Raw genomic sequence first — 57,671 nt, 5'->3', positions numbered from 1 at the left:
GTGGCGGGGTCTCGAGTGGCGGCGAAGGCCACGTCGGTCAGGCCGTTTTCCTCGCACAGGATGTTGATCACCGCCAGCGGCGAGACGTTCTGGAAGATGCGCGAGTTGTGGCGCAGCGAGAGCCGCCACAGCGCCGGGCGAATGGTGACGTGGTAATGGGTGCGACGATGCCCGCGATCCCCGCGGGCGAACTCGCTGACCACGCCGTGCACGCGGCCGGTCGTCATGCCAGACCGTGAGCGTGGCACCGCTTTCGAGCAGCTCGCTGGCCTCGAGGTCCGCGCGGCGGCTGGCGGCTTCGACCTCCAGGGTGAAGGGCGCGGAGAGCGCCTCGTCGAGCCGGAAGTCGACCACGGCCAGATTGAGGTTGTCGCCCCCGGCCAGGCTGAGCGTGAAGTGCCATCCCTTGGCGTGCATGGCGTTCCTCCTGGAAGCCGTGACCCCGTCTCGATATCACGGAGTCAGTGTCAGATAACGCCAAGCTAAGTTTTCTTCGGCTGGAAACAAATCACCCTCAACCACGCGTCACGAATGACGCACACCCCATATAGCCAACCTCTTACAAGCGGGGCCGATAAACCGCTGTAAGCAAGGTGTGTTCATGTTCAGCGACATAGCGTCGCTCTACCCCCATTCGAGCATCCAGTCTCGATCTTCAGCACTCAAACACCCCATCCCCCCATCTGCTGACGTCCCCGTTCGCCGAGATCCGCCGGCCGTGCGCGGCCGGTGAAGTCGACCTCGAAGTCGTCCGAGGCGAAGTCGGGCGGCGTGCGACCCTCGACGAAGGCCTGCCATTGCCCTGGCAGGTAGGCCGCGTTCTTGTCGCACCAGGGGGCGGCCCCGATATACATGACGTTGCTGTCATACTCGCCTTCATGCTCGGGGTCCACGGCGTGCACCACGTCACAGTGCCACCAGATGGTATCGCCGGGATCGAGATCGGGAATCGGCGTCAGCGCCTCCAGCAAGGGCGCGTGCCAGTGGGGATCGATCGAGAGCGCGCGACCGGGCTGCGCACCGCACAGGTCGTCCTCCGGCACATCGTCCTGCAAGGCTCGCAGCAGCAGATAGCTCATCACGTTGGCGATGGGAATCAGGTTCAGGGTCCCGGCGCCCGAACGTTGCGGTGTCAGCGCCGTCCAGCCCTGAAAGGTGCGGAACATCGAGCATACCGCCGGCGAGGCGATTTCACGCACCCGCGTGCGCCCCAGGGCCGCGAAGGGATCGAAGCGCTCGGGCACCCCGCGAAAGGCATGGCGGTAGACATGGCGAAAGCCGTCGTCGAGCCAGCGCTCCACGGAGCCGCCATCGACATGCGGCGACAGCCCCAGGCTACCCGAACCAGGCGGCCGGCGGCGCAGCCGGTCAGCATAGCTGGCCAGATGGCCGGGATCGAACTCTTCGCCGGCGTCCCACAGGCGGTTGAGAAACACCTGCACATCGCACAGTCGCTCATCCTGACGCGCCTGCACCTGGGGCGACGACCAGTAGACGCCGTAAATCTGCGGCTTGCCCTGCTCGAGTTCACCAAAATACGGATCCTCGGCGGCATTCGCCAGGCGTTCCATGAAACGATTGCGATCGAGATAGTCGCCGATCTGCGCGTTCCAGTGCCGCGCCCTTTCAGTCGGGAAGACACCGGCGACGGCACAGGCGCCGCGCTGGCGAATGCGTTGCCGATCGGTTTCGGAGAGTCGACCGGCGATGAGATCATCGGCCGTGAAGCGGGGTATCGGATGCTCGCCGGCGGCACGTTCCGCCCGGATGCGTTCGATCTGCCCCAGGATGTCGTCCCGGGCACGCGCGAAGGCATCGCGGTAATTCGGCAGGTCGCGCTTCAGACGCCGCTTGGTCTCGCGAATCGTGTCGGAAAGCTCGGTGGATTCCTGTGTCATGGCGGTCTCTCCTCAGGCCAGGCGAGCTTCGGTTTCGGCGTCGAACAGCACGGCACGCCGCATGTCGACGCGCAGCCCGAGACGCTCGCCCGGGGCGACGCGGCAGTCGGGCCCTACCCGAGCCGTGATCTCCGTGTCACCGAGCGGCAGGCGCAGCAGGATGTCGGCCCCGGTGGGTTCGACCACGCTGACCCTGGCCGAGAGTGGCGTGCCCTCGGCCCGATCGCCCAGCCGTGCATCCTCCTCGGCGAAGTGCTCGGGTCGCAGCCCGAGCGTCAACGTTCGCCCGACGTGCTCGGCCAGCGCCGGTGTCTCGCGAGAGGCCGGCCACGGCAGCGTCAGTTCCGCTTCGCCGTCGGTAGCGATGTGCAGCCGATACGCTCCGGGTTCGCCATCCAGCCGTGCCTCGATGAAGTTCATCGAGGGTGACCCCATGAAGCCCGCCACGAACATGTCCGCCGGGTTGTTGTAGACTTCGTCCGGCGAACCCAGTTGCAGGATACGGCCATCACGCATCACGGCGATGCTGTCGGCGAGGGTCATGGCCTCGATCTGGTCATGCGTCACATAGACGATGGTGGTGCCCAGACGTTGATGGAGCTTCTTGATTTCGGTACGCATCTCGACGCGCAACTTGGCGTCCAGATTGGAGAGTGGCTCGTCGAAGAGATAGATCTGCGGTTCCCGGGCCAGGGCTCGCCCCATGGCCACGCGCTGACGCTGGCCACCGGAAAGCTGCGCCGGCTTTCGATTCAGCAGATGCGAGATCTGCAGCAGGTCGGCGACTCGCTCCACGGCGGCCTCGCGCTCGACCCTGGGCACCTTGCGCATCTCCAGGCCGAAGGCAATGTTGCCGTGCACCGTCATGCTCGGATAGAGCGCATAGGACTGGAAAACCATGGCGATATCGCGCTCGGCGGGGGTTCGCCAGGTGATGTCATCGCCACCGACCAGGATGCGACCCGAGGTCACCGGCTCCAGGCCGGCGATGGCATTCATCAGGGTCGACTTGCCGCACCCCGAGGGACCCACCAGGATCAGGAACTCACCGGAGTCGATGGCCAGGCTGACCTCCTCGAGCACCCGGGTCGTACCGAAATCCTTGCAGACATTGTCGATTTCCAGAGCTGACATGGCGAATTACCTCGCGTTGTTATCCTTTTACCGAACCGGCGGTGAGCCCCCGGACGAAATACTTGCCGGCCAGCACATAGACCACCAGAGTCGGCAGCGCGGCGATCATGGCGGCGGCCATGTCGACGTTGTATTCCTTCACCCCGGTAGAGGTGTTGACCAGGTTATTGAGTGCCACCGTCACCGGCTGGGTATCGTGGCCCGAGAAGGCCACCCCGAACAGGAAGTCGTTCCAGATCTGGGTGAACTGCCAGATCACCGAGACCACGATGATCGGCTTGGAGACCGGCAGCAGGATCCGCCAGAAGATGCGGAAGAAGCCCGCGCCGTCGAGCTTGGCCGCCGAGACCAGTTCGTCGGGTATCGAAACGTAGAAATTGCGAAAGAACAGCGTGGTGAAGGCAATGCCGAACACCACGTGCACGAATATCAAGCCGACCCGTGAACTCGACAGCCCCAGCCAGCCGAGCGTCTGTGCCATGGGCAACAGGATGACCTGGAACGGGATGAAGCAACCGAACAGCATCATGGCGAACACCAGTTCGGCTCCCTTGAAGCGCCACTTGGTCAGGGCATAGCCGTTCAGAGCCCCGATCAGGGTAGCGATCGCCACGGCGGGAATCACGATGGCGAAGGAGTTCCAGAAGTAGCCGCTCACTCCGTCGCAACGCATGCCGGTGCAGGCCGAGCCCCAGGCCTTCAGCCAGGGCGCCAGCGTCGGATTCTCGGGCAGCGCCAGCAGACTGCCGGCCCCGATCTCGTCGAGCGGCTTGATGGACGTCAGCACCATCACCGCCAGCGGCAGTAGATACCAGAGTGCCGCCAGGATCAGCACCAGGTGCAGCATCAGGCGCCAGGCGCGCGCCGCCGGGGTCCGAGCGCGAATCACGTTATCCATGTCGACGACTCCGCAATTCTGAATAGAGATAAGGCACCAGGATCGCCAGGACGCCGCCCAGCATCAGAATGGCGCTGGCCGACCCCATGCCGATCTGAGACCGGGAAAAGGCATGGGCATACATGAAGGTCGCCGGCAGGTCCGAGGAATAGCCCGGGCCACCACCTGTCAGCGCCACCACCAGATCGAAGCTCTTGATGGCGATGTGCGAGAGGATCATGACCGCACTGAACACCACGGGACGCAGGCAAGGCATCACGACCCGCCAGTAGACGCGCGGCAGGCTGGCACCATCGAGCTGAGCGGCCTTGAGGATGCTGTCGTCGATGCCGCGCAATCCCGCCAGGAAGAGCGCCATGACGAAGCCCGAAGCCTGCCATACCGCGGCGATCACCAGGGTGTAGACCGCCATGTCGGGGTCGACCAGCCAGTCGAAGGTGAAGGACTCGAAGCCCCAGCCACGCACCATGGCCTGGATGCCGAGACCGGGATTGAGCAACCATTTCCACACCACCCCGGTGACGATGAACGACAACGCCATGGGATACAGGTAGAGGGTACGCAGCACGCCCTCGCGACGAATGCGCTGATCGAGCAGGATCGCCAGCCCCGCCCCCAGCACCAGGCAGCACCCGACAAAGAGCGCGCCGAATATGCCCAGATTGGTGGCCGCTACCCACCAGCGTTCGTTGTTCATCAGTCGCGCATACTGGGCGAAGCCGACGAAATCGTAGCTCGGCAGCATGCGTGAATCAGTCAGCGAGAGGATGAAGGTCCACAGCATGAAGCCATAGACGAAGCACAGCGAAATCACCACGGACGGCGCCAGCACCAGCTTGGGCAACCAGGCCTGAAGGTGCCCCGCCGCACTGGCGCGCACCGGAGGAGCCGACCGTCTCGGCACCTCCGAATGGATCGTATCGGATTTCATGGGGATGTTGCCTCACACTCGAGGAGGGGGTGGCGCCCGTCCAAGGGACGGGCGCCGGACACGTCGCTTACATGGCCAGCTTGGCGGCCTGCACCAGCCGCTCGGCGGCTTGCTCGGCGGTCATGTCGCTCGAGTTGAAGTAGTTGGTGATGATATCGAAGAAAGCGCCCTGTACATCGCTGCGCATGGCCATGCGGTGCGCCATGCTGGGCACCAGGGTGTCGGCGTCACGCGATGCCTGGAAGTCTTCCATGGAACGCTTGGCACAGCTGTCGAAGCCGCTCATGTCGAGATCGGGACGTGCGGGAATCGAGCCCTTGATCTGATTGAAGGTCTTCTGGAAGTCCGGCTCCAGGATCAAGCGGGCCAGGGTCTGTTGCGCTTGCTGTGCGGATTCGTCGCCGAGCTGGAACATGGCGAAGCTGTCGATGTTGAAGGTGAAGGCATCCTCGGTGCCCGGTACCGGCGCGCAGACATAGTCCTCGCCGGCCTGCATGTCGGCGGCGGTGAATTCGCCCTTGGCCCAGTCCCCCATGATCTGCATGGCGGCCTCGCCGTCGATCACCATGCCCGTGGCCTGGTTCCAGTCACGCCCCGGCATGCCCTCGTCCATCAGCTCGCGCAGGCGCTTGAAGGTACCCAGCGCCTCGATCATGGTGTCGCTCTGCAGCGTCTGCTCATCGAGATCGACGAAGGCGCGACGATAGAAGTCACTGCCACCGAGACTCAGCACCACGCTTTCGAAGGTGGTGGCGTCCTGCCAGGGCTGACCGCCATGGGCCAGCGGTACGTACCCCGCCTCGCGCAGGGTCTCGCCGGCGGCGAACAGCTCGTCCCAGGTGGTCGGCATCTCGACGCCGGCATCGTCCAGCACCTCGGGATTGGCCCACAGCCAGTTGACGCGGTGCACGTTCACCGGCACCGCCACGTAGTGACCGTCGTGGCGCATCATGTCGGACACCACCTCGGGCAACAGCTCATCCCAGTTGCCCTCCTCGGCCACGGCGTCGAGGTTGCCGAGCAGTCCGAGCTCGCCCCATTCCTGGATCTCCGGCCCGTTGATCTGCGCCGCCGCCGGCGGGTTGCCGGACATCGCCCGCGACTTGAGCACCGTCATGGCACTGTCGCCGGCGCCACCGGCCACGGCGAAGTCCTTCCATTCATGGCCCTCTGCCTCGAGCAGGTCGCGCAGCTCGCCCACCGCCTTGGCCTCCCCGCCGGAGGTCCACCAGTGCAGGACTTCCACCTCACCGGCCTGTACCTGGCCGGCGGCGCCCAGGGTACCGGCCACAGCCAGTCCCAGCAGGGTGTGGCGGAGTGGAGAGAATCGCATCAATGCGCGCATAGAACGTGCCTCCTGAATTGTTGTTGTCGTGCGCCGCCGAAGCGGCTCCCATCACGCTAGCGCACTCCTCCACCCCGGGGGATTACCAAGTACTGAATAGTGTTGCCGGACTATTGCACGCCTGAAACATTCCGCCGGGCCAGGGCCTCGATCACGTCGTGACAGGCCCCCATGGTGTGGTAGTCGACCTTGCCCGCCGGGCTCTTGACGTCAGAATAACGGCGATTGTCGGCATCGAGCAGGCGATACCAGGCGCCGTGACGATGGTCGATCATGTGTTGCCAGCTGAAGTCCCAGATCCGCCGATACCAGCGCCAGTAGCTATCACGCCCCGTCCGTTCTCCCAGCAGGGCTGCCGCGGCGAAGCTCTCGGCCTGTACCCAGAAGTACTTGTCGGCGTCACAGATTGCCCCGGTCAGATCGAGGCCGTAGACCAGGCCGCCAGAGTCCGGATGCCAGCCGGCCGCCACGCTGCTCGAGAAGAGGCGCTCGGCGGTGGGCAACAGCCAGTCATCGAGACAATGGCGTTCGAGCATGACCAGCAGCTTGGCCCATTCGGTCTGGTGGCCCACCTGATAGCCCCAGGGGCGGAAAAGGTGGCTCGGGTCGTCGCGGTTGTAGTCCAGGTCGCGACGCCACTGGGCATCGTAATGCTCCCAGATCCAGCCATGCTCATGGTCGCGGTTGGCGCCGACGATGGCTCGGGCGATGGTCATCGCCTGGCTCAGAAACGTCGCGTCGCCGGTCGCCTCGAAGGCCGAGATCAGCGCCTCGCAGGCATGCATGTTGGCGTTCTGACCGCGATAGCCGGACACCCGCCAGTGTCGGTCGGCCTCATCGGCGAAGCGCCCGTGCTGCGGTTCCCAGAAACGCCGCTGCAGCATGGCGTGCGTCGCGTAGAGGCCTTGCCGGGCTCCCGGCACATCGGCCTTGAGCGCTTCGGCATAGGCCAGCAGCACGAAGGCCAATCCATAACAGTGGTTGGTGTCGTCCTCCACCTCGCCGTCGTACAGGGTCCAGGCATAGCCTTGGTAGGCCGTCCGGAAATGGACGCCTTCCAGGTAGTCGAGTCCATGACGCGCCCAGTGCCGATATTCCGCCTCGCCGCTGTATCGAGCAAAGCGAGCATAAATCACGACGTACCGGGCGCTCGATACCAGATGGCGATGCCGACGATCGAGGATCTCGCCATCGTCACGCAGGTAATGGAAGAAACCACCCTGCGGATCGATGGCGCGCGGGTGATAGAACGCCATGGTCTTGCATACATGGGCATCGAGAAAGTCGGGATCGAAGATGTTCAAGAGACTAGTTCCCTCCGGGTGGTTGATCGGAATCGGGACAGATGCGTTCTTGAACACTGTAAGGCGCCTCGGCGATGCCGCCATCTTTCCTGATATTGCAAAGTGTTACAGCGTCTCGGTATCCGCCCGGGGAACGATCAGACTCACCACCAGCCCGCCATCGGGATGATTATCCAGCGCCAGCCGCCCGCCATGTGCCTGGACGATATGGCGGGCGATGCCCAGCCCCAGGCCGCTGCCGCCGGTATGGCGACTGCGCGATGGCTCGAGCCGCACGAAGGGTGAGAAGACGCGTTCGCGCTGCGAGGCGGCGATGCCGGGACCATGGTCGCGGATCGTCACCTGCAGATGACCCGGCGTATCCTCGAGCCGCACCTCGGCCCACCGGCCATAGAAGATGGCATTCTCCAGCAGGTTGGCGAGGCAACGCTTGAAGGCCAGGGGTTTGACGGCCAGCGGCGCGGCGGCGCCCGATACCCGGATCTCGCCCCCCAGCAGCGCCAGCTCACCGGCCAGTTCGTCGAATAACGCACGGGGGTCGATGATCTCGATCTCCTCATGCATATCGAGGCCCTTGACCGAGTCCAGCGCCCCTTTTACCAGCTGATCCAGCTCGTCCAGGGAGGCGCAGAAACGATCACGCAGCGACGGATCCTCGAGCATCTCGGCACGCAGACGCAATCGGGTAATGGGCGTCTTGAGGTCATGGGAAATCGCCGAAAAGAGCCGCTCGCGCTCCTCAACCTGATGCTGGATACGCCGCTGCATGCGGTTGAAGGCGATGGCGGTCGCCGCCACCTCGCGAGGTCCCCCCTCGCTAAGGGGCGGGCTGTCGAGGTCGTCTCCCAGGCGTCGAGCGGCCCGCGACAGTCGCGCCAGGGTCCGGGTGGCACTGCGAATACCGAGCCAGGACAGGCCGATGACCGTCAGCAGCACGATCAGGGCCACGAAAAGCCGATCCCCGGACAGCCAGTCGCCACCATGGAAGACATTCGATACCGGCAACAAGGTGGCGACATAGAGCCACTGATCTCGCTCCAGCGGCAGCTGTACCACCAGGATCGGCTGCGACAAGGGCGCGCTCATCAGGCTGTGCTGTCCCCAGCGCGGCGGCATGTCCCGCAACAGCACCTCGTTGTTGAGCAAGCGCAGGGTGCCGGGCTCGGTAAAGGTCACCTCGGCGTCCGTCACGCCGAGTTCGTCACGCAGTACGCCATGAAAGTTGTCGATCACCAGGGCCTTTGCCGGCCCCTCGCCGATATCATCCACCTCGATACGATGATCGTTGACGCTGACGAAGAAGCGCGTGCCACCCATGTCGCGCAGCTGATCGAGCACGATGTGGCGATAGTCATAGGGCAGGGAGCGAAAGAAGCGCACCGTGGAGGCCACGCTGTAGGCAATGTTGCTCGACAGTTCGTCGAGCCGGGCGAGTTGGCCATCGCGCGCCTGGGCCGTCCAGATGGCATAGCTGGCGAGCTGTGCGCCCAGCACTCCGACCACCATGATCAGCAGGAAACGGCCGCGCAGGGAACCCGGCAACAGGCGTGCCAGTGAACGGCGCCAGCGTCGCCAGGTGGCACGCCTCACGCGATCACATCCACCCGTGCCGCCAGCACATAGCCCGTACCGCGCACGGTGCGGATCAACGGCGAGTGCTGGGCGTCCTCGCCCAGCCGCTGGCGCAGCCGACAGACATGCACGTCGATGGAACGATCCAGCGGCGGCGCCGGACGCCCACGGGTCAGGTCGAACAGGGCCTCGCGGGAAAGTACCTGCTCGGCATGGTCGAGAAAGACCTGCAGCAGCGAGAAGTCGGCGCCGGACAGGGCCCTGCGCTCCCCCCGCTCGTCGATCAGTTCGCGAGTCACGCGGTCCAGACGCCAGTCGCCGAATGCCACGACCCTCGCCATCCCCGGTGCGACCGTCTCGTCGCGGGGCCGACAACGACGCAGTACGGCCTTGACCCGCGCCAACAGCTCGCGGGGATTGAAGGGCTTGCCCAGATAGTCGTCGGCACCGAGCTCCAGCCCGAGAATCCGATCGGTCTCGTCAGGGCTGGCGGTCAACATGATGATCGGCATGTCACTGTCCCGGCGCACGTCGCGGCAGATGGCAAAGCCGTCGTCGCCGGGCAGCATCAGATCGACGATCAACAGATCGGGACGCTCGGTGGCGAGCAAGGCACGCAACGCCTCCGCGTCCTCAGCCATCAGGGCGCGGTAGCCATGGCGAGTCAGGTAGTCGGCGAGCAGGTCGCGGATTTCCGGGTCATCGTCGACCACGACCAGGGTGGCGGCAGAGGTCGTCATCGGCACTGTCACCGGTATCGGTGGCGCTCGGCGAGCGCCGTGTCGAGTTTCGTCATATCCGCTACTCTAGGCGCGTCCCCGAGCGCTGGCGATACCACCAAGGTGGCAGCACCAGGCAAGGCCGGTTGTTAAGGGAACGCTGAATAAATCGCCGAGCATAGTGAAGGCTAGGCCCGTTCCCGACGGGCCATCGCATTTCCCACATCCTTGTGGGTCACGCAAGGCGCACGGAGCACAGAAAGCGAGACATAACAGGTAGTTAGGCGAGTTTTCGAGCACCGCGGAACGAAGCGATTTGCATGCGCAGGCATTTAAGCAGTGTTTCCTTAGAGCCCGAAGCGCTCGATCAGCCGTCGCGCCACGGCAGCCTGATCGTGGGAGCCGATGCGCATTGCGCCGGGCACCGCCTCGGCCAGGGCCGGATGGCCATTGGCCATCACGTGGGCCTCGCCGACCAGGTCGAGCATTTCGATATCGTTGCGATTGTCGCCGAAGGCCAAGCAGCGCTCGGCCGGGATATCCAGTTGCGCCAGCAAGGCGGTCAGGGCCGTGCCCTTGTTGACTCCACCGGCCATGATCTCCAGCGAGTTGTCCATGGAATAGGTGATGTGCAACTCCCGCTCCGCCCGACGACGCGCCTCGAGCTCCAGCTCACCGAGCGCGGCGGGATCGCCGATGTAGAGCACCTTGCCCACGCCCTCGCCATCCAGGTCGTCGAGGTCGGCCACCCGATAGCCGAAGCCGGTATGCACATGCAGGGCCAGCAGTTCGGGCGCCGGCGCATCGATCAGCCATTCGTCGTCATGATAGAGATTGAGCCGAACCTCCCGAGGACGCGGCAGCCGAATCAAGTCACGCGCCAGTCCGGTCGGCAGGTAGCGTGCCTCGAGCAGGCGGCCGTCCGGCGCATGGGTATAGGCCCCGTTGGTACTGATGATATGCGCCTCGATGTCGAGTCGATCGCGGAACGCCAGGATATCGCGGTAGTGCCGCCCGGAAGCCAGCACGATGCGATGCCCCTGTGCCGCCAGGGCGCGAAGGGTATCGACCGTCACGTCCGCCAGGGCGTGATCGGCGCCGAGCAGGGTACCGTCGAGATCCGTGACGATCAGGTGAGCCGTCATGCGTTGTCCCTTACACGATAAATGAGCCGCCAGTCTAGCAGCCCGTCGAACCGGATGCCGCTCGGCGGGAACGGCTCGACGGGCCATGGTGCTAGGAGCCGATGCGATAAATAGCGGGCTATTCGCCTCATCAGACCAATAAACGTGTCGCAAAATCCTTGATTCTCGCGACAATCGGTCAAATCCGACAGACTCCTAGAGCGAAACGGAACGGCTGTGGCGCTGCCCGTCGCGGCTGACGGTCCGCAGCAGGACGTCACCGTCGACCTCGGGCCTCGCCGCCTCGTCGTAGGCTTTCCAGGTCTCGCCGCCATCCAGCGAGACCTCGATGGCGACGCCCGGCAGGGCCACGTTGGCGATCAGCCTGCCCTCCTCGACCCTGCCACCGGGCAGCGGCAGTCGATAGGCGATGCCCGCCGCCTCGAGCCTCGGCAGTTCACGTTGTCCCAGCAGATTGGCGAAACGCTGCCAGTCCCCCATCAGGGCCTGTCGATCGACATGCTCGGTGACGCCGCCCTCGTAGGTGCGACCCGCCACCGGGTCGCGCTCCCAGTCCGCTCGGTGCCAGGCCCGCTCGGCCAGTGCCAGCAACCGGGGAAAGACCATCGACTCCATCTGCTCCTCGGTGCGCACCGTCTCGCTCCAGGCCTGGCCGGAAAGTCCCAGGGCGCCCTCCCATGCCGGCTGGCTCTCGGCGGCGAAGGCCTTGCCGTCACGATCCCGGGAGGTTTCGGCGTTCTGTGCCAGGCTCGCGGCGGAGAACGAGAACACCTTGCGGGTATCGGTGAAGCGCGTCGCCCAGTAGTACCCCCGCTCGTGAGGGTTGACCTCGTAGGGCATGTCGAAATAGAGGTAATCCGGGTTGGAGAGCACCACGTCGTAGCCACGCTGCTGCCAGTCGACGGCCGACTCGCTGCCTCCCCAGTAGAGGGTCTCCCAGAAGTTCACCGCGACACGATCGGTCGTGAAGTCGTCGGCATGCGCCACATCCTTGAGGCCATCCTGCCAGGCCGACATGCCCTCGATGCCGTGCTCGGCGACCCGCTCATTGACGTGGCGGGCGAAATAGCTCGGCAGTTGCTCGACCGATGCCACTTCGCCCTCTTCCACCAGGCGCCGACAGGCCGGCGACGCTTCCCAGGGATGGTCCTCGTCGCTCTGGTCGATGGTGCCCTTCCAGTCCACCGGCTCGGCGGCGTTGACATCCTGGAACCCATTGCCGAGCAGAATGTTCTTGGCCTCGTCACCGCCATAATGCCAGGTACGCAATGCCAGTCCCGCCTCGCGATGCATCAACGCCACCTCGCCAATCACCTTGTCGACGAATCGCAGGGAGGCATCGCGGCATGGGTTGAGGTAACTCTGGCGATCATAGAACTGCACGGAGAGCGTCTTCGAGGTGTCTTCCGGGTCCAGCAGGCGATATTCGTTGGCCGCCTGCTCGTTGCCTTCGTCCATCAGTCGACGGTAACGCGCCTCCATGGCCACCACCGCCGCCCGGGCGTGGGCGGGCATGTCGATCTCGGGAATCACCTCGATATGGCGCGCCTTGGCATGGCGCAGGATCTCGATGTAGTCCTCGCGACTGAAATGGCCACTGCCATGGGTCGTCCGGGTCGGACCGGAACCGAGCTGGGGCAACAGGCAGTCACGTTCATCCAGATCGTGGCAACGCTCTCCCCCCACGTCGGTCAACTCGGGCAGGCCCGGTATCTCAAGCCGCCACCCTTCGTCATCGCTGAGGTGGAAGTGGAAACGGTTGAGCTTGTAGGTCGCCATCCGGTCGAGCAGGCGCAGCACCGAGGCCTTGTCCTTCATGTTGCGTGCCACGTCCAGCATCACGCCGCGATAGTCGAAGCGTGGCGCATCCTCGATATCCAATGCCGGCAGGTGCCCGTCGGCTCCCAGGGCCCCGAGCAGCGACTGCACGCCGTAGAAGGCACCGGCGGCATCGAAAGCGGTGATGCGAGCCCCTCGGGCATCCGAGACAAGTCGATAGGCGCCCTCCCGGGCCCATTCACCCTCGAAGCCGTCCGCCGCCAGTCGCACCTCGATCGGCCAGCCGCCCTCCTTGCCCAGCTCGATGCCTCGCCGGGAGAAAGACGACGCCAGCGCCGAACGGCTGGCCGCCGACATGGCCGGCGCATCGAGCACAACGCCAGCCGAGAGATCGGCCTCGGACGCGCCGATCTCGAGACGGCGCGGCGACGGCACGATCCCCCCGCGCAGCGACGCCTCCGGCATGGGACTGGCCGCCGCGTTGCGCTCGAAGCGCGTCGCCGCATTCATCACCACATTGGCATCATCGGGAGTGCGCTTGATCCGTTCCCCCGTGATCGGTGCCACGAAGTCACCGATATCCTCCGTCGCCGTGCTCTCGAGGGTGGCGGTGGCATCCCCCACCGCCACATACCAGCGCGGCATGACATCGGTCATGAACAGTTGCCAGTACTCCCCCACCACCGGAATCTCGAGACGTTCTCCCGCCGCCAGGCCATCGAAGCCGGAAGCGGGCTCGAGCCGATTGAGGTCGCCGGTCAGGTGCTCGATATCGACCTGGTCGCTATCGACGCGCAGCAGTCGTCGGATGCTGGGCAGGTAGATCGACCAGTCCTCGCTCTCGATGCTGGGTCCATGATTGGTCAAGCCGATGGTGGCGGTAAAGCAGGAAGCATAATCGGCCCCCAGCGCCTGACAGTCGACGCCATGGGCGGAGGCATGATTGGCGGTGATGCGATAATCGACCTCGAGCTGATCACCCAGGCGTTCGGCCAGTGCCTGGTTCTCCCCGGACTGGGCCTGTCCGACGCCGGGGAGCGCCAGCAGTGACAGTGCCCCGACCTTGAACCAGCGACGACGAGCGAGTGCCGTGGCGAGAGGGCGACGAATGAATCCGTGCATCGGGCGAGTCGTGTTCGTGGTCATCATGCTTGTTCCTTGTTGTCATGAAATGGCCATGGAAAGGACATCGGCATGCCCGGAGGGGCGCCTCCGGACACGGTCACGAGGGGTTACAGCAGGGAGAACGGCGCCACGATCAAGAACTTCACGTCGCGCTCGTCCTGAAAGGCGTTCTTGAAACCACCCCCGCCCCAGGAGGCGTAATCGGTGCGATTGTCATAGTCGGTATAGTGCAACTGGAAGCGAGTTCCTTCGGCCCAGCCGTCCTGCACGACATAATGCACATCGAGGTTCCAGGCCCGCTCGCTGAAGCGGCGATCCGGGTCGGCATAGTCCGCATAGGGTTTCGCTCCCCAGCCATAGGCGTAGGACACGCCGACGGCCCAGCCCGGCAACGACCAGTCGTCGAGGTCATAGGTGACGCCGGCATAGATCGCCTTCTCATCGTGGTGATTCCAGTCCGAACGAGCGTCCCACCAGATATCGAGGCGTCCGTTGGACGAGGCATAGGGCGTGGTCATGCGCGGCACGAAGTACCCCTGAGAACCGGGCGCCCGCACCCAGGAGAACTCCAGACGCCAGTCGAAGGCGCCGCGGGTATAACGGGCCGTCATGGCCTGCTGCCAGGCGGTACCGTCGTAGACATCGTTCACCGAGCCGTCGTCGTGGGCGTCGTTCGCACCATAGAACTGATAGCTCAGCGACAGGGGCGAGCCGGCCAGCTCGGTATCCCAGGACACCTTGGCGAAGCCCTGGTTCATGTAGTCGTCGGCCTGGCCAAGCGCGGCCTCGAGCGTCACGCCACCATCGAAGCGATAGGACGCCCCCAGGGAGTGCAGGTAATCGATCTCCCGATCATCGGGCTGGCGGAATTCATAGACATCGCGATACCAGGGCGCCTTGTAGGCATCGGTGTGGAGATAGCTCAGCGACAGACCGCCGATCTCGGTGCCGAATTCCGCGCCTCGGTAGGTGCCCGGCAGGTAGGACCAGTTGGGCGCGATGACACTGGTCCCCCTGGGTTGCAGGTAGCCCAGCCTCGCCCAGCTGTCGCCCAGCTTCAGCTTGAGCGCGGCACGATAGAGGCTCGCGCCGTCCTTCTCCTTGCCATCCCAGCGTTCACCCCACAGGGTATCGGCCGGCCGGAAGTTGAATTCCGTACCCTGATGTTGGCTCTGGACGTCATGGGCGGCGAAGGCCGCCAGATCCAGCCCGACCACGCCCCCGGCATGGCCGCTGGAAAAGTCGAGCGCCAGATTGGCGGTGGAATGCTGGAGGTTGGAAGCGTAACGGCCGGGACGCCCTTCACCGTTGGCTCCCCTGCCGCCCTCGCGGCGATCACGATCACGGTAGATGTAATAGAGGTTGGCATCGAGACTGGCGCCTTCCCAGAAGCCTTCGGCCTCGTCCTGGGCCAGGGCCGGTGTCAGCGCGGGCCATAGCGATAGCGCCGCGGCACTCATCAGCATGCGGCGGCGACTCCGCCTCCCGTTGAGCAACGTCGATATGGCGCGATGGCGATGAAACGACGACATCGTTGTCTCCTTGGCTTGTTGGCATTGTTATGCGGATAGCTCGATTGTCATGGGCCCGATCGGGCCCGGTTCGACGGTTTCCTCCGCCGAGTTTTGGCGCGCAGGCACCCGTCACGGATCCGAGGGACCGTGAAGGATGACAAGGCGGGAATGCGGCGGCCGGAAACGACCGCCGGGGATGCGCTCCGCTAGTCGCGCGGAGCGCCAGGCATGACGATCAGTCGCGTGCCGCCAGGGAAGCGGCGATGGTGGCTGCCTGCGGACCGACCACCAGGTGCCAGGTGCGCTCACCGACAGCCATGGAACCGAGGCAGCCCAGCGCCTTCAGCGCCGCCGTATCGAGGGAGGCCTCGTCATGCAGTTCGACGCGCAGCCGGGTTCCGGCGCGAGCGGCCAGATGACGCAGGTTGTCACGGCCACCGAGCGCCGCCAGCCAGGCGGCGGCCTGATCATCGGGAAGCGCGGCCTCGACGGCTTCCTCCGTCGGCTGGCTCCTGGCATTGTCATCCACGACCGGCGCGGCGACACCGGCAGCCGCCACGGCGGCACGGATCTCGTCGGCCACACCATCGGCGATGGGACCCAGGACGACCTGCAGGCCGCCGCCTCCGAGCCGCATCACGCCACGCGACCCCAGGGCCTTGAGGGCGGGTTCGTCGATGGCATCCGCATCGGCCAGCACCAGGCGCAGCCGCGTAGTGCAGGCACCGACGCTTTGCAGATTCCCGGCCCCGCCGAGGGCGGCAACGAAGGCCGGCCCTCGCTCGCTGGCCTGGCCCTCCGCCGCCGGGGAGACGGTTGCGATCTCCTCATCGCGGCCCGGGGTGGGCAGGTCGAAGCGCTGGATCGCCCAGCGGAAGACGCCGTAGTAGAGCACGAACATGGCCAGGCCGACCGGCAGCATCAACCAGCCATTGGTGGACAGGCCGTAGGACAGCGCATAGTCGAAGGCACCGGCCGAGAAGGTGAAACCGAGCTTGACGTCGAGCAGTTGCATCAACGCCATGGACAGGCCGGTCATCACCGCGTGGAACACATAGAGCAGCGGCGCCAGGAACATGAAGGTGAACTCGATGGGCTCGGTCACGCCGGTCAAAAAGGCAGTCAGCGCCAGCGACATCAGCAGGCCGCCCACCTGGGCACGACGCGCCCTGGGTGCGGCGTGATACATGGCCAGTGCCGCGGCCGGCAGGCCGAACATCATCACCGGGAAGAAACCGGCCATGAAGCCGCCGGCCGTGGGGTCGCCGGCGAAGAAGCGGTTCAGATCGCCGGTGGCGCCGTCGAAGCTGCCGAACACGAACCACACGAAGCTGTTCAGAACGTGGTGCAGGCCGGTCACGATCAGCAGGCGATTGATCGCCCCGTAGACGAACTTGCCGAGCGCGCCGGCCTCGATCAGCCAGTGTCCCAGGCCATCGATACCCGCCTGGACCGCCGGCCAGAGCCAGCCGAAGATGATGCCCAGCAACACGGCCGCCAGGCCCGTGGCGATCGGCACGAAGCGCCGGCCGCCGAAGAAGGCCAGGTATTCGGGCAACTGGATCGCCTTGTAACGGTTGTAGATCAGCCCGGCCACGGAGCCGATGATCACGCCGGCCAGCACCCCCATGTTGATATCGGGGTTGAGGGTGGTGAGCACGGCATCCAGCACCAGGTAACCGACCACCCCGGCCAGCCCCGCCGCGCCGTTGCTGTCGTCGGCGAAACCGACCGCCAGGCCGATGGCGAAGATCAGCGCCAGATGGTCGAAGATCGACTGGCCGGCGGCGGCCACGAAGGAAATATCGAGCAGGTCGGGCTGGCCCAGTCGCAACAGCAGGCCGGCCACGGGCAGCACCGCGATGGGCAGCATCAAGGAACGTCCGAGCAGTTGCAGCCCGGCCATGAGGCGGGAGCCGATTTCTCGAGTCATGATGGGATCCTCTCGGGGGTTGTTGTTGTGGTATCGGACACGGATTCATGGAGAGCGGTGAGGCGTCGACGCACGCTCGTGGCATCGGGCATCGCCAGCAGGTCCGGCAATTCACGAGCCAGGGACGCGGCATCGAGTCGCCGAATGGACGCCTTGACGGCGGCCACCCGGGCCGGTTCGACGGACAACTCGTCGACGCCCATCGCTACCAGCAGGGACGCGGCCAGGGGATCGCCGGCCGCCGCGCCACACACGCCGACCGGACACCGTCCGGCGGCACCCTGGACGGTGGCCTGGATCAGGCGCAGCACGCCGGGATGCAGGACATCGGCACGGGCCGCCAGGCGCGGATCCTCGCGATCCATGGCCAGGGCATACTGGGTCAGGTCGTTGGTGCCGATGGACAGGAAATCGGCCTGGTCGGCAAGACTCGCCGCGCACAGGGCGGCGCTGGGCACTTCGACCATGGCACCAAGGCGGGGCCGCTCGGCGATGCCGCGTTCCGCGGCGACGGCCTCGAGCCGTTCGTGCACCCAAGCGAGCTCGCCGACCTCGCTGACCATCGGCACCATGATGCGCAGGGCATCCAGCGGCACGACGCCGAGCAAGGCGCGCAACTGGGTATCGAGCAGCGCCGGCTGGTCATGCCACAGCCGGACCCCGCGCACGCCGAGTGCCGGATTGGGCACCTCGGGCAGACGCAGGTAGGGAAGCTGCTTGTCGGCACCGATATCCAGGGTACGAATGATCACCGGCTTGCCACCGAGCGCCGTCAGGCTGGCCTGGTATTCGCGACACTGCTCCGCCTCGTCGGGCGCGGCATCGCGTCCCAGGAACAGAAACTCGCTGCGCATCAGGCCGACGCCGTCGGCGCCGGACTCGGCCGCCAGCCGCGCCTCGTCGCTGTCGCCGATGTTCGCCGCCACCTCGACCTCGCGACCGTCACACGTGATCGCCGGTTCGAAGGCCTCGGCGCGTTCGGCCTCGCGGCGTTCGGCATCGTGGCGCAGGGCATCACGAACAGACGCCAGGCGCGACGCGTCGGGGGTCGGCTCGAGACGCCCTTCCCGGGCATCGAGTACCGCATGCTCCCCGGTCACGCCCTCGAGTGCCTCACCCATCGCCACCAGGCAAGGAATGCCGCGAGCCCGAGCCAGGATCGCGACATGAGAGGTCGTGCCGCCGCCCTTCAGGCACAAGCCGGCGGGGGCTCGTTCGACAAGATCGACGAACTGCGAGGGCGACAGGTCGTCGGCGACCAGGACAGCCCCCTCGGGAATGTCGGGCACCGGGGCCATCCCGGCCTCGGCGAACTCGGCCATGACATGACGTTGCAGGTCGCGGAGATCGGCCACGCGCCCCGCCAGCAGGGCATTGCCGGTGGCACGCAGCTGTTCGGCCTCGTCGTCCAGCGCCTCGCGCCAGGCTTGACCGGCACTGCGTCCGGCCTCGATGCGTGCCGTGGCTGCCTCGAGCAGGCCCGGATCGTCCAGCCAGGCCAGGTGCGCCTCGAAGATATCCGCCTCGGCGCGCTGACCGCGTCGCTCGGCCTCTTCACGCGCGCTGTCCAGGGAACGTCCGACCCGCTTCAGGGCGCCCAACAGTTCCTCGCGCTCGATCGTCGCACCACGCCCGTCATGGGGCACCGCCGGCAGCGGCAGGCTCACCGTCGCCAGCGGACCGATCGCCAGGCCCGGGCTGGCGACGAGGCCGGCAATATCCCCGTCGGCGACCGACGTCGGCGCGAGAGGCGCGTCCGCTTCAGCGTTCGGCGACTCGACGCCCTCCGGCGTGGTCAGCAGTTCGACGACGGCATCCAGTGCCGACTCGGCGGCATCGCCACGCGACTGCAGGACGACCTCGCTGCCGGCGGCCAGCCCGAGATTCATCAAGGCACTCACGCTGTCGCCGCGCGCCTCGGTGCCGCCATGCACGAGCTGCATGTCCACGTCATGGCGTCTCACGATGGCACGAAGCCGTGCCGCCGGGCGTGCATGCAGCCCGCTTTCCAGCGCCAGCGTCGCGCGGCGCTCGCACCAGGGTCCCGTGCGCTCGGTCGCCGTCTCGCCCGACGTCACAGCGGGCGTCAGGCTCATCAGTGTTTCGCCGCGTTCGACACGCTCGCCCGTGGCGCTCGCCTCGAGGCGCAGGCGCCAGCCGGCGTCATCGGTCACCACCAGCGGCGTGATCAGCGAGCTGGCCTGCTCGGCCAGCAACTCGGGATCGAAACGGCACAGTGGCTCGCCGGCTTTCACCCCTTGGCCCACCTCGACCAGGAGGTCGATACCCTGGCCCTGCAGCTCGACGGTATCCAGCCCCAGGTGCAGCAGGACCTCGACACCCTGCTCGCTGCGCAGGCTCAGGGCATGCCGGGTCCTGGCGCACTGCACGATCTCGCCGTCGCAGGGCGCGTGAAGCGTGGCCTCCAGGGGATCCAGGGCGATCCCCTCGCCCAGGGTGCCGTCGGCAAAGACCGGATCCGGGACATCGGACAAGAGGGTCACGATGCCGGTGGCCGGGGCCACCAGCGTCAGTTGGGAGGAAGACATGATCGACTCCGATACGTTGTTGTTGTCGGCTTACAACGTGCAAGTGACCTTGCGCAGGTGCCGCGGCTGGTCCGGGTCACTGCCCCTGGCCTCGGCGAGCTCTGCCGCCATGCGATAGAAGCTCTGGATCACCGACAGCGGTTGCAGGTCCTCGTGGCCAGCATCGCTCAACGTCAGATGACGCCGGGCCACCGTGTCGTCGGCGGCCAGCAGTACCCGGGCACCGAGTTCGCCGAGCCAGTCGGCGAGTTCCAGCAATCCGGCCTGCTCGGCGCCGGGCGGCGCGAACACCAGCACCGGGTAGCCGGTCTCGACCAGGGCCATGGGGCCGTGGCGTACCTCGGCACCGCTGAAGGGTTCGGCCTGGATGGCGCAGGTCTCCTTGAACTTGAGGGCCGCCTCTTGTGCCACCGCCAGGCCGGCACCGCGCCCGATCACCATCAGGCGATCGGCATCAGCAAGCGTCTCGACCGCCTCGCTCCAGTCCTGGTCGGCCGCCCGGCTCAGGCATTCCGGCAAGGTTTCCAGGGCGGCCAGCAAGTCTCGGTCCTCGGTCCAGTGGGCCAGCAACTGAGCGGCGGCGGAGAGCGTCGCCAGGTAACTCTTGGTGGCGGCCACGCTGCGCTCTTCGCCGGCGAACAAGGGCACCTCGATGTCGCTGGTCCGGCCCAGCGGCGATTGCGGCGTGTTGACCAGTGCCAGGGTGCGCGCACCACCCCGCGACAGCGCCTCTTGGGTGGCCACCAGGTCCGGACTCTGGCCGGACTGCGAGATCGCCACCGCCAGTTGCCCGTCGAGACGCCAGGGCGCCCTTGCGAGCGTCGACAGCGAGGGCGGCAGCGAGGCCACCGGAATGCCCAGATACTTCATGCAGAGATAGGCAAAGTAGGCCGCGGCATGATCGGAACTGCCCCGGGCCACGGTCATGCCGCCGGTCGGCGGCCGCTCGCGCAGTCGCGCGCCCAGCGACGCCAGCACCTCGGCGTTGCGCTGCAGTTGACCGCGAATGCGTTCCGGGGCATTGCGCGCTTCTTCAAGCATCAGTGACATGAGCGTCTCCTTCGACGACGAGCCGGCCGCCGACATGGACGGCTCTCAGGTTCAAGCGGGAATCCAGTTCCACCAGATCGGCATGGGCCCCTTCGGTCAGGCGACCGAGGTCATGGCGCCCCAGGAAATCAGCGGGATAACGGGAAAGTCGGTTGGAGGCCTCGGCCAGCGTCTGACCGAGACCGACCAGGTTGCGCAGCGCCTGATCCATGGTCAGGGTGCTGCCCGCCAGGGTGCCATCGGCCAGGCGCACGCCGCCCAGGCACTTGGTGACCGCCTGCTCGCCGAGGCGATATTCGCCATCGGGCATGCCCGCCGCGGCGGTGGAATCGGTCACCGCATAGAGGTGCGGGATACAGCGCAGGGCAGCACGGATCGCGCCGGGATGCACATGCAGCAGGTCGGGAATCAGTTCGGCATACTCCGCATGCGCCATGGCCGCCCCAACCATGCCGGGCTTGCGGTGATGCAGCCCGGACATGGCATTGAAGAGATGGGTGAAACCGCGGGCGCCATGCTCCAGCGCCGCCACGCCCTCCTCGTAGCTGCCCAGGGTGTGGCCGACCTGCACGCGAACGCCGCGCTCGCTGAGCTCGCGGATCAGCGTCAGGTGGCCGGCCAATTCCGGTGCCAGGGTCAGCAGCACGATCGGTGCCAGCCGGCGCAGTTCCTCGACGTCCTCGAGCACACCGGGCCGGGCGTGGGACGGCTGGGCACCGAGCTTGCCCGGATTGATGTAAGGGCCTTCCAGGTGTACCCCCAGCACGCGACTGGCCTCCGGGTCCGGCGCCTCCAGGTAGGTCCCGACATCCCCCAGCACGCGCCGGGTATCGCCATCCGGCGCCGTCATGGTGGTGGCCAGCAGGCTGGTGGTGCCGAAGCGCACATGCGTACGCGCCACCGTGGCCACCGCCGTGCCGCCTTCCATGACATCGGCACCACCCCCGCCATGTACGTGCAGGTCGATGAATCCCGGCAGCAGGCGCGGCAGGTCATTGTCCTCGGGGTCGACCGGCTCGCCGTCGATGCGGCTGATGCGCCCGTCGTGCCAATGCAGCTCGCCGAGCCGCCAACCGTCGGGTGTCAGGATGTTGCCGTAGCGCATGGTATCTCCCGGTTTTCTCTCGACGTCAGATCTCAACGTGTCAGCTCGACGATGAAGTCGTAGTAATCGGTGCGACAGTAGGTGACCGTCAGCTCCGCCGGCGTGCCGTCGACCAGATAGCCCTGACGGGTCACCTTGAGCAGGGCCTGGCCCTCCGGCACCTCGGCCAGACGCGCCAGCTCGGCGTCGGCATTGACCGCCGTGACGTGCTGCAGGGCCCGCGCCACCGGCCGGCCCGCATCCTCCAGAAAGGCATACAGCGAGTCTTCCACCCCTTGCGGATCGCCGAGTACCGACTGCGGCAGGCAGCTCTCCTCCACCGCCATCACTACGCCATCGGCCAGTCGCAGGCGCTTGAGGCGCGCCACCCGGGCATCGCCGCCCAGGCCCAGGCGCAGGCTCTCGTCGGCCGAGGGAGCGGCCAGGCTCCGTGACAGCCAGTGCGAACGCGGGGTAAAGCCACGCTGGGTCAGCATTTCGGTGAAGCTCGCCAGGCGAGTCAGGGGTTGATTGAGGCGCGGCGTGATGAAGGTGCCGGACCCGCGGGTACGCCGGATCAGCCCGCGCTCGGCCAACCGATCCAGGGCCTTGCGGGCCGTGATCCGCGAGACATCCAGCGACTCGGCCAGGGCCCGCTCGGAGGGAAGGGCCTCGCCGGCCTGCCAGGCACCCTCCTCGATGGCGTCTTCCAGTCGACTCGCCAGCTGGTGGTACAGCGGCGTGGACAGGTCGGGGTCGAGTCGCAGTTGTTGAAATCGACGATCCATGGTCGCTCTCGTGCCGTATCGATATAGGACCAATATAGACCACTAACAATACCAATCAAATACCACTTGTCTTATACCTTGGTCCCCCACCCCTCGCGAAACAGCGTGATGACGCCCCTCGCGACGAATCAGCCACGAGCGATGGCACCATCTGCGATGGCCCTGCACCGTGATTGGCGTGGGCCGGCGGAATCCGTATAGTGGCCCCCTTATCCCGCCATTCGATCGTTATCATGCTGCAGAACAACTCGGCGCTTGCTCAGCTCAAGCAACAGATTCGCGACAACACGCCTCGAGTCGAAGGCGTGATCAAGGCCACCGAGCGTGGCTTCGGCTTTCTCGAGACCGAGGATGGCACCTCCTACTTCGTGCCACCGCCCGCCATGAAGCAGGTGCTGCATGGCGACCGGGTCGAGGCCGTCCTCCATCAGGAGGGCGAGAAAACCTCGGTGGAGCCGGACACCCTGATCGAACAGGGGCTGGAACGCTTCATTGCCCGGGTGCGCAAGCGCGATGGTCGTCTGGCGGTGATTCCCGACCACCCTTCGATCAGCAACGCCCTCAAGGCGCGCGTCAAGCGCAGCCTCGACGAGGCATCGCTGGACGAGGGCGACTGGGTCGTGGCCCGCCTCGTTCGTCACCCGCTCAAGCCGGATGACCGTGCCTTCTTCGCCCAGATCGACGAGCTGGTCACCAAGCACGACAATCCGGCCGCTCCCTGGCGCGTGACCCTGGCTCGCCATGCCCTGGAGCAGGCCAGCCCCGAGGCCGGCGATGACTGGCCGCTGCACGATGAAGGCCTCCAGCGCGAGGACCTCACCGAAGCGCCCTTCTTCACCATCGACGACGCCAAGACCCGGGACATGGACGATGCCCTGCGCATCGAGCCCCGGGACAACGGTGGCTGGCGCCTGACCGTGGCCATCGCCGACCCCACCGCCTATGTCGTGGAAGGCGATGGCGTCGACCTGGAAGCACGCACTCGCGCCTTCACCGTCTATCTGCCCGGACAGAACGTCACCATGCTGCCGGAACGCCTGGCCGACGACCTCTGCTCCCTGTGGGAAGGTCAGGACCGCCCCTCCCTGGCCTGCGCCCTGGATGTGGAGGCCGACGGCTCGCTCGGTGACTATCGCTTCTTCGCCGCGACGGTGCGTTCTCATGCGCGACTGGCCTATGACGACGTCTCCGACTGGCTGGAAGGCCAGGGCCAGTGGAAGCCCGAGGCAGGCATCGGCGAGCAGCTCGAAGCCCTGCGCGATCTGACCGAGGCACGAACCGCCTGGCGCGCCGAGCATGCCCTGGTCTTCAAGGACCGGCCGGACTACGTCTTCGACCTGGACGATGCCGGCAATGTGCTGAACATCCGCACCGAGCAGCGGCGCATCGCCAACCGCATGATCGAGGAATCGATGATCGCGGCCAATGCCTGCTGCGCGCATCTGCTGGCCGAGCACGTGGGCCATGGCATCTTCAATGTCCATCGCGCCTTCGAACCGGAAAAGGCCGAAGCCGCCCGCGACTTCCTGGCCGACCAGGACATCGACGTCGCGCTGGAAGCCCTCACCGAGCTGCCACGCTACAAGGAGCTCAAGCGAGAGCTGGAAGGGCGTGACGACGCCTGGCTCGATGCCCGGTTGCGCCGCTTCCAGGGCTTCACCAGCATGTCCGCCCGCCCCGGCCCGCACTTCGGTCTCGGCCTGGCCGCCTATGCCACCTGGACCTCGCCGATCCGCAAGTACGGTGACATGGTCAATCACCGCCTGATCAAGCGCGTGCTCAAGGGGGAACAGGCCCCGGCGGAAGCCAGCCTCGAGCTCACCGAGCAATTGACCGAACGCCGTCGCCTGAACCGCATGGCCGAGCGCGACGTCAAGGACTGGCTCTATGTTCGCTACCTCGGCCCGCACGCCGAATCCGGCGAAGCCTTCGACGCCGAGATCATCGCCATCAACCGCGGCGGCATGCGAGTGCGCTTGACGGCCAACGGCGCGACCGCCTTCGTGCCCGCCCCGCTGATGCACAGCGACCGGGACAAGGTGGTGATCGACGACAAGGAAGGCCGCATCCAGATCGAGGGCGAAGAACGCTTCAAGCTCGGCGATCCAGTCCGGATCGCCTTGACCGAAGCCCGGGAGGAGACCCGCTCGCTGGTAGGCCGACCCGCCGACTGAACGAACACCTCTCGCCCGATGCGACACGAACGGCGGCCCTCGGGCCGCCGTCTTGTTTTTCGGCTGTCGTCGAACTGTCGTAAATGACGCCTAGGCTGGGGACAGGTATCGGCATTCCGGGAGGGTCCCTTGCATCTCGTCGACGTCACCATGTTCCACGCTCCCGCCAGCGGCGGCGTGCGTACCTACCTGAGCGCCAAGCACCGCTGCCTTTCCCGCTACGATGACATTCGCACCAGCCTGCTGGTGCCCGGCGCCGAGCGCGATGCCCTCGGTGACCTGCGCACCCTTCCCGCCCCGCGCCTGCCCCTGGGTCAGGGCTATCGCTTTCCCTTGCGCCGCCGCCCCTGGCGAGAAGCACTGGAGGCCATGTCCCCCGACCTGATCGAGGCCGGCGACCCCTATGTCACCGCCTGGGCGGCCCTCGAGGCCGGTCAACGCCTGGGCGTGCCGGTGGTGGGCTTCTACCATTCCGACCTGCCACGCCTGATGGGAGATCGCTTCGGCGGCGCGGTGGAGCATCGGCTGAAAAGGTATGTGGTCGACCTCTACGGCCGCTTCGACGGTGTGATGGCCCCCTGCCGAGCCATGGCCGAACGCCTCGAGTCATGGGGCGTGGAGAAGGTACGCGTCCAGCCCCTCGGCGTGGATCTGGAGACCTTTCACCCGGACCGCGCCGACCCGGACCTGCGAGCCGGCCTGGGCCTGGCCGACCATACTCGCCTGCTGGCCTTCGCCGGCCGCAACTCCCGGGAAAAGAATGTCGATGTGCTGCTCCAGGTGATGCAGCGGCTCGGCTCTCCTTACCACCTGCTGCTGCTGGGGCCCGGCATGCCGACCCGGGTCCCCGACAATGTCACCGTGGTGCCCCGCTGCTGCGACAGCCGCGAGGTGGCTCGCGCCCTCGCCAGCGCCGACGCCATGATCCATGCGGGAACCCGGGAAACCTTCGGCCTGGTGGCACTGGAGGCCATGGCTTGTGGCCTGCCGGTGGTCGCCGCCCGAGCAGGCGCCTTGATCGAGAACGTCCCCCTGGGCGGCGGTGTTCTCTGCGAGCCGCTGGAAGCCGCGGACATGGCCCGGGCGGTCGAGGCGTTGTTCCTCAACGACGTCCAGGCCAGTGGCCGGCACGCGCGCCGTTACGTCGAACGTCGCTTCCGCTGGGAGAACGTCATCGATGGCCTGCTCGACCACTATGCCACCCTGACACCAGGCACCGCCGCCTCCGGTCTTGCGCGGCATGGCTGATCGACGGACCCGACGGGCCAGGGAACGCGGTGTGCTGGCACGCTGGGGCTGGCTAGGACTGGCCCTGTCCATGGCCCTGGTGGTGCCCTGGTTGATGGGCGGCGAGAACATCGTCGGCGCCCTGGCCGAGTTCCCGATCGACATGCTGGGCCTGATGCTGGTCATGGTCGTGACCTGCTGGAACCTCAACGCCCTGCGCCTGCGCCTGTTGCTGGACGGGCGCGCCGGCCGACTCGGTCAGGGCGAGGCACTGGCCATCGAACTGGCCGCCAAGTTCGCCCTCTGTGCCACCCCCGGCGGCAGCGGCGGTGCCGTCACCCTGCTGGCCCTGCTGGCGAGGCGCGGTTTCTCCCCGTCGCGGGGGTCGGCGATCTTCCTGGTCGACCAGGGCTGCGACATGCTGTTCTTCCTGGCGATGCTCGGCGTGCTGGCAAGCATCTCGCTGGGCGGCAACGTGGCCTGGCCTCACCAGGGCCTGCTCGCCATCGCCATGCTGAGCCTGGTCGGCCTGATGCTGCTGATCGGCCTGTCGATACTGCGACTGCCCCGGCTGCTGCGCCAGCGCCCGAACCGGTGGCTACGCCGCCTCTCTCCTCGTCGGCGTCGCTGGCTGGCCAGGCGGCTGCTCGGCTGTCGCCTGGCCCTGATCGCCACGCTCTGCCTGCCTCCCACCCGACTGGTGACCATCCTCGGCCTGTGCGCGGCGCACTGGCTGCTGCGCTACAGCCTGCTGTACCTGGCCGTGCTCGGCGTGGGCGGCCAGGCTGGATGGGCCTGGACCTTTCTGACCCAGATGCTGGCCATGGCGGCCAGCCAGGTCAGCATCCTGCCCGGCGGCGCCGGTGCCGCCGAGCTCGGTGTCGGCGCCCTGCTGATGCCATTGATGCCCGCGACCCAGGCCGCCGCCGCCGTGGTCGTATGGCGACTGGTCACCTACCACCTCTATCTGCTGGCCGGTGCACCGGCCTTCACACTCCTGATGGGTCGCTGGCTGAGACGCTCGTCAGGCGCCGACGACAAGACCTCGACATTCACTCCGACCTCCAGGCAACGCTCGCACCGCGTTCGACAGCCTGCCGCGAACGTGTCGCCCGGCAGTCCACGCCACCCGCGATGAGCCGCATGATCTCGCCAACCAGGACCAAGCCACCGTGCAGCCCCAGGCTGAGCGCATGACACGCCAGCGACTTGCGCATCATCAGGCGAAATCGTCGATCGGGTTGAACAGCGTTGCAAGCTAATAGACCATGGAAGAATAACCATGATTCTGATCGTTATATTCCAGCCATGGTGACATTCGACATCACTCCGTCGGCGTCATGGCACCCAGCCATCACGACATCCATTTCCAGGTACCGACTCGTCGTCGATACCGCCTTGTGGCATCGTGTAGGCCAGAACGAAAGTGGCGGGATCCACCGCCCGATGACAAAGCAGGGACGCTTTTCCTCCTATGACTCGACACTGGGGCCTTCGTGGCAAGTCCACTCTGACGCTTCTGCTGGCGTGTCTCGTCGCCCTCGTGCCCGCCTTGTTGATCGCCTGGCAGGCACTCGATGACGTACGACGCCACTTCGCCACCGGCTACGCCGAACAATATACCCTGCTGCACATGCAGCGGGTCCTCACCCCCGTTTCACGCGACCTGGCTCTGTCGCGGCGCCTGGCCGATTCGGCGGTGACCCGGGAATGGCTGGAAAACCCGGACGACCCTGCTCTGCGCGAGCGCTTCTTCGACGAGGCTCGTGGCTATCGTCGCCAGCTCAGCGGCAACGCCTATTTCATCGTCGATCACGCCCGCGGCGACTACTACTACAACGATGGTCAGCGAGCGTTCAGCACGGAACCTCGCTACCATCTGTCGCCGGATGACCCGGCCGATGCCTGGTACGACGCCGTCGCCAATGACACGGCTTCCTACAATATCAATGTCAGTCAGGATCAGAAGCTGGAACTGACCAAGGTATGGATCAACGTCAAGATCCGGCGCAACGGTGAACTGCTGGGACTAGCGGGCGGCGGCATCGACCTGGGCCACTTCCTCGATCGCTTCATTCGCGACAGTCCGGCGGGCCTGACCCCGATGATCGTCACCCCCCGGGGCGAGATCCAGGCCCATCCGGAACGGCAACGTGTGGCCATTGGCCGCCATGTGGCAAATCAGGACATGGGCCAGCGACGCATCCAGTCACTGCTCGATGACGAGGCGTCGCGGGCCCGACTCCAGTCCGCCCTGCAAGAAACTCGGCGACATCCCGGGGGCGTCGAGACACTCGAGGTCATGCTGGAGGGCGAACCCCGCCTGCTCGCCGTCGGCTATCTCCCGGCCGTCGACTGGCTGCTGGTCACCGCCCTGGACCTGCGTGCGGCGCCGTTGCTCGGCGACCACTGGCTGTGGCCGATGACGGCCACCCTGGCCTTGATCCTGGCGCTCTTGATGATCGCCTTTTCCTACGCCACCGAACGCCTCATCCTCGGCCCCCTGCGCCGACTGCAGCGTTCCGCCCGGGCGCTTGCCAACGGCGACTTCGATCATCGACTGCCTACCGAGCGCCACGATGAAATCGGCGAGTTGTCACGCGACTTCACCCACATGGCGCGTCGTATCGAGCGTCATACCCAGGATCTCGAAGACAGGGTCCAGCAGCGCACCCACGCCCTGGTCCAGGCCAACAACGAGATGACCGAAGCCAGGCGTCAGGTCGACGCCTCACTGGAATACGCCAGCATCATCCAGCGGGCCATTCTGCCCAGCCGCCAGCTTCAGGCGAGACTGCCCGACCGGCACGCCGTACTCTGGCGCCCCAGGGACAGAGTGGGAGGCGACATCTATGTCTTCCACGCCACTGATCGCGGCTATCTCATGGGCGTCATCGACTGCGCCGGTCATGGCGTTCCCGGCTCGCTGATGACCATGCTCGCGCGCGCGATCATCGACAATGCCATCCTGCGAGTGGGCCCCGATGATCCGGCTGCTCTGCTCAACGAAACGGACCAACAGAATCGCGCCACCCTGCACAAGGATACCCTGCCGAACTCCATCGCCACCAACATGGATGTCGGCCTGGTGTGGGTAGAGCCGGATCTCGATCGGCTGACCTTTGCCGGGGCCAAGATGTCGCTCTACGCCAGCGACGGCGATAGCATCACGAGCTATCCCGGCGGCAAGCGTGCCCTGGGACAGAAGCGCGCCATGACGTACCGGAACGAGGTATTGCCTCTGCGCCGTGATTCGACCTACACCTTGTGTTCCGACGGTTTCCTCGATCAGGCCGGCGGTGAACACGGCTTCGGTTTCGGCAACACGCGCTTTCGCGACATGCTGCAACGCCATGCCCGTTCTCCCCTGTCCGACCAGGTCACCGCCTACGAGGCAGAGCTGGAACACTACCGCGGCGAACTCCCTCAACGCGACGACATCACCATGCTATGTTTTCGTTTCCATGCCATATCACCGGCTCCCCCGAACAACGAGCGATGACCACTCGGCCGCATCCTGACCGAAACAGAGAGGAAGCGTCATGGATCTACTGAACCTGCGCGATAACTACCTGCAACAGCGCATCATGCTGTGCTTCAACGGCCCGATATCGCGCAGCCTTATCGAAGAAATCGGCAACGCCCTGCGCAACTACATGAACACGCAGGAAACGGCACCTTCCGCGGCCATGGATGTTTTCGCGGTCTACATAGAAATGACCCAGAACATCCGGCATTATGCGCGCCAGCAAGAGTACGATGATGAAGCGGCCACCGCCACGGTGGCTGTGGCACGTGACGACCAGGGCCACTATCTGGTCTCGGCCGGCAACCTGGTGGAAGTCGATGACGGCCGACGTCTCGTCGATACCGTGGAAGGCCTTTCCGGACTCGATGCCGCCGACTTGAAGAAGGCCTACAAGCAGCAGCTGCGCCGACCGCGTGACGAGGCCAGCCCCAGTGCCAGTGGCGCGGGTCTCGGTCTGCTCGACATGGCACGCAAGTCGACCCAGCCCCTGCAGGCCTCGCTCGAGCCACTGTCCTCGGGCCGCGCATTCTTCAGCCTGACAGCCACCATCTAATCGGTCTCGACCCATGCACCAAGATCTGAACATTTCCGGAAGCCAGTCCACCCCCACGATTCAGAGCGACTGGCAGGCTGGCCGACTCCATATGCGGGGAGACTCTTATCCGGAGAATTCCTACGAGTTGTTCAGCCAGGTCATCGACTGGACCGACGCCTTTCTGGCCCAGGCCCCGCACCCTCTGATGCTCGACCTCGAGCTCGTCTACCTGAATACCAGTTCGGTCAAGGCGATGATGGACATCTTCGACATGCTCGAAGACGCCCATCAGCAAGGCCGAGAGGTCGGCGTGATCTGGCGCTACGACACCCGCAACGAACGCATCGCCGAGCTGGCCGAGGAGTTTCGCGAGGACTGTACCTTCGACTTCACGATCACGCCCCAGCAGGCGCCGACATGAACACCTCCGAACGTCCCTTGCTGGAACACGTAGAAACCTTGCTGGCAGAATCGGCCAATCGCGACCATCCGTTGCATGATGCCCTCGAGCGGCTGTTTCACCATCACCTCGAGCAGCAGGATCGACTCGAGAGACTGATTTCCATCGCCGATGGTTTTCAGCAAAGCGCCCATGAAGATCTCAACTCGACCCGAGATCAGCTCGAGCGGCAACTGAAACGCCAGCGCAAGCTGTCGCGCATCGCCGATCGTTATCAATCGTTGCTGCGCGAACGCAATCTGGCCTTGAAGGCCGCCTCCACGGTCGACCCGCTGACAGGCCTCGCCAATCGGCGTCGCCTGAATGAACAGCTCGAGCAACTCACGGCAGCGAGCGCCCGTCATCGCCGCCCCTTCACCCTGGCGATGGTCGACATTGACCACTTCAAGCGTGTCAACGACCGTCACGGGCACGGTATCGGCGATCGCGCACTGGAGATCCTGGCCGGCACGCTGCGGGACAGCCTGCGAACCTCCGACCATTGCGGTCGCTGGGGCGGGGAGGAGTTTCTGCTGCTGCTTCCGGAGACACCGCTGGCCCAGGCGACATCGCTGATGGAGCGTCTCGGTGAGCGGCTGCGCGGACTGCAGATTCCCGTCGAAGCCAGGATCAAGATCACCCTGACCGCCAGCATCGGGGTAGCCGAACACCGCCCAGATGATGATGTCCAGGCGACCATACAGCGTGCCGACCAGGCCCTTCTGGCGGCCAAGCGTGAAGGACGCGATCGCTGGCGCGCCGCCGACTGATACCACACAACGAGAAAGGGCACCCCGAGAGGTGCCCTTTTCCTGCATCGTGAACGACGCCGACTCGACTTACCAGCCAGCGGCATCCTTCAGTGCATCACCGATCTCGGCCAGTGAACGCACGGTCTTCACACCCGCGGCTTCGAGGGCACCGAACTTCTCGTCGGCGGTCCCCTTGCCACCGGCGATGATGGCACCGGCGTGGCCCATGCGCTTGCCGGGAGGCGCCGTGACACCCGCGATGTAGGCGACCACCGGCTTGGAGACGTTCGCCTTGATGAAGGCCGCGGCCTCTTCTTCGGCGGTACCGCCGATCTCACCGATCATCACGATCGCTTCGGTCGCCGGGTCCTTCTCGAATTCGGCAAGGATATCGATGAAGTTGGAACCCGGAATCGGATCGCCGCCGATCCCCACGCAGGACGACTGGCCGAAACCATGGTCGGTGGTCTGCTTGACGGCCTCGTAGGTCAGGGTGCCGGAACGCGACACGATGCCGACCTTGCCTGCCTTGTGGATGTGGCCGGGCATGATGCCGATCTTGCACTCGTCCGGAGTGATCACGCCGGGGCAGTTAGGGCCAATCAGGCGAGCGCCCAGCTCGTCGCACTTCACCTTGACGTCGAGCATGTCCAGGGTGGGAATGCCCTCGGTGATGCAGACGATCAGCTTGATGCCGGCATTGGCGGCCTCGAGGATGGAATCCTTGCAGAACGGAGCCGGCACATAGATCACGCTGGCTTCCGCACCGGTCGCCTCGACGGCCTCGGCCACGGTGTTGAACACCGGCAGGCCGAGGTGCTCCTGACCACCCTTGCCCGGGGTCACGCCGCCGACCATCCGGGTACCATAGGCGATCGCCTGCTCGGAGTGGAAGGTCCCCTGGCCACCGGTGAAGCCCTGGCAGATGACCTTGGTGTTCTTGTCGATGAGGATGCTCATTACTTGCCCTCCGCTGCCTTGACGACCTGCTGAGCCGCATCGGTCAGGCTGGTAGCAGCGATGATGTTCAGACCGCTGGAGGCCAGTTTCTCGGCACCCAGCTCGGCGTTGTTACCTTCCAGACGCACCACGACCGGGACATTGACGCCCACTTGCTCGACGGCGCCGATGATACCCTCGGCGATCATGTCGCAGCGCACGATACCGCCGAAGATATTGACCAGCACGGCCTTCACGGAGGTGTCGGACAGGATGATCTTGAAGGCCTCGGCAACGCGTTCCTTGGTGGCGCCGCCACCGACGTCGAGGAAGTTGGCCGGCTGGCCGCCATGGAGCTTGATGATGTCCATGGTACCCATGGCCAGGCCTGCACCGTTGACCATGCAGCCGATGTTGCCTTCCAGGGCCACGTAGTTCAGGTCCCACTTGGCGGCGTCGGCCTCGCGCTCATCCTCCTGCGAGGGATCGCGCATGGCCTGAAGGTCCGGATGGCGATAGAGGGCATTGCCATCGAGGTTGACCTTGGCATCGAGGCAATGGAGGTTGCCTTCCTCGGTGATCACCAGCGGATTGATTTCCAGCAGCGCCAGATCCTTGTCGTGGAACAGCTTGGACAGTCCCAGGAAGATCTTGGTGAACTGCTTGACCTGGTCACCGGACAATCCCAGCTTGAACGCCAGCTCACGGGCCTGGTACGGCTGAGCGCCGACCAGCGGATCGATCTCGGCCTTGAGGATCTTCTCGGGCGTCTCCTCGGCGACCTTCTCGATTTCCACGCCGCCCTCGGTGGAAGCCATGAAGACCACGCGCTGCGTGCCACGATCAACCACGGCCCCCAGATAGAGCTCGTCGGCGATATCGGTGCAGTTCTCGACCAGGATCTTGGCGACCGGCTGGCCCTTCTCGTCGGTCTGGAAGGTTACCAGGCTCTTGCCCAGCCACTGCTCGGCGAAGGCCTTGGCGTCCTCGGGGCTCTCGACCAGCTTGACGCCGCCGGCCTTGCCGCGACCACCGGCGTGCACCTGGGCCTTGACGACCCACTTGTCGCCGCCGATCTTCTTGCAGGCTTCTGCCGCTTCCTCGGGGGTGTCAACGGCAAAGCCCTTGGACACCGGCAAGCCGTAATCGGCAAACAGCTGCTTGCTCTGATACTCGTGAAGGTTCATCGATTCATGCCATTGGTTGCATGTGACTCGAACGGTAACCTCGCCAGCACTCGCGTGGCGCGACGTTCAGGCTACCACCGCTCCCGTCCGGTACATCGCCGGAAGGGACGCGCCGCTCCAGGAAGGAATGAGAGATCTGCCCCCTTCCACAAGCGGCGCTTCTTGTCTTACTTGCGCTTCTTGCGATTGGCCATGTGGATGGCATGGCCGCCCACCGCCAGTGCTGCCTCGTGCACCGCCTCGGAGGTGCTCGGATGAGCGTAGCAGGTCAGCGCCAGATCCTCGGCACTGGAACCGAACTCCATGGCGATCACGCCCTGGGCGATCAGTTCACCGGCATGCTGCCCGAGGATATGCACGCCCAGCACACGGTCGGTCTCGGCGTCGGCAACGATCTTGACCTGACCGTCCGGCGCATTGTTGGCCAGGGCACGACCATTGGCGGAGAACGGGAAGGAGCCGGTTTCCACCTTGATGCCGGCGGCCTTGGCATCCTGTTCGGTCATGCCGACCCAGGCCACTTCCGGCGCCGTGTAGATCACGCTCGGAATGGCATCGTAGTTCATCTCCGCCTTATGGCCGGCAATGATGTCGGCCACCATGACGCCCTCTTCGGAGGCCTTGTGCGCAAGCATCAGGCCACGCACGCAGTCACCGATGGCATAGACACTCGGTACATTGGTACGGCACTGGTCGTCGACGCTGATGAAACCGCGCTCGTCCAGGTCGATGCCGACACCATCACCGATCACGCCCCTGGTGTAGGGACGACGACCAACACAGACGATCAGCTTGTCGAAGGTAATCTCCTGCTCGCCCTTGGCATCGGCATACTTGACCACGACCTCGTTGCCCTTGACCTCGGAGCCGGTGACACGGGCGCCGAGCTTGATGTCCAGCCCCTGTTTCTTGAACAGTTTCTGGGCATCCTTGGCAATGGTCTTGTCGACCATCGGCAGGAAGTCATCCATGGCCTCGAGGATGGTGACCTCACTGCCCAGGCGGCTCCACACACTGCCGAGCTCCAGGCCGATGACACCGGCACCGATCACGCCAAGACGCTTCGGCACTTCCTGGAATTCCAGCGCACCGGCGGAATCGACGATCAGGTCATCGGTCAACGGCGTCGGCGGGATCTCCACCGGCACGGAGCCGGCCGCGACGACGATATTGTCGGCCTCATAGGTCGTGGCCTTGCCATCGTGGTCGGTCACTTCCACCTGCTTGCCGCCAGTGACCTTGCCGGTACCATCGATGGCTGTCACGCCATTGGCCTTGAACAGTGCGCTGATGCCACCGACGTTCTTGGCGATCACCTGCTCCTTGAACTCGAGCATCTTGGCGATGTTCGGCGTGGGCGCCTCCATGTCGATGCCGATTTCCCCGAAGTGGTCACGCGCCTCGACGAACTTGTGAGACGACTCGAGCAGCGCCTTGGACGGGATGCACCCCACGTTCAGGCAAGTGCCGCCATGGACGGTCTTGCCTTCCTTGTTGACCCACTTCTCGACACAGGCGGTCTTCAGGCCCAGTTGGGCGGCCCGAATGGCGGCGACGTAGCCGCCTGGGCCCGCACCGATGACGATCACATCAAACTTGTCAGCCATGTCGGCTCCTATCGTTGCTCTTCGCTGAGAGGCTCGTTATCCCGCGGCTCAGATATCCAACAGCAGACGCGCCGGATCCTCGAGCAGTTCCTTGATGGTCACCAGGAATTGCACCGCGTCCTTGCCATCGATCATGCGGTGATCGTATGACAGCGCCAGGTACATCATGGGACGGACCTCGACCTTGCCGTTCACCGCCATGGGGCGTTCCTGGATCTTGTGCATGCCGAGGATCGCGGTCTGCGGCGGGTTGAGGATCGGTGTCGACAGCAGCGAGCCGAAGATACCGCCATTGGTGATGGTAAAGGTGCCGCCCTGCATCTCGTCGATGCCGAGCTTGCCATCCCGGGCCCGCTTGCCGAAGTCGACGATGCCCTTCTCGACGTCGGCTATCTTCATGCTGTCGGTGTCGCGCAGCACCGGCACCACCAGGCCACGGTCTGTGGAGACGGCCACGCCGATGTCCTGGTAGCCGTGATAGACGATGTCGGTACCGTCGATGGAAGCGTTGACGTCCGGGAAGCGCTTGAGCGCTTCGGAGGCCGCCTTGACGAAGAAGCCCATGAAGCCGAGCTTGGTGTCGTGGGCCTTGAGGAAGGTCTCCTTGTACTGGGCCCGCAGGTCCATCACCGCACCCATGTCCACCTCGTTGTAGGTGGTCAGCATGGCAGCGGTCTGCTGGGCCTCGACCAGGCGCTTGGCGATGGTCTTGCGCAGGCGGGTCATCGGTACGCGCTTCTCGACGCGCTCGCCCTCGACGGCCGGCGCCGCCGCTGCTGCCTGCTTGGCGCCACCACCGGAGGACTTGGCAGGCTTCTTGGCGGAACCATCCTTCACGGCCTTCTGCACGTCCTCCTTGAGAACACGCCCGCCCTTGCCGGTGCCTTCGATCCTGTTGACGTCCAGGTCGTGCTCGGCGACCAGCTTGCGCGCCGCCGGTGCGAGGATCTTGTCCCCGACCTTCTCGTCGCTCTCGCCATCGTCGGCGGACGCCGGGGCCTTGTCCTCGCCCGCACCCGATGCGGCATCGCCACCGGCTCCCTCGCCGAACAGTGCCAGCACGGCCTCGGATTCGACCTGGCTGCCCTCTTCGGCCTTGATCTCGATCAGGGCACCATCGGCGGGGGCAACGACCTCGAGCACCACCTTGTCGGTCTCGATCTCGGCCAGTACCTCGTCGCGCTTGACCGCTTCACCGACCTGCTTGTTCCAGCTGGCCACGGTGCCTTCCTGAATGGACTCGGGGAAGGTCGGGGCCTTCACTTCATGCTGGGCACCACCGGCGGCCGGCTGGGCGGCGGCCGAATCGCCACCGGCATCATCACCAGCTCCGGCGGCCGATTCGCCACCCTCGGACTTGCTCTCGCCCTGGGCATCACCGCTCGCCTGGCCTTCCCCGAGGCGGCCCAGCACCTGCTCGGACTCCACGGTATCACCTTCTTCCACCAGTACCTCGGTCAAGGTGCCGGCTTCGGGTGCCACGACCTCGAGCACCACCTTGTCGGTTTCGATCTCGACGATCAGTTCATCACGCTCGACGCTATCGCCCGGCTTCTTGTGCCAGGCGGCCACGCTGCCTTCGGCAACGGATTCCGGAAAGGTGGGTGCCTTGATCTCGGTAGCCATGTCGTTTCCCTTGTGTGTTCTCTCTCGTCCCGGTGGCTCGCCTCAGAGGTTGAAGGCGTCTTCCACCAACTGGCGCTGCTGTTCGGTATGCACGGACATATAGCCCGCTGCGGGGGCGGCGGAGGCCGGGCGACCGGCGAACTTGAGCCGCCCGCCCAGTCCAGCCTTCAGACGCTCGACAGCGATCCGCATGTGATGCTGGCTGGGATACCAGGCGCCCTGGTTCAGTGGTTCCTCCTGACACCACACCACATCGGCGACATTGGTGTAGTCCTTGATCGCCTCGAAGAGCTCCTCCTCGGGGAAGGGATAGAGCTGCTCGAGTCGCAGGATGGCCACGTCATCACGGGCATTTTCCTCGCGCCAGTTGGCCAGATCGTAGTAGACCTTGCCGGCACACAGGATGATGCGCTCCACCTTGTCGGCGTCACGCTTGCCCTGGTCGGACAGCACCATATGGAAGTGGCCATTGGCCAACTCATCGAGGTCGGATGTGGCTTCCTTGTGGCGCAGCAGGCTCTTGGGCGACATCACCACCAGCGGCTTGCGCAGCTTGCGGATCACCTGACGGCGCAGCAGATGGAAGATCTGCGCCGGTGTGGTCGGCACGCACACCTGCATGTTGTGCTCGGCACACAATTGCAGGAAACGCTCCAGACGCGCGGAGGAGTGCTCCGGCCCCTGCCCTTCGTATCCATGGGGCAGCAGCATGGTCAGGCCACAGAGCCGCTCCCACTTGGTCTCGCCGGACGAGATGAACTGGTCGACCACCACCTGAGCGCCGTTGAAGAAGTCACCGAACTGGGCTTCCCAGACCACCAGGTCATTGGGTGCCGTGGTGGAATAGCCGTACTCGAACGCCAGCACGGCTTCTTCCGAGAGGAAGGAGTCGTGGATGGTAAAGGCAGGCTGTCCCTCGGCAAGATGCTGCAACGGCACATAGGTGGTGCCATCGTTCTGGTTATGCACCACCGCATGGCGGTGGGAGAAGGTCCCGCGACCACTGTCCTGGCCGGTCAGGCGTACCGGGTGCCCCTCATCCAGCAGGGTGGCATAGGCCAGGGTTTCGGCGAAGCCCCAGTTGGTCGCCATGCCACCAGCCTGCATCTTGCGCCGATCATCGTAGATCTTGGCGACCTGGCGCTGGACGGCGACACCATCCGGGATGGTGCACATCTTCGCCGCCAACGCCTGCAGGCGCTTCAGGTCGACGCTGGTATCGGTGAAACCGGACCATTCATGACCAAGGTAAGGCTTCCAGTCGACGAACAAGGCGGTATTGGGCTGTTGCACCAGGGCATTGGCCACATGATTGCCGGCCACCAGGTCGTCCCGATAGGTATCGACCATGGACTTGATGTCATCTTCGGTGAGCAGTCCTTCACCCACCAGACGCTGGGCATACAGAGCCCGCGAGGAGCCGTGATCCTTGATCTTGCGATACATCATCGGCTGGGTGCCGGATGGCTCGTCGGCCTCGTTGTGACCGCGCCGGCGATAGCAGACCAGGTCGATGACCACGTCCTTCTTGAACTGCTGGCGATAGTCCAGGGCCACCTGGGTGGCATGCAGAACGGCGTCCGGGTCATCGCCGTTGACGTGGAAGATCGGCGACTGGACCATCTTGGCAATATCGGTGCAGTACTCGGTGGAGCGCGAATCTTCCGGGTGGGAGGTGGTGAACCCCACCTGGTTGTTGATCACGATGTGCACCGTGCCACCGGTACGGTAGGCGCGGGTCTGGGACATCTGGAACGTCTCCATGACCACGCCCTGGCCCGCGAAGGCCGCGTCACCGTGAACGTTGATCGGCAGTACCTTGCCGCCATCCACATCGTCTCGGCGATCCTGGCGGGCCCGTACCGAGCCCTCGACCACCGGCGCGACGATCTCCAGATGCGACGGGTTGAACGACAACGCCAGATGGACTTCGCCTCCCGGCGTCATGACGTTGGAACTGAAACCCTGGTGGTACTTGACGTCACCGGAGCCACGCTCGACCACTTTCTTGCCATCGAACTCGTCGATCAGCTCGGAGGGGTTCTTGCCGAGGATGTTGACCAGCACATTGAGGCGCCCACGGTGGGCCATGCCGATGACGACTTCCTTGGTGCCGTAGCCGCCACTACGCTGGATCAACTCGTCCATCATGGGGATGAAGGACTCCCCCCCTTCCAGACCGAACCGCTTCGTCCCCGGATACTTGGAGGCCAGATAGCTTTCCAGACCCTCGGCAGCGGTCAGACGCTCCAGTACATGCTTGCGCACCTCCTCGCTGAACCTGGGGGCGCTGCGCACTGACTCGAACCGCTGCTGCAGCCAGCGCTTCTCCTCGGTGTCGACGATATGCATGATCTCGCAGCCGATACTGCGGCAGTAGGTCTGCTGCAGCGCCTCGACAATCTCCTTCAGCGGCGCCTTGTCGGCTCCCAGGAAGAACGAACCGGTCTGGAATTCGGTGTCCAGGTCGGATTTGGAGAGCTGATGGAAGGAGAGGTCGAGATCGGGAACGGGCGTCGGGCTACGCAGGCCCAGAGGATCGATATCGGCCTTCTGGTGTCCGCGAACGCGGTAGGCGTTGATCAGCTGCAGGACCTTGACCTGCTTCTTGTTCTCGCCGCTGCCGGACGAGGCGGCCTGCGCGGTGCGCCGCTGCTGGCCTAGCTGATAGAACTGTTCGCGGGTAGGGGCAAGCGGAACGTCGTGGGTGGCGCTGCCGTCGGGTCTCGGCAGTGTATCGAAGTACTCTCGCCATTCGTCGGGAACGGCTTCGGGATCATCCAGATACTGCTCGTAGAGCGCTTCCACGTAGTGGACGTTGCTGCCACTGACGTGAGAGGAGCGCCACATCAACTCCATTATGCCTTGTTGCATCTCTCGGTCACCCTGCACTGATGGGGTGGTATCGGCGTCGCACGGCTCATCCGTGACGACATCGGTGGCGGCCACCGACGGTGGACCCGCCCTTGATTTCGATGGCCAAAAGCCGGTGCACAGGGCACCGGCTTTCGACGAATCACCGGGTCAGGGCTGCGGCGATACGCCGCAACTCAGGGCCGGTGAGTATGATAACAAGCCGCGGGCCTCGATTTAAGTGGCATTCGCCAGCAACATCTCGCGGATCTTGCCGATGGCACGTGTAGGATTGAGTCCCTTGGGACAAACCGCCACGCAATTCATGATACCCCGGCAGCGGAACACGCTGAACGGATCCTCGAGTTCGGCCAGGCGCTCGCGAGTGGCCTCGTCGCGGGAATCCGCCAGGAAGCGATAAGCTTGCAACAGGCCGGCCGGCCCGACGAACTTGTCCGGATTCCACCAGAACGACGGGCAGGAGGTCGAGCAGCAGGCACACAGGATGCACTCGTAGAGGCCGTCAAGCTTGTCGCGATCCTCCGGTGATTGCAGCCGCTCGATGGCCGGCGCCGGGTTGTCGTTCTGCAGGTACGGCTGGATGCGCTCGTACTGCTTGTAGAACAGCCCCATGTCGACCACCAGGTCGCGGATCACCGGCAGGCCAGGCAGCGGACGCAACGTCAGCTTGCCCTTCTTGACCACCTCGGACAACGGCGTGATGCAGGCCAGACCATTCTTGCCGTTCATGTTCATGCCGTCGGAGCCGCACACCCCTTCGCGGCAGCTACGGCGAAAGGCCAGGCCGTTGTCCTGCTCCTTCACCATGTGCAGGACGTCCAGGACCATGATGTCACGGCCCTGAGTGTCGATCTGGAACTCCTCCATGTACGGGGCGGAGTCCGTTTCCGGGTTGTAGCGGTACAGAGATACCTGAAGCGTGGACATCGTGACTCCCCCTTAGTAGGTGCGAACTTTCGGCTCGAACATGTCGACGGTCTTGGGCGCGAAATTGACCTCGCGCTGCCCCAGGCGCTTCTCCGCCGGGAAGTACATCGAATGCTTCAGCCAGTTGGCATCGTCGCGATCCGGATAATCGTAGCGAGAGTGCGCACCACGACTTTCCTTGCGCTCCAGGGCCGCGATGGCAGTGGCCTCGGCGACCTCCATCAGGTTATCCAGCTCCAGCGCCTCGACACGCGCCGTGTTGAAGGCATTGGACTTGTCCGGCAGATAGGCATTGGCGATCCGCTCGCGCAGCTCGGCCAGTTGCTGAACGCCCTTCTGCATGTTGTCTTCCTGACGGAAGACACCGAAATCGCTCTGCATGATCTCCTGCAGGGCACGCTTGAGCTCGGGCACGGTCTCCCCGCCTTCGGACTCGTTCCAGCGATTGATCCGACGCATGGCGGCCTCGATGTCATCATCGCTGGCCGCAAGATAGTCGATTCCTTCGTTGAGGGCACTCTCGATAAACATGCCGGCGGCACGCCCGAACACCACCAGATCGAGCAGCGAATTGCCGCCCAGGCGGTTGGCGCCATGCACGGAGACGCACGCCGCCTCGCCCACGGCGTACAGACCGTTGACGATCTGGTCGTTGCCATCGGCATCCTGAGCGATGGCCTGGCCGTGCACATTGGTGGCCACGCCCCCCATCATGTAGTGGCAGGTCGGCACCACCGGGATCGGCTCCTTGGCCGGATCCACGTGGGCGAAGGTCTTGGACAGCTCGACGATGCCCGGCAGGCGCTTGCCGAGCACCTCTTCGCCGAGATGGTCCAGCTTGAGGTAGACGTGATCGCCATTCTCGCCGCAACCACGTCCCTCGAGGATTTCCATGACCATGGAGCGCGCGACCACGTCGCGACCGGCCAGGTCCTTGGCATTCGGGGCGTAGCGCTCCATGAAGCGTTCGCCATCCTTGTTGACCAGATAGCCCCCCTCGCCGCGGCAGCCCTCGGTCACCAGCACGCCGGCACCATAGATACCGGTGGGGTGGAACTGCCACATTTCCATGTCCTGCATCGGGATGCCGGCACGCAGCGCCATGCCGATACCATCGCCGGTATTGATCAGGGCGTTGGTGGTGGACGAATAGATACGACCGGAACCGCCAGTGGCCAGGACGGTGGCCTTGGCCTTGACGTGCACGACTTCGCCGGTCTCGATGTCCATGGCGATGCAACCCACCACATCACCATTGGCGTTCTTGACCAAGTCGACGGCGTACCACTCGTTGAGGAAGGTGGTATTGTTCTTCAAGTTGTTCTGGTAAAGGGTATGCAGCAGCGCATGGCCGGTACGGTCGGCCGCCGCACAGGTCCGGGCCGCCTGCCCGCCCTTGCCGAAATCCTTGGACTGACCACCGAAGGGACGCTGGTAGATACGCCCGTTCTCGAAGCGCGAGAACGGCAGCCCCATGTGTTCGAGCTCGAAGACCGCCTTGGGGCCTTCGGAACACATGTACTCGGCCGCTTCCTGGTCGGTGATGTAATCACCTCCCTTGACGGTGTCGTACATGTGCCAGCGCCAGTCGTCCTCGGGGTCGGCCGAAGCAATGGCGCAGGTGATGCCGCCCTGGGCGGACACGGTGTGCGAACGGGTCGGGAAGACCTTGGACAGCACGGCGGTCTTCTTGCCGGACTTGGCCAGCTCGAGGGCGGCCCGCATGCCGGAACCGCCGCCACCGATGATGATGGCGTCGAATGTCAGACTACGCATGTTGGACATGGATCAGGCTCCCCACAGAACTTGGATGCCCCAGACCAGGAACACGAAGATGGCCAGGATGATGATGGACTGGGCGCCGACACGGATGCCGGTCGGCTTGATGTAGTCGGTGGTCACGGTCCACAGGCCGACCCAGGCATGAGCCGCCAGCGACACGAAGGCCAGCAGCGAGAAGATGCGCATCCAGGTCTGGGAGAACAGGCCACTCCAGGTGGCATAATCCAGCCCCGGAGAGAACAGCAGGTAGCCGACGATGAAGAGTGTGTAGAGGGCCAGCACAATGGCCGAGGCGCGCTGCACGAGCCAGTCGGAAAGCCCGCTGCGCCCGAGGTTCGTGATGTTGGTTACCATACCCAGACTCCCGCCAGAATGATCAGGACCGCACTCACCACCACGGTGATCTGCGCCTTCTTGACGCCACCCTCGAGGGTCACGCCGATGTTGATATCCATCAGCAGGTGCTTGATACCGGCCACGAAGTGGAAGGCCAGCGCAGACAACAGCCCCCAGGCGATCAGTTTCGCCAGGAAGTTGCCGGCCAGGGCATCCTGCACGGTCGCGAAGCCTTCAGCCGACGACAGAGACGCATCCAGCGCCCAGAAGCCGAAGATCAATCCAATGAAGAGAATGACGCCGGTAATGCGGTGCGCAATGGACGTCAAGGCGGGAAGGGGGAACTGTATCGTGGACAGGTCCAGGTTTACGGGTCGTTTGCTATTCACGGCTCTATACACACTCTCTTGGCCCGCCGCTGGGCGCTTGGGCATGCCCCGAAGCGGGCGGTGGTTTCGGGAAGGGGCAATCGTGACCGACGCGGTCACGATTGCCGTTTCCTGCCAGTCGCGGGACAAGATTATAGGGTCATGCCCCATTCGTGACAAATCGCCCCTCGTCCACAGGGCCATGTCGAGGGGCGTCAAACCGAAAAATTTCGCCTGTTTCGATATCTCTCGAACCCCACCCTGACAGGCCATGCGGAGACCGCGCCATGCATGGTGCGAAGCACCATTTCATGTACAAAAGCCATACAACACAAACAAATAGGTAACACTAACGGCACCGATAGACCAATTGACAATTACGAGGACGCTTCTATAGTGGGCGAACCTTTTTGCCGGCAAGTCCTGCAAGATAGCGACTTATCGGCTCATCAAGAACACGCAGAGGAGGCCATCATGGCTGACAGGAAAGCGACTTTGACGGTAGAGGGCCTAGACAAGCCGATCGAGCTGCCGATCTACTCCGGCACGCGCGGGCCGGACGTGATCGACGTTCGCGGCCTGGGCTCGGAAGGTCTCTTCACCTACGATCCCGGCTTCATGGCCACCTCTTCGTGCCGGTCCGCCATCACCTACATCGATGGCGGCAAGGGCATGCTGCTCCATCGCGGATACCCCATCGATCAGCTGGCCAAGCATTCCGACTTCGTCGAGCTGTGCTACCTGCTGATGTTCGGCGAGCTGCCGAGCCAGGACGAGTATGACGCATTCGCGAATCGCGTCACCTCTCACACCATGGTGCACGAGCAGTTGGCCAACTTTTTCAAGGGCTTCCGCCGTGACGCCCACCCGATGTCGATCCTGTGTGGCGTGGTCGGCGGCCTCGCGGCCTTCTATCATGACCATCTGGACATCACCAAGCAGGAAGATCGCGAGATCAGCGCCATTCGCCTGATCGCCAAGATGCCGACCCTCGCGGCGATGTCCTACAAGTACAACGTCGGCCAGCCCTTCAATTATCCTCGCAATGACCTGAACTATGCGGAGAACTTCCTCTACATGATGTTCAGCAACCCCTGCGAGGACTACAAGATCAACCCGGTGTTCGCCAAGGCCATGGACCGTATCTTCATGCTCCATGCCGACCACGAACAGAATGCCTCCACTTCCACGGTGCGCCTGGCTGGCTCCACCGGCGCCAACCCCTTCGCCTGCATCAGCGCCGGCATCGCCGCTCTCTGGGGCCCGGCCCACGGCGGTGCCAACGAAGCGGTATTGAACATGCTCGACGAGATCGGCGACGAGAGCGAGGAGAACATCCAGCGCTTCGTCGATCGGGCCAAGGACAAGGACGACCCCTTCAAGCTGATGGGCTTCGGCCACCGGGTCTACCGCAATTTCGACCCGCGCGCCAAGGTCATGAAGGAGACCTGCGACGAGGTACTGGAGCAACTGGGCCGCGCCGACGATCCTCAGCTCAGGATCGCCAAGCGCCTCGAGCAGATCGCCCTGGAAGACGAGTACTTCATCGACCGCAAGCTGTACCCGAACGTCGACTTCTACTCGGGCATCATCCTCAAGGCCATGGGCATTCCGAAGAACATGTTCACCGTGATCTTCGCGGTGTCACGCACTATCGGCTGGATCTCCCACTGGCACGAGATGATCAGCGACAGCTACAAGATCGGCCGCCCGCGCCAGCTCTACGTGGGCCACGACAAGCGCGATTATCCCGCCGAGTAACGCTGCGGCGGCGATGTAAAGCGTGCTGATTCGAAGGCCACCCTCGCGGTGGCCTTTTTCATTCGGCCGACACCATCCGGCAGTCGAGCCCACCGTCCACCCCTGAAACCAGGAGCGCCACATGAGCCAGACAATCAACCGCATCGCCTTCATCGGCCTCGGGGTAATGGGCCGCCCCATGGCCGGTCATCTGGCCCGAGCCGGCTTCGAGGTCCACGTCTACAACCGCACGACATCCCGGGCCGAAGCCTGGGTCGAACACTTCGGTGGCCATCATCACGCCACGCCGCGCCAGGCCGCCGAACAGGCCGATCTGACATTGCTCTGCGTGGGCAACGATGACGATGTGCGGCACGTCGCCCTCGGCGAGGATGGCGTCCTGCACGGCATGCCGACAGACAGCCTGCTGGTCGATCACACCACGGCGTCGGCCCGACTGGCCGAATCCCTCGACATGGCCTGCCGCGAACGCGGCATCGGCTTCCTCGATGCCCCGGTGTCCGGTGGCCAGCAGGGCGCCGAGAACGGCGCCCTGACCATCATGTGCGGCGGCACCGAGGCCGACTTCGCCCGGGTCGAGCCCTTGCTCGCCCAGTACGCTCGCGCCGTGAACCTGATGGGGCCTGCCGGTAGCGGTCAATTGACCAAGATGGTCAACCAGATCTGCATTGCCGGCCTGGTCCAGGGACTCTCCGAAGGCCTGCACTTCGCCGAACGCGCCGGGCTGGATCAAACCAGGGCCATGGAGGTTATCTCACAGGGCGCCGCGGGCTCCTGGCAGATGGAAAACCGCCATCGCACCATGATCGAGGATGAATACGACCACGGCTTCGCGATCGACTGGATGCGCAAGGACCTGGCCATCTGCCTGGAACAGGCACGCCACCTCCAGGCTCGTCTTCCCGTCACCGCCCTGGTGGATCAGTTTTATGCCGACCTGCAGGCCATGGGAGGCGGACGCTGGGATACCTCCGCCCTGCTACGACGACTACGCGCCTTCGACTGAACAATGCCGCGGGGGCATCTTCACGCCCCCTTTCGGCCCGCTCTCCCATGCCTGAAGCCTTTTCCACACATTCTGTGGATAACCCTGTTCAAAACCTTTCCAAAACGTCCCTGAATCGCCATGAACAGCGGCTCGCTCTTAAATTGATCAATTTTTAACCCAATGATAAGAACTTGATTTAATTGAACTTTTCTGAGAAGCCCAGTACCATGCGGGCTGACGGCAGGTATCGCCGGCCACCACACCACAGGAACAGGAGACGTGGACAAGTCAAGCCCGAAAACAGGTTTTCATGGCACTGAGTGAGACGCATACCCACGCGGAGAACGGTGCCGATCACAGGAAAATCGATACCGCGGCGGCATGCGGATGACAAGACCGATCATCGCTGGATGACGAAGCGGAAGCGTCATGCTGACTGAAAGAAGAGAAAGGGAGTGGCGTCCCATAGGGGGTTCGAACCCCTGTTACCGCCGTGAAAGGGCGGTGTCCTGGACCACTAGACGAATGGGACGCATCGACTTCGAAGCGAGATGGTGGTGGAGCCTAGCGGGATCGAACCGCTGACCTCAACACTGCCAGTGTTGCGCTCTCCCAGCTGAGCTAAGGCCCCACATCTCGTGAAGACGGGGCGTATAATACTTACAACTCGCTTCTTCGTCAACACCTCGTGCTTCGCACGAGAGCTGGAAGCTGGAAGCTGGAAGCTGGAAGCTGGAAGCTGGAAGCTGGAAGCTGGAAGCTGGAAGCTGGAAGCTGGAAGGCAGAATGAACCCCAATGGTATGAGGTCAAGATTTTTCTTCCGGCTTCAAGCTTATAACTTCAAGCTCCCGGCGCAGCCGGGTGGTTTTTCTTCCAGCTTCAAGCTTACGTCCGCGAAGCGGGCGATCTTCCCGCTCCAAGCGGCGCAGCCGCGTCTTACAGCTCTCTATACTCTTTCTCGAAGCGCTTGGTCTGTTTCTTGGAGACGCCGCCCAGCACCTCGATGGCGTGGCGCAGGCGAGCCCGGGTCATGTCGGAGCCGAGGATAGCCATGGCGTCCATGACCGAGGTGCTCGATGATGAACCGGTGATGGCGATAAAGACCGGTGCCAGGAAGTCTTTCATCTTGAGCTCGAAATGAGCGGACAGGGCCTTCACCTCTCCGAGCAGGGCTTCCTTGTTCCAGGCAGGCACAACCTCGAAACGCCAGACCAGGAACTGCAACAGCTTGAGCAAGGGCTCGCGCTCGAGCTTGACCGGGTCGAAGCTCCCCTCGTGGATGGCCGGCAGCCCCGAAAAGAAATGCCCGGCGAGAGGCATCACCTCGGAGAGTGTCTCGACCCTCGGGCGCACCTGAGGCAGGATCTCGCGCACATAAGCCTCGTTGAAGGCCCACGTCTTCAGGGCCTCCAGCAGCGCATCATCATCGAGATCCTCGCGGATGTAGAGGCCATTGAGCCAGGTCAGCTTCTGCAGGTCGAAGACCGGTCCACCCAGCGAGACGCGCTGGATATCGAAATGCGCCATCATCTCGTCGAGGGTGAACTTTTCCCGCTCGTCGGGCATCGACCAACCCATGCGCCCCAGGTAGTTGGCCACTGCCTGGGGCAGAAAGCCCATGCGTCGATAGTAGTTGATCGACGTGGGGTTCTTGCGCTTGGAAAGCTTCGACTTGTCCGGATTGCGCAGCAGCGGCATGTGGCACAGCGACGGCATGGGCCATCCGAAGTACTCATAGAGCAGTTGATGCTTCGGGGCGGAATTGATCCACTCTTCCCCGCGCAGCACATGCGTGATCCCCATCAGGTGATCGTCGACCACATTGGCCAGGTGATAGGTCGGCATGCCATCGGATTTGAGCAGAATCTGCGCATCCACCTGCGCCCAGTCCACTTCGATGGTGCCACGCAGCATGTCCTCGACCACGCAGATCCCATCGGTCGGCACCTTCATGCGCACCACATGGGGCCATCCCTCACGCTCGCGACGCGCCACCTCATCTTCGGGCAAGGCCAGATCATCGGGCTTCAAGGCCAGGTGCTGGCCAGCGGCCTTGCGCTCTTCCCGTAACGCATCGAGCTCTTCGCTGGTACGATAACACTTGAAGGCATGACCGGCGTCGAGCAACTGCCGAGCATACTCGACATAGATATCACCACGCTCACTCTGTCGATAGGGCCCATGAGGGCCTCCCACATCCGGCCCTTCATCCCACTCGAGCCCCAGCCAACGCAGAGAGTCGAGGATCATCTGCTCGGACTCGGCGGTAGAGCGAAGACGGTCGGTATCCTCGATACGCAGGATGAACTGGCCTCCTTGCTGACGAGCGAAGCACAGGTTGAACAGGGCAATATAGGCCGTGCCTACGTGGGGGTCCCCGGTGGGAGACGGCGCGATACGAGTTCGTACGGTCATGTCATCCTAGGTCCGATCGATGAAAAAGAGGCCCTGTCATCAGGGCAGTTGGCCGCATTATACCCACCCGACAGCACATCCGCAGGGCCATTCATGCGATCCAGGGCCGACACCTGACCAAGGGCAATGACACCTCTCTCAACGCCTCCCCACTGGCGCATTCGTATTTTTTGAATCAGTTGTTGCAGCGTTGATGCACGTTATTGCACAGTTTCAAAGGATCACGGAGGATGCCCCTCCCCCAGCCTATCGACAGGACGCTCACATGGATACTCTCGGCCCACGAATCAAGCAACTGCGGATGGAGGCCCAATTGAACAAGGCCGCCCTGGCTCGTCGAGTCGGCGTTTCCGACGTCACCATATCCTATTGGGAGTCCGGCACCATCAAACAGATCGGACACGCCCGCCTGGTCGCCCTGGCCAGGGCATTGGGCTGCCCGCTTTCCACCTTGCTGAATGGGAACAGTGAACGCCCCCGGCCCGACTCTCTCACATCAGAGCGTTCACACCCGCTTCCCTGGGAATCCGACAGGTTCGGAGGCAACACGCTGCTTTCCGCACACACGGCACACGATGGCTGCCATCTGGTCACCCCCGCCCCGGGATCTACCTTCGATTTCCTGGGCACGGAGGACCTCGCCGGGATTGTCCCCGTCACGGACTTCGACCAGCCAGGGCTCTACCTCATCGAGCTCGCAGACCAGTTGGCGATTCGGCACGTCCGCCAAGACGCTCAGGGGCAATTGCTCGGCCAGGCCCAGGATGGCAGCCATCCCGAGACTCCCCTCTCTGCCGGCCACCTCCTGGGAAAGTTGGTCGCGCTCTGGCGGCGCCAGTCCATGTGACTCGGTCGACCTCTTATTCCATGGGAGCCACCTCGACACCACCAGGTTCGATACGCAGAGGCCACTGCGCCTCGACGACCTGCCCCTGACCATGCTCGGTGGTCACGACCCAAGGCCCGCTCAGATGTTCGCCTCGCCGCCCCAGACGCGCCTTGACGGATGCCGGCTGGACACTGACGGGAGGCATCGTCACGCGAATGCGATAAGCACCTTCCGGCAAACCGCTCCCGGACCCGAAGGGTCCAGCGACGAAACCGTCCTCTTCGACCACGACACTTTCCCGCCAACTCACGCCACTAGCGTCCCGCTCCGCCATCACTCGCAACCGGGTGCCCGGCGGCAGGTTGGTCGTCCCCTCGAGCATCAGACGACTCGCCTCGTCCAGTCGTATCGACACCTCGAAAGTGACATCCTGATCGAAGGGCGCCAGCTCGGCCGAGGAACTCGTGTCCCGCCCCTCCTCGGGCTGGGCGACCCCACCGAGAGGCTCGGCGGACTCATCGCCCTGTTCTTCGCCATTGCCACAACCGGCCAGCAACGACAGCGTTATACCCGCCACGACTCGACGCCATCCTTTCATGCGCGCTCCCTCGACCCCAGGATGAACTTCCAGAGTACCACCCCCGCCCCCTCCCTTCCGATACATTGATAATGGTCATGACGCAGCAGGCTCGTACCGGCCGTGTCGTGGACAATGGCCAATGCCTCGAAAGCGGACCGGAAAGGCCCGCCCATGGACTCGAGAAGGGCCTCTGCTAGCCGGTCGCATTCAACAGCTCGAGCACAGAGGTCTTGGACTTGAGCGGCACCTGCTGGTGTAGACGGGCAGACAGTTCCCGCACGGAGATCAACCCGCGGATCTGTCGATTCGCGTTGTCCCGCACCAGGCAGTAGGGCTCGCCCGCTTCACGCAGGGTTGCCGCCAGGTCCGCCACGGAAGCGCTTTCCAGGTCTTCATAGTCGAGTGCCGGCATGACAGAACGGGGCAACATCAGATCAGCAGCGGTCAAGCTCTCGCGATCGATACCGAGCGTCGCCTGGACAGCGATCAAGTTCTGCTCCGAGAGGCGGTCCTGGCTCAACAGTCCGATGAACTCCCGCTGACGATCCACCACCAGCTTGCAATCCACCTGCTGCGTCGCCATCAGACTGGAGGCCCAGAGAGCGGGCATCGAGGCACTGATGGCACGAGGGCGATACTGTCGAAAGTCCATCATCAGACTGAGTGCCGGCGAACTTCCTTCGATGTCGAAGAACTCCTGGGGGGTGACCAGATGATCGGCGATATCGAGTCGTGACAAGGGCAAGAATTTCATGTTGCATACCTCTGAACAGCCCGCGTCGGCATGTCCCCGAGCGCGGGGCATTCTCGAAAAAGGCTCGTGATGAGCCTGGCTGTCGGAGAGAAACGTTCAGAGGTATTGTGGCGGCGCCCGGATGGACTGGCCCGTGCGACGGCGAGGACCATCTGCAGCAGAAGGCGACACCAGGCCCGATGCCGAGGCGTCCCACGATGCAAGAAAGACGGGAGCGGAAAGCTCGTCGATATCCCCTTCGTTTGTATCCGTCAGCGTCGCGCCGAGATTGAGATCATCCCACGCAAGGACCGCCTGCGCCTTGCCCGATGCCGTCACCCCCTCCGCGCCCAGCGCCGAGGTCGACAGCATGGCCCCGAAGACCAGGGTTGCCAGACAAAGAGTGAGGAAGCGGCGCATAAACAGACTCGTCAACCGATGGGGGCACTCGAACATACATCGAGACACGTCCAAGCTACTTCAAGGACCCCAGCAGCGCAAGAAGGTTCCGGGCCCGCCCTTCATCATGGCCATCCATCAACGACTCATGGACAAGACACGTCTCGCGCACCGGAAAAACCGGTCGTTGCAGCCGGCAGGCCTGCCCACGCCATGTCATCTCATTCCCGACTCTCGTCGCGGCTTCTGCCCTCCCCCGAGCATCCCTGGCGGCAAAGCGCTCTACCTTCCCGCGAGTCTGTCTTGTCTATGCCGAACAGGCCTTCTTTCGTACAATGCCCGCCATCAGCCACCGCGCTTCCTAACGCTTCCAAAATACCGGCAATGGTGTATCACCGGCCGGTCGACAACAGACTCCGCGAGAATCTGGCACACCAGGATCGGTGTCGAGTGGTACCAGGGGTCTTACTGTGATCGGACGAACTCCGTCACAAGGGTTAACTAACTGCTATGTCGACAAGAGATTCACTTTCAGCGGCTCGCCGATTCAGTGTCGCGCCTATGATGGATTGGAGAACACCCCGAGAGTGACGGGGGTTACAGCACTTCTGTAGCAAATTCGTAGCAACCCCAGGCAAAATATGCCCGACGTAGGCAACAGTCAGCCGACCACCTCCAGCCTTGCCCCAGCACCAAGCGTTTCGGCAAGCACCCGGTTGATAGGCTCAAGCAGGACGAAACCCACGCATACCTAGCTGCTCTAGGCGAGGTGTTCAATTGTGATCCTGAGCCACTTTTAAAAACATCCCGAGGCGGGGCTATGGCAGCTCGGCGTTCGCCGAGTCATTCCGGGGGTGACCCGACGAAGGCGCCGCGGTGAAAGCCCGCTGCGGCCTCGACCTCGGCGATGCCACGCTGGCCGGGTTCCGGCGGCTCGTCGCCGGCCAGCACTCGAAGCACCGACCAGACGCCGCGTGACAACGAGATCAGGTTGTAACCGCCCTCCAGTACGAAAACCAGGCGTCCCTGACAGTGCTGGTGGGCTAGGTCCTTGAGGATACTGGTCATGGCGGCGAAGCCGTCATAGGAGACCTCCATGGCCAGGTCATGGCTGTGCGGATCGAAACCGGTCGAGACCAATATCAGGTCGGGCTGGAACCATTCGGCCGCCGGTACCAGGATCTCGCGAAAGGCCTTGAGGTAGGCGGCATCGCCAGCGTCGGCGGGGAGGGGGACATTGACGTTGGTGCCATCCCCCAGGCCCATGCCGATCTCCTCGAGACTCCCCGTGCCGGGATAAAAGGGGGCGGCGCGGTGCAGGTCGAAGAACAGCACGTGCGGGTCGGCCCAGAAGATGTCCTGGGTGCCGTTGCCGTGATGAGCATCCCAGTCGACGATCATCACTCGCCTGCAGCCCAGTGCCGCACGGGCATGGGCGGCGGCCACCGCCACGTTGTTGAACAGGCAGAAGCCACGGGCGCGCACCGGCTCGGCGTGGTGGCCGGGAGGTCTCACCAGCGCGAAACTGCTCTCGGCCCTCCCCTCGATGACGGCCTCGACGGCGGCGATCGCCGTGCCGGCAGCCACCTCGGCGGCGTCGACGCTGCCGGGCGAGACGGCCGTGGTGTCCACATCCAGCCAGGCGCTCTGGCCGCGAAGCTCGAAGATATGGTCCAGATAGGAACTGGTGTGCACGCGGCCCAGTTGCTCCCGCGTCGCTGCCATGCCTGACTCGAAGGTCACGCCAGCAACTGGCTCGAGTTCCAGCAGATGCCGGATGGCAGTTAGCCTGGCGGGGTGTTCCGGATACTTCCAGGGGACACCCAGCCCCGACAACAGACTGCGGATACGATCATCCATGCGACCCGGCACGAAAGGCACCTCGATATCCGGCTCATGGGCCAGCATCCGCTCGTCATAAAAGGCGATCACGCGGTTCTGTTCGGCCATTGCGAAAGCTCCCTGTTGTGCTCACCATAGAGACGAGGCGGGTCATACAGCTGACTAGAGAGTATCAGGACTGTAAGCGGTCATTCCAAGTCAGGCAGCCTTCTTGGCCTGGCTCTGTTGCTTATAATACAGCGCTTCTCGCTCGGCCGGCGGTATGTTGCCGATCGCTTGAGGGCCATAGATGTGCGGTGAGGAACGGCCGAGATTTGCCGTGCGGACGCGCGAAAAGGCCTCCCGATGAGGCAGCCTGATGAGGGCTTGAAACGAAGCCTGACAACCACGGCTCTCATTGCCATCAAGTACCAAAAATGACACAGCTCGCAAGAGCCGGCTGCCGATCTCAGCCGGCTCTTTGCGTTGGTACCCTGCCCTACGACCAACCGCCTGTGCACAAGTGCGGAAAACTGCATAAAAGCGCATAACAGGATCGGGTATTTAAGCGCCTCTCACGCCCAGGGGCGGCGGGCCCTGGAGTCAAGATGCGTGGGTGCATAAAAACCAACACGTTTAGCGCGCAGGCGGGGCGGGGTGTCGACGGCGCGCGGCGGTGCGCTGCCGGGGTCGCCTTGGGCCAGGCTGGCCGCGTGCGCGACGATCTCGGGTCGGGTCGAGCCGACGCCCGGATCAGCTGAACGGCGGCGACCGGCAGGCGGGTGCATGGGGCTATAGACGCACTATAAGGAACGAATGCGTCTCACCCGATTTTCACGCAAGTGCACGCGAAAAGGCCGCCCTGGTTGAGGCGGCCTGGTTCATGCTGGTGAGGTTATCGGTTGGTGATGATCAGCTCACCGCTTTCCTTCGAGGCCTTGCGGCCGACGGTGTAACGCAGCTGGGTCGAGCGAATGTTGAGGCCAGCGAACGCTCGACGCATCTCGGGAATGTCGTTGACGCTGATCACCATCTGGCCCTGGATGCGATGGGCGAGTTCGGCCATGCGATCATACTGTTCGAGCCCGAACTCGTTGCCATACCCTGCCGTGCCCCAATATGGCGGATCGAGATAGAACAGCGTGCCCGGCCGATCGTAGCGCTCGATGCACTCCGCCCAGTCCAGGTGCTCGACCACCGTTCGAGACAATCGAAGGTGCGCCTGGCTGAGATCCTCCTCAAGACGCAGCGGGTTCATACGGGGCGGACTGGTCACCGTGGTGCCGAACGATTGCCCCTGTACTCGCCCTCCGAACGCCAGCTTCTGCAGATAGAAGAACCGCGCCGCCCGCTGGATATCGGTCAGGTGGCGTGGATCCTGCTCACGCTGGCTCATGTACTCGGCTCGACTGACCAGGCTCCATCGGAACTGCCGGACCAGCTCATCAGGATGGTGCTTGACGCAACGATAGAGGTTGATCAGCTCACCGTGTGCATCGTTGATGACTTCGACATGGCTGGGCTCCTTCATGAAGAAGATCGCCGCGCCGCCACAGAACGGCTCGACATAGGTAGTGTGGTCGTCAAACAGCGGAATGATCTGTTTGGCCAGGCGTCGCTTGCCTCCCATCCATGGGAGAATCGGCTTATTCGTCATCCTTTATACCTGTTTATATATACAGCATTGAGATAGAATGATGCTGTTGCTCGAGGAGCTCGGGAGGCTCCCCAGCGATCAAGGATGAACGCGAGCAATTCGCGCCCGTTGGCTCAGCCACGGGCGCTTTTTCTTATGGTTGCTATGTGGCCGGGCTGCCATCGCCCTCGAGGGAATACGGGTCGAACCGCACGATTTCCTCGCCGGCCCATTCGTTGATCTCGCGCATGGTGGCCTGCAGCGGCTCGAGCTCGTTGGCGACGAACACCCGGGCCGCCTTCTCGACATCGCCGAAACCGCCGGTGTTCTGCGGGATGATGCCCATCAACTGAGGGGGGATCCGGTGACCGGCGAGTTGGTCATCGCGCGTGATGTTCTTGATGTTCCAGAAGTCATCCTTGGCGGCGACCTCCGAGACCGGGATGATCTGCACCCCGTCCTTCTTGCCGTTGGGCGAGTACATGAACAGGTTCTTGAAGTTACCCACGCCCTTGCTCTCCTTGAGCGCCTGGCGAAGGTCGTCGATGTCGCGCTGGTCATGAGCCGGGTCGCTGACGTACATCACGAACCCGGCGTGGCTGCCGTTCAGGTAGTAGCGCCGGCGGAACAGCGTCGCAGACTCGTTGAGCCAGGCCGACTGCAGGCTGCCCAGGTAGTCCGGCACGCCATAGATCCCCTGGTCGATGTCCGGCTCGAGCAGGTGCATAACCCGGCCCCGCGGCAGCTCGGTACGTTCCAGGTAGTTGGGCACCCACCAGTAGCGATCGGCCCGCTTGCCGCCGCGGCGCATGTATTTGGCGCCCAGGTGGCGGAACGGTAGCCGCTTGCCCAGCCGGCCGCGCACCTCCTCGAGGTAGCCATTGCCGAACACCAGGTAATCCAGGGCCAGCGCCGAGAACGTCCGTCGACCCAGCAGCTCGTGGGGCTCGAACGTGCGCAGCAGGATGTTGCGTTTCACCTGGAGCGCCGAGCCGTGGTGAGCCGTGGCCCGGTAACTCTTCGCCAGGATCGACATCGGCACCGGCGGCTCGTACCACTCGTCCGGCGACAGCCAGATCCCCTCGTAGATCACATCGCGCATGCTGGTCACCGGCTCCGGGTCGCCGAAGCTGAAGGCCTGGGCACGGGCGTTTGACGATACGGGCGTTTCCGTTGACAGGCTGGCCGATTCGCTTGACGCGGCGCCGCCATCGCTGACCTGGTAGGCCGGAACGCGGACGCGGGGTTTCTCGGTGGCGGTCATTCGGACATCTCCATGATGGACTGCCCAGCCCCTACGGCCGGGCCGTCGATCGGTTCGTGGCTGAGGGCGTGCATGGCGGCCCAGGCAAGGTCGGCATGGCCGGTCGCCTTGCTGCGCCCGCTGGTGTAGGTGAATTGGCGGCCGGAGGCGGTGAGTTCGCGCTTGATGGCCATGAACGACTCAGCCATGTCCCTCCAGCCAGCGTCGAACTCGAGCCGGTCCTTGCGCATGATCTGCTGAGCCTGCATGACCAGCCGGCCCTTCACCGCCGGGTCATAGCGGAAGCGGGTGAGCGTCGGGAACCACTTCTCGACGTGCTCGGCCACCGCCTCGCCCAGACCGCTGACATCGATGCCGATATGCTCGATGCGGTACTTGGTGCGGAACGACTCGATGAACGCCGCCTGGGCCTCGTAGTCCTCGCCCTTGAGCCGGTGACGCTCCAGGATGCGGTGCTTCTCGCCGGCACTGCGTGCCGGCAACACCACCACAAGGCCGGCGCCGTCGCCATCCTCGCCGGTACCGGTCGGGTCGTATCCGATCCACACCCCGCGGTCGCCCACCGGGCGCGGCGCAAACGGCCGGTAGTCGTCCCAGACCTCCCAGCTGTCGACCATGCAGGGGTGCACCAGGGACAGCGGGAAGGCGCTCTGGCTGTCGTCGACAAACTGGCACATCAGCAGGTTCGCGTACTCGTCGGGGCTGTATTCCAGCTTGAGCTGCTCAAGGTCGAACAGGTCGCAGCCGCCGGCGATGGCATCCTCGACGGTGACGATCTGCCGCCAGTGGCCGTCCGGGCATAGCGCCCCGCCGGCCAGCGCGGCGTGGCTGACATCGAACTCCTGGCGCTCGCTCTTCTTGCGGCGCTTGTTGAACAGCTCGCCGGACCAGAACGGGTAGGCCTCGTGGCCCAGGCTCGAGGGCGTCGAGAAGTAGGTCTGGCGCCACTTCTTGTGCATGGCCATCCCGGAGGTGACCTTGCGGAATTCCTGGAAGCGGTGAATCCAGAAGTACTCATCCAGATAGACGTCGCCGTGGTAGCCCTGGGCGGTCTTCGAGTTGGTGCCCAGGAAGTGCAATTCCGCGCCATTGTCCAAGACGATCGGATCGCCCTTGAGGTCGACGTCGCAGACCTCCTTGACGAACTTCGTGATGTAGTTACGGAAAATATGCGCCTGGGCCTTGCTGGCCGAGAGGAAGATCTTGTTCCGGCCGTGCTCGAAGGCGTCGACGATCGCCTCGAGGGAGAAAAAGTCCGTCGCGCCGATCTGGCGGCTCTTGAGAATGTTGCGAATGCGATGCTTGAGCCCGGCCTCATACCAGTCCAGCTGGTACTGAAAGCACCGTTCGAGGAACGCCGCCTTGAGCTGCTCGATCTGGTCGTCGTCCAGGTAGTTGCGGCGAGGCTTCTTCTTCTCGCCGGCGTTGCGGCGCTCGATGTTGGGATTGAGATCGCCTTCCTTGCCCGTCTCCTGGTACCGATGCACTCGGGCCAGCCGCTCGATCTGCCGACCTAGCAGGTCGATTTCCTTGAAATCCCTCCCTTCCTTCGCGTCCTTGCCGATCAGTTGAACCAGACGCGACTCCAGCGCCCCTTCCACCCGCTCGGTCGGCGACGCCTCCTCCCAGCCGTCGCGTTCCTTCCAGCTATGAATGGTCGGCGCCTTGATGTCGAGGAACTCGGCAATACGCGCCACTCGCCAGCCCTGCCAGTAGAGATGGCGGGCCGTCAGGCGCGGGGAATCTGGGGTATCGGGTAGCGGTGTCGTCATGCCGACAGCCTACCCGCGCGCGAGGCGCCACCGTCCTGGCCTCGGTGTAGGCGTGCCCTCTTACACCGGCCCCGCGTTGAGGCGCTGGCCGTGGGCGCGGAACCTGACGGCATCGTCAGACACCCGACCCGAGGACGCCCATGCACTGGTTCCAAGTCGCCACCGAAGGCGCCACCACCGACGGCCGCGAGATCAAGCGAGAATGGATCGAGCAGATGGCCGCTAACTACGACCCCGCCACGTACGGGGCCCGCATCTTCATGGAGCACATGCGCGGGATGCTGCCCGATGGACCGTTCGCGGCGCTCGGTGACGTCACCGCGCTGAAGGCGGAGGAAGTCGCCGGCGGCAAGCTCGGCCTGTTCGCCGACATCGACCCGACCGACCAGTTGAAAGAGATCA

The 57,671-nt window shown here is 64.3% G+C and carries 45 protein-coding genes and 2 tRNA genes (2 of these 47 cut by a window edge); 11 read left to right on the top strand and 36 right to left on the bottom strand.

The window, feature by feature from the left end; all coding sequences use genetic code 11:
• The 17 genes from LU493_RS06535 to LU493_RS06455 all read right to left on the bottom strand — a co-directional run.
• Positions 1–227, bottom strand: partial view of a type VI secretion system Vgr family protein gene (locus LU493_RS06535; protein ID WP_343076084.1) — the 5' end (the start) only. Its footprint begins 1,540 nt before the window's first position; the window shows 227 of its 1,767 coding nt (coding positions 1–227); its start codon is at positions 225–227; its stop codon lies beyond the left edge, outside the window.
• Positions 228–662: 435 nt separating this feature from the next.
• Complete coding sequence (locus LU493_RS06530) at positions 663–1,898, bottom strand: YbiU family protein (RefSeq protein ID WP_275286984.1); 1,236 nt, start codon at positions 1,896–1,898, stop codon at positions 663–665.
• 12 nt (positions 1,899–1,910) lie between these two features.
• Positions 1,911–3,032 (bottom strand): ABC transporter ATP-binding protein, encoded by a 1,122-nt coding sequence (locus LU493_RS06525; RefSeq protein WP_275286983.1) that lies wholly within the window; start codon positions 3,030–3,032, stop codon positions 1,911–1,913.
• A 19-nt stretch (positions 3,033–3,051) separates the two neighbouring features.
• The gene (locus LU493_RS06520; RefSeq protein WP_275286982.1) at positions 3,052–3,930 is read right to left on the bottom strand and encodes a carbohydrate ABC transporter permease; all 879 of its coding nucleotides are present in this window, start codon (positions 3,928–3,930) and stop codon (positions 3,052–3,054) included.
• Positions 3,923–4,861 carry a carbohydrate ABC transporter permease gene (locus tag LU493_RS06515; protein ID WP_275286981.1) on the bottom strand — a complete coding sequence of 313 codons (939 nt, stop codon included), beginning with the start codon at positions 4,859–4,861 and terminating at the stop codon, positions 3,923–3,925. The genes LU493_RS06520 and LU493_RS06515 overlap by 8 nt, the downstream gene beginning before the upstream one ends.
• Positions 4,862–4,928: 67 nt before the next feature.
• Positions 4,929–6,206, bottom strand: coding sequence for an ABC transporter substrate-binding protein (locus LU493_RS06510; protein ID WP_275286980.1), 1,278 nt, complete (start codon positions 6,204–6,206; stop codon positions 4,929–4,931).
• Positions 6,207–6,316: 110 nt separating this feature from the next.
• Positions 6,317–7,510, bottom strand: coding sequence for an AGE family epimerase/isomerase (locus LU493_RS06505; protein ID WP_275286979.1), 1,194 nt, complete (start codon positions 7,508–7,510; stop codon positions 6,317–6,319).
• 105 nt (positions 7,511–7,615) lie between these two features.
• Entirely contained in the window at positions 7,616–9,100 is a 1,485-nt protein-coding gene (locus tag LU493_RS06500) for an ATP-binding protein (protein WP_275286978.1), read from the bottom strand.
• Positions 9,097–9,822: a response regulator gene (locus tag LU493_RS06495; protein WP_275286977.1), complete on the bottom strand. Its 726-nt coding sequence runs from the start codon at positions 9,820–9,822 to the stop codon at positions 9,097–9,099. The genes LU493_RS06500 and LU493_RS06495 overlap by 4 nt, the downstream gene beginning before the upstream one ends.
• 326 nt (positions 9,823–10,148) lie before the next feature.
• Positions 10,149–10,946 carry an HAD family hydrolase gene (locus tag LU493_RS06490; RefSeq protein ID WP_275286976.1) on the bottom strand — a complete coding sequence of 266 codons (798 nt, stop codon included), beginning with the start codon at positions 10,944–10,946 and terminating at the stop codon, positions 10,149–10,151.
• A 195-nt stretch (positions 10,947–11,141) separates the two neighbouring features.
• Positions 11,142–13,874 (bottom strand): beta-N-acetylhexosaminidase, encoded by a 2,733-nt coding sequence (locus LU493_RS06485; protein ID WP_275286975.1) that lies wholly within the window; start codon positions 13,872–13,874, stop codon positions 11,142–11,144.
• Positions 13,875–13,957: 83 nt separating this feature from the next.
• On the bottom strand, positions 13,958–15,382 hold the full coding sequence (locus LU493_RS06480) for an OprD family outer membrane porin (protein ID WP_275286974.1): 1,425 nt from the start codon (positions 15,380–15,382) through the stop codon (positions 13,958–13,960).
• 217 nt (positions 15,383–15,599) lie between these two features.
• Positions 15,600–17,297 carry an N-acetylglucosamine-specific PTS transporter subunit IIBC gene (nagE, locus tag LU493_RS06475; protein ID WP_275286973.1) on the bottom strand — a complete coding sequence of 566 codons (1,698 nt, stop codon included), beginning with the start codon at positions 17,295–17,297 and terminating at the stop codon, positions 15,600–15,602.
• Positions 17,294–19,846, bottom strand: coding sequence for a phosphoenolpyruvate--protein phosphotransferase (ptsP, locus tag LU493_RS06470; protein ID WP_275286972.1), 2,553 nt, complete (start codon positions 19,844–19,846; stop codon positions 17,294–17,296). Before ptsP ends, nagE begins: the two co-directional genes overlap by 4 nt.
• 30 nt (positions 19,847–19,876) lie before the next feature.
• Positions 19,877–20,896, bottom strand: coding sequence for an SIS domain-containing protein (locus LU493_RS06465; RefSeq protein WP_275286971.1), 1,020 nt, complete (start codon positions 20,894–20,896; stop codon positions 19,877–19,879).
• Positions 20,880–22,001, bottom strand: a complete 1,122-nt coding sequence (locus LU493_RS06460) for an N-acetylglucosamine-6-phosphate deacetylase (protein WP_275286970.1) — start codon at positions 21,999–22,001, stop codon at positions 20,880–20,882. Before LU493_RS06460 ends, LU493_RS06465 begins: the two co-directional genes overlap by 17 nt.
• Before the next feature lie 32 nt (positions 22,002–22,033).
• Complete coding sequence (locus LU493_RS06455; protein ID WP_275286969.1) at positions 22,034–22,768, bottom strand: GntR family transcriptional regulator; 735 nt, start codon at positions 22,766–22,768, stop codon at positions 22,034–22,036.
• A 233-nt stretch (positions 22,769–23,001) separates the two neighbouring features.
• Between LU493_RS06455 and LU493_RS06450 the strand changes: the two genes are divergently transcribed.
• The 7 genes from LU493_RS06450 to siaD all read left to right on the top strand — a co-directional run bounded on the left by LU493_RS06450 (position 23,002) and on the right by siaD (position 31,442).
• Positions 23,002–24,942, top strand: a complete 1,941-nt coding sequence (locus LU493_RS06450) for an exoribonuclease II (protein ID WP_275286968.1) — start codon at positions 23,002–23,004, stop codon at positions 24,940–24,942.
• Between the two features lie 129 nt (positions 24,943–25,071).
• Positions 25,072–26,190 carry a glycosyltransferase family 4 protein gene (locus LU493_RS06445; protein ID WP_275286967.1) on the top strand — a complete coding sequence of 373 codons (1,119 nt, stop codon included), beginning with the start codon at positions 25,072–25,074 and terminating at the stop codon, positions 26,188–26,190.
• Positions 26,183–27,307: a lysylphosphatidylglycerol synthase transmembrane domain-containing protein gene (locus tag LU493_RS06440; protein WP_275286966.1), complete on the top strand. Its 1,125-nt coding sequence runs from the start codon at positions 26,183–26,185 to the stop codon at positions 27,305–27,307. Before LU493_RS06445 ends, LU493_RS06440 begins: the two co-directional genes overlap by 8 nt.
• A gap of 336 nt (positions 27,308–27,643) precedes the next feature.
• Positions 27,644–29,671 (top strand): biofilm regulation protein phosphatase SiaA, encoded by a 2,028-nt coding sequence (gene siaA, locus LU493_RS06435; RefSeq protein ID WP_275286965.1) that lies wholly within the window; start codon positions 27,644–27,646, stop codon positions 29,669–29,671.
• A 40-nt stretch (positions 29,672–29,711) separates the two neighbouring features.
• Positions 29,712–30,251, top strand: a complete 540-nt coding sequence (siaB, locus tag LU493_RS06430; RefSeq protein WP_275286964.1) for a biofilm regulation protein kinase SiaB — start codon at positions 29,712–29,714, stop codon at positions 30,249–30,251.
• Positions 30,252–30,264: 13 nt separating this feature from the next.
• Entirely contained in the window at positions 30,265–30,654 is a 390-nt protein-coding gene (siaC, locus tag LU493_RS06425) for a biofilm regulation phosphoprotein SiaC (protein ID WP_275286963.1), read from the top strand.
• A complete protein-coding gene (gene siaD, locus LU493_RS06420) occupies positions 30,651–31,442 on the top strand; it encodes a biofilm regulation diguanylate cyclase SiaD (RefSeq protein ID WP_275286962.1) in 792 nt (263 codons plus the stop codon). Before siaC ends, siaD begins: the two co-directional genes overlap by 4 nt.
• Before the next feature lie 69 nt (positions 31,443–31,511).
• On the opposite strand, the gene sucD is transcribed toward siaD, so the two are convergent.
• From sucD to sdhC, 9 genes are all read right to left on the bottom strand, one after another.
• Entirely contained in the window at positions 31,512–32,384 is an 873-nt protein-coding gene (gene sucD / locus LU493_RS06415; protein ID WP_275286961.1) for a succinate--CoA ligase subunit alpha, read from the bottom strand.
• A complete protein-coding gene (sucC, locus tag LU493_RS06410; protein ID WP_275286960.1) occupies positions 32,384–33,550 on the bottom strand; it encodes an ADP-forming succinate--CoA ligase subunit beta in 1,167 nt (388 codons plus the stop codon). The genes sucD and sucC overlap by 1 nt, the downstream gene beginning before the upstream one ends.
• Before the next feature lie 167 nt (positions 33,551–33,717).
• Positions 33,718–35,157, bottom strand: a complete 1,440-nt coding sequence (gene lpdA, locus LU493_RS06405) for a dihydrolipoyl dehydrogenase (protein ID WP_275286959.1) — start codon at positions 35,155–35,157, stop codon at positions 33,718–33,720.
• Between the two features lie 48 nt (positions 35,158–35,205).
• A complete protein-coding gene (gene odhB, locus LU493_RS06400) occupies positions 35,206–36,783 on the bottom strand; it encodes a 2-oxoglutarate dehydrogenase complex dihydrolipoyllysine-residue succinyltransferase (protein WP_275286958.1) in 1,578 nt (525 codons plus the stop codon).
• A 42-nt stretch (positions 36,784–36,825) separates the two neighbouring features.
• On the bottom strand, positions 36,826–39,657 hold the full coding sequence (locus LU493_RS06395; RefSeq protein ID WP_275286957.1) for a 2-oxoglutarate dehydrogenase E1 component: 2,832 nt from the start codon (positions 39,655–39,657) through the stop codon (positions 36,826–36,828).
• Between the two features lie 216 nt (positions 39,658–39,873).
• Complete coding sequence (locus LU493_RS06390) at positions 39,874–40,584, bottom strand: succinate dehydrogenase iron-sulfur subunit (protein ID WP_275286956.1); 711 nt, start codon at positions 40,582–40,584, stop codon at positions 39,874–39,876.
• Between the two features lie 12 nt (positions 40,585–40,596).
• A complete protein-coding gene (gene sdhA / locus LU493_RS06385) occupies positions 40,597–42,369 on the bottom strand; it encodes a succinate dehydrogenase flavoprotein subunit (protein WP_275286955.1) in 1,773 nt (590 codons plus the stop codon).
• Positions 42,370–42,372: 3 nt separating this feature from the next.
• Complete coding sequence (gene sdhD, locus LU493_RS06380) at positions 42,373–42,720, bottom strand: succinate dehydrogenase, hydrophobic membrane anchor protein (protein WP_275286954.1); 348 nt, start codon at positions 42,718–42,720, stop codon at positions 42,373–42,375.
• Positions 42,714–43,091 carry a succinate dehydrogenase, cytochrome b556 subunit gene (sdhC, locus tag LU493_RS06375; protein WP_275286953.1) on the bottom strand — a complete coding sequence of 126 codons (378 nt, stop codon included), beginning with the start codon at positions 43,089–43,091 and terminating at the stop codon, positions 42,714–42,716. The genes sdhD and sdhC overlap by 7 nt, the downstream gene beginning before the upstream one ends.
• 453 nt (positions 43,092–43,544) lie before the next feature.
• On the opposite strand from sdhC, the gene gltA reads away from it, so the two are divergent.
• Together gltA and LU493_RS06365 are read left to right on the top strand one after the other, a co-directional pair.
• The gene (gltA, locus tag LU493_RS06370) at positions 43,545–44,831 is read left to right on the top strand and encodes a citrate synthase (protein WP_275286952.1); all 1,287 of its coding nucleotides are present in this window, start codon (positions 43,545–43,547) and stop codon (positions 44,829–44,831) included.
• Between the two features lie 121 nt (positions 44,832–44,952).
• Positions 44,953–45,837 (top strand): NAD(P)-dependent oxidoreductase, encoded by an 885-nt coding sequence (locus LU493_RS06365; protein WP_275286951.1) that lies wholly within the window; start codon positions 44,953–44,955, stop codon positions 45,835–45,837.
• 438 nt (positions 45,838–46,275) lie between these two features.
• Here the strand turns inward: LU493_RS06365 and LU493_RS06360 are convergent.
• The 3 genes from LU493_RS06360 to gltX all read right to left on the bottom strand — a co-directional run bounded on the left by LU493_RS06360 (position 46,276) and on the right by gltX (position 48,235).
• Positions 46,276–46,351: transfer RNA gene (locus LU493_RS06360), tRNA-Glu, on the bottom strand.
• A gap of 23 nt (positions 46,352–46,374) precedes the next feature.
• Positions 46,375–46,450: transfer RNA gene (locus tag LU493_RS06355), tRNA-Ala, on the bottom strand.
• A 306-nt stretch (positions 46,451–46,756) separates the two neighbouring features.
• Complete coding sequence (gltX, locus tag LU493_RS06350; RefSeq protein WP_275286950.1) at positions 46,757–48,235, bottom strand: glutamate--tRNA ligase; 1,479 nt, start codon at positions 48,233–48,235, stop codon at positions 46,757–46,759.
• Positions 48,236–48,500: 265 nt separating this feature from the next.
• On the opposite strand from gltX, the gene LU493_RS06345 reads away from it, so the two are divergent.
• Positions 48,501–49,082, top strand: a complete 582-nt coding sequence (locus tag LU493_RS06345) for a helix-turn-helix domain-containing protein (protein ID WP_275286949.1) — start codon at positions 48,501–48,503, stop codon at positions 49,080–49,082.
• Between the two features lie 13 nt (positions 49,083–49,095).
• Here the strand turns inward: LU493_RS06345 and LU493_RS06340 are convergent, their stop codons facing one another.
• The 7 genes from LU493_RS06340 to LU493_RS06310 form a co-directional block, all read right to left on the bottom strand.
• The gene (locus LU493_RS06340; protein ID WP_275286948.1) at positions 49,096–49,662 is read right to left on the bottom strand and encodes a hypothetical protein; all 567 of its coding nucleotides are present in this window, start codon (positions 49,660–49,662) and stop codon (positions 49,096–49,098) included.
• 175 nt (positions 49,663–49,837) lie between these two features.
• Positions 49,838–50,398 carry a hypothetical protein gene (locus LU493_RS06335; protein WP_275286947.1) on the bottom strand — a complete coding sequence of 187 codons (561 nt, stop codon included), beginning with the start codon at positions 50,396–50,398 and terminating at the stop codon, positions 49,838–49,840.
• Positions 50,399–50,494: 96 nt separating this feature from the next.
• Positions 50,495–50,797: a hypothetical protein gene (locus LU493_RS06330; RefSeq protein ID WP_275286946.1), complete on the bottom strand. Its 303-nt coding sequence runs from the start codon at positions 50,795–50,797 to the stop codon at positions 50,495–50,497.
• Positions 50,798–51,619: 822 nt separating this feature from the next.
• A complete protein-coding gene (locus LU493_RS06325; RefSeq protein WP_275286945.1) occupies positions 51,620–52,726 on the bottom strand; it encodes a histone deacetylase family protein in 1,107 nt (368 codons plus the stop codon).
• A 766-nt stretch (positions 52,727–53,492) separates the two neighbouring features.
• Positions 53,493–54,254, bottom strand: coding sequence for a DNA adenine methylase (locus LU493_RS06320; protein WP_275286944.1), 762 nt, complete (start codon positions 54,252–54,254; stop codon positions 53,493–53,495).
• 142 nt (positions 54,255–54,396) lie between these two features.
• On the bottom strand, positions 54,397–55,497 hold the full coding sequence (locus LU493_RS06315) for a phage portal protein (RefSeq protein WP_275286943.1): 1,101 nt from the start codon (positions 55,495–55,497) through the stop codon (positions 54,397–54,399).
• On the bottom strand, positions 55,494–57,269 hold the full coding sequence (locus LU493_RS06310) for a terminase large subunit domain-containing protein (RefSeq protein ID WP_275286942.1): 1,776 nt from the start codon (positions 57,267–57,269) through the stop codon (positions 55,494–55,496). Before LU493_RS06310 ends, LU493_RS06315 begins: the two co-directional genes overlap by 4 nt.
• A 140-nt stretch (positions 57,270–57,409) precedes the next feature.
• On the opposite strand from LU493_RS06310, the gene LU493_RS06305 reads away from it, so the two are divergent.
• On the top strand, positions 57,410–57,671 hold the start of the coding sequence (locus LU493_RS06305; protein ID WP_275286941.1) for a GPO family capsid scaffolding protein. 557 nt of this gene lie beyond the right edge of the window; 262 of the gene's 819 nt are visible here — the first part of the coding sequence; its start codon is at positions 57,410–57,412; its stop codon lies beyond the right edge, outside the window.

Origin of the sequence: Halomonas elongata (assembly GCF_029081005.1) — a bacterium.
Lineage (GTDB): Bacteria > Pseudomonadota > Gammaproteobacteria > Pseudomonadales > Halomonadaceae > Halomonas > Halomonas elongata_B.
Note: the sequence above shows the minus strand (reverse complement) of the source record. Positions and strands in the feature narration are given on the sequence as shown.

What these genes read in the sequence shown, in the direction of transcription:
- sdhA (WP_275286955.1), bottom strand. Translation starts at nt 42,369, where the DNA reads ATGTCCAACATGCGTAGTCTGACATTCGACGCCATCATCATCGGTGGC.
- LU493_RS06395 (WP_275286957.1), bottom strand. Translation starts at nt 39,657, where the DNA reads ATGCAACAAGGCATAATGGAGTTGATGTGGCGCTCCTCTCACGTCAGT.
- LU493_RS06330 (WP_275286946.1), bottom strand. Translation starts at nt 50,797, where the DNA reads ATGCGCCGCTTCCTCACTCTTTGTCTGGCAACCCTGGTCTTCGGGGCC.
- LU493_RS06490 (WP_275286976.1), bottom strand. Translation starts at nt 10,946, where the DNA reads ATGACGGCTCACCTGATCGTCACGGATCTCGACGGTACCCTGCTCGGC.
- gltX (WP_275286950.1), bottom strand. Translation starts at nt 48,235, where the DNA reads ATGACCGTACGAACTCGTATCGCGCCGTCTCCCACCGGGGACCCCCAC.
- siaC (WP_275286963.1), top strand. Translation starts at nt 30,265, where the DNA reads ATGCACCAAGATCTGAACATTTCCGGAAGCCAGTCCACCCCCACGATT.
- LU493_RS06515 (WP_275286981.1), bottom strand. Translation starts at nt 4,861, where the DNA reads ATGAAATCCGATACGATCCATTCGGAGGTGCCGAGACGGTCGGCTCCT.
- lpdA (WP_275286959.1), bottom strand. Translation starts at nt 35,157, where the DNA reads ATGGCTGACAAGTTTGATGTGATCGTCATCGGTGCGGGCCCAGGCGGC.
- LU493_RS06480 (WP_275286974.1), bottom strand. Translation starts at nt 15,382, where the DNA reads ATGTCGTCGTTTCATCGCCATCGCGCCATATCGACGTTGCTCAACGGG.
- siaD (WP_275286962.1), top strand. Translation starts at nt 30,651, where the DNA reads ATGAACACCTCCGAACGTCCCTTGCTGGAACACGTAGAAACCTTGCTG.
- LU493_RS06495 (WP_275286977.1), bottom strand. Translation starts at nt 9,822, where the DNA reads ATGACGACCTCTGCCGCCACCCTGGTCGTGGTCGACGATGACCCGGAA.
- LU493_RS06450 (WP_275286968.1), top strand. Translation starts at nt 23,002, where the DNA reads ATGCTGCAGAACAACTCGGCGCTTGCTCAGCTCAAGCAACAGATTCGC.
- LU493_RS06335 (WP_275286947.1), bottom strand. Translation starts at nt 50,398, where the DNA reads ATGAAATTCTTGCCCTTGTCACGACTCGATATCGCCGATCATCTGGTC.
- LU493_RS06465 (WP_275286971.1), bottom strand. Translation starts at nt 20,896, where the DNA reads ATGTCACTGATGCTTGAAGAAGCGCGCAATGCCCCGGAACGCATTCGC.
- LU493_RS06525 (WP_275286983.1), bottom strand. Translation starts at nt 3,032, where the DNA reads ATGTCAGCTCTGGAAATCGACAATGTCTGCAAGGATTTCGGTACGACC.
- LU493_RS06460 (WP_275286970.1), bottom strand. Translation starts at nt 22,001, where the DNA reads ATGCGCTACGGCAACATCCTGACACCCGACGGTTGGCGGCTCGGCGAG.
- siaA (WP_275286965.1), top strand. Translation starts at nt 27,644, where the DNA reads ATGACTCGACACTGGGGCCTTCGTGGCAAGTCCACTCTGACGCTTCTG.
- LU493_RS06440 (WP_275286966.1), top strand. Translation starts at nt 26,183, where the DNA reads ATGGCTGATCGACGGACCCGACGGGCCAGGGAACGCGGTGTGCTGGCA.
- LU493_RS06520 (WP_275286982.1), bottom strand. Translation starts at nt 3,930, where the DNA reads ATGGATAACGTGATTCGCGCTCGGACCCCGGCGGCGCGCGCCTGGCGC.
- LU493_RS06325 (WP_275286945.1), bottom strand. Translation starts at nt 52,726, where the DNA reads ATGGCCGAACAGAACCGCGTGATCGCCTTTTATGACGAGCGGATGCTG.
- LU493_RS06390 (WP_275286956.1), bottom strand. Translation starts at nt 40,584, where the DNA reads ATGTCCACGCTTCAGGTATCTCTGTACCGCTACAACCCGGAAACGGAC.
- gltA (WP_275286952.1), top strand. Translation starts at nt 43,545, where the DNA reads ATGGCTGACAGGAAAGCGACTTTGACGGTAGAGGGCCTAGACAAGCCG.
- nagE (WP_275286973.1), bottom strand. Translation starts at nt 17,297, where the DNA reads ATGACTCGAGAAATCGGCTCCCGCCTCATGGCCGGGCTGCAACTGCTC.
- LU493_RS06320 (WP_275286944.1), bottom strand. Translation starts at nt 54,254, where the DNA reads ATGACGAATAAGCCGATTCTCCCATGGATGGGAGGCAAGCGACGCCTG.
- LU493_RS06510 (WP_275286980.1), bottom strand. Translation starts at nt 6,206, where the DNA reads ATGCGCGCATTGATGCGATTCTCTCCACTCCGCCACACCCTGCTGGGA.
- LU493_RS06345 (WP_275286949.1), top strand. Translation starts at nt 48,501, where the DNA reads ATGGATACTCTCGGCCCACGAATCAAGCAACTGCGGATGGAGGCCCAA.
- odhB (WP_275286958.1), bottom strand. Translation starts at nt 36,783, where the DNA reads ATGGCTACCGAGATCAAGGCACCCACCTTTCCGGAATCCGTTGCCGAA.
- LU493_RS06455 (WP_275286969.1), bottom strand. Translation starts at nt 22,768, where the DNA reads ATGGATCGTCGATTTCAACAACTGCGACTCGACCCCGACCTGTCCACG.
- siaB (WP_275286964.1), top strand. Translation starts at nt 29,712, where the DNA reads ATGGATCTACTGAACCTGCGCGATAACTACCTGCAACAGCGCATCATG.
- LU493_RS06530 (WP_275286984.1), bottom strand. Translation starts at nt 1,898, where the DNA reads ATGACACAGGAATCCACCGAGCTTTCCGACACGATTCGCGAGACCAAG.
- LU493_RS06310 (WP_275286942.1), bottom strand. Translation starts at nt 57,269, where the DNA reads ATGACGACACCGCTACCCGATACCCCAGATTCCCCGCGCCTGACGGCC.
- LU493_RS06485 (WP_275286975.1), bottom strand. Translation starts at nt 13,874, where the DNA reads ATGATGACCACGAACACGACTCGCCCGATGCACGGATTCATTCGTCGC.
- sdhD (WP_275286954.1), bottom strand. Translation starts at nt 42,720, where the DNA reads ATGGTAACCAACATCACGAACCTCGGGCGCAGCGGGCTTTCCGACTGG.
- LU493_RS06340 (WP_275286948.1), bottom strand. Translation starts at nt 49,662, where the DNA reads ATGAAAGGATGGCGTCGAGTCGTGGCGGGTATAACGCTGTCGTTGCTG.
- LU493_RS06365 (WP_275286951.1), top strand. Translation starts at nt 44,953, where the DNA reads ATGAGCCAGACAATCAACCGCATCGCCTTCATCGGCCTCGGGGTAATG.
- LU493_RS06315 (WP_275286943.1), bottom strand. Translation starts at nt 55,497, where the DNA reads ATGACCGCCACCGAGAAACCCCGCGTCCGCGTTCCGGCCTACCAGGTC.
- ptsP (WP_275286972.1), bottom strand. Translation starts at nt 19,846, where the DNA reads ATGTCTTCCTCCCAACTGACGCTGGTGGCCCCGGCCACCGGCATCGTG.
- sucD (WP_275286961.1), bottom strand. Translation starts at nt 32,384, where the DNA reads ATGAGCATCCTCATCGACAAGAACACCAAGGTCATCTGCCAGGGCTTC.
- sucC (WP_275286960.1), bottom strand. Translation starts at nt 33,550, where the DNA reads ATGAACCTTCACGAGTATCAGAGCAAGCAGCTGTTTGCCGATTACGGC.